Origin of the sequence: Methanobrevibacter sp. (genome assembly GCF_045611865.1) — an archaeon.
Lineage (GTDB): Archaea > Methanobacteriota > Methanobacteria > Methanobacteriales > Methanobacteriaceae > Methanocatella.
Genome location: NZ_JAZKXX010000078.1, coordinates 1 through 57,671, shown reverse-complemented (window position 1 = coordinate 57,671; position 57,671 = coordinate 1). Strand labels below are relative to the sequence as shown.

The window sequence follows — 57,671 nt, the reverse complement described above, 5'->3', positions numbered from 1 at the left end:
AAACAGGACATCCTGGTCCTGCAATGATTTCAACTTCCTCTGGAAGCAAACTTCTAATTCCATATTCCATGATTGTGTGTTCGTGAGATCCACACACGTGCATTATTTTAACGGGTGTAGCTAATTCATTTATTTTTCCTAATAGCTTTTGTGACATATCTTTCATATTCATGTAAACACCGAAGATTTAATATTATATTATAAATATATTTAATAATGTATAATTTAAAATTTTTGTAATATTAAGGGATTAACATGTTTAATAATAATAAAATTTTGGTAGTCATTCCTGCAAGAGGGGGTTCAAAAGGAATTCCTCGTAAGAATATACGTTTATTAAATAATAGACCATTAATTTCTTATTCTATTGGTATTGCTAGGGATTCACAATATGTTGATGATGTGGTGGTAACTACCGATGATTCTGAAATCGCATTAATCGCTGAAAAATTTGGAGCTAGTGTGATTAGACGGGCTGCTGAATTGGCTGCAGATGATGTCCCGCTAGATCCTGTGATTTATGATGCAATGATTCAAAAAGAAAAATTAGCTTTTGATGAATATGATATTGTTATAACACTTCAACCTACTTCCCCATTACTAAAACCACAAACATTAGATGCAGCTATCGAAAAATTCGAAGATTTTGGTGTGGATAGTGTTATTTCTGTTGTTGATGATAGACATCTGAGTTGGGGATATGATGAAAATAATCAAAGATACTTCCCAAATTACATTGAAAGAGTCAACAGGCAGTATTTGCCTAAATCATTTAAAGAAACTGGTGCTATTTTAGCTACTCGTCGTTCTTTTATACATGAAGATTCAAGGTTAGGCTCTAATATTGATTTAGTTGAAGTTACTAGAGAAGAGAGTGTTGACATAGACAATTATGATGATTGGTGGATTGCTGAAAATTACTTGCAAAAGAAAAAAATAGCTATTGTTGTTAATGCATATGATAAAATAGGTACAGGACATATTTATAGATGTCTGTCAATAGCTTCAAAATTAGTGTTCCATGAAGCATTGTTTTTCATGAATGAAAATCACCAATTGGGAGTAAATATTGTTGACAGCCATAATTATGCATATAAAACATATCGCGATGAAGCGAATTTATGTGAGCTCTTAAGAGAATTTAATCCCCATATAGTTGTCAATGATATATTAGATACAACTGAAGAATATATTACTACCTTAAAAAATGATGGTTACTTTGTTGTTAATTTTGAAGATTTAGGAACTGGTACTGATGTTGCAGATGTTGTATTTGATGCATTATATGAACATGACTTAGGTAAAAATAACATTTTTACAGGTCATAAATATTACATTTTAAAAGATGAATTTTACTTCCAAACCCAAAAAATCATCACAAATGATATTAATAATGTTTTAATTACTTTTGGTGGAACTGACCCTAATAATCTATCTCAAAAAGTCTTAGATGCTATTTTAACCACAAATTATGATGGAAGAATCAATGTTATTTTAGGTTTGGGTTATAGTGGTGTTGAAGATTTTGTTTCACAATATGAATCTAATCCTGCAGTTCAGATTTATCAAAATGTTTCTAATATAAGTGAATTCATGTTTAAAGCTGATATTATTTTCACATCTGCTGGAAGAACCATGTATGAGATTTGTTCAATTGGAGTCCCAACTGTGTGTTTATGTCAAAATGATAGGGAAATAACTCATGTCTTTGGAAATCAAAATAATGGATTCATTAACATGGGGCTTGGCGAAGCTGTTGGTCAACAAGAAATTGTTGTCCAGTTCATTAGTTTAGTAAATAATTTTGATTTAAGGGTTGAAATGAATAAAAAAATGACTAGCATTGATTTGAAAAATGGATTTGATAATATTCAATCCATAGTTAAAGAAAAATACAGGGCATTTGTAATAAATAATCGACTGGAGTAAGTTTCATGAATATCTTTAATAAAAAACCATTTTTAATAGCAGAAATTGGTGTTAACTTTTATGACATTGCCAAAAAAGAAGGAATTTCTGACATGGATGCTGCTAAATTGATGATTGATGAAGCGAAAAAATGTGGCGTTGATGCAGTAAAATTTCAATCATATAAAGCAGAAACTATTGCTTCACGCAATTCTCCAGCATATTGGGATTTATCTGAAGAACCAACTACCTCCCAATTCGAATTATTCAAAAAATTCGACAAATTTGGTGCTGAAGAATATAGGAAATTAGCAGATTATTGTAATGGTGTTGGAATCATGTTTTTATCCACACCGTTCGATTTCGCATCAGTTGATTATTTAGATGAGTTTATGGATATTTATAAAATTTCTTCTTCTGATTTAACAAATATTCCTTTTATTAAATATATTGCAAGTAAAAACAAGCCAATTCTTCTTTCCACTGGAGCATCAACATTATCTGAAATTAAACAAGCCGTTGATGCAATTGAAGAAGTATCTACTGTGGATGTGGCTATTATGCATTGTGTTTTATCTTATCCGACAGCATATGAAGATGCAAATCTTTTAATGATTAAAGATTTGGCCGAATATTTCCCAGATTATGAAATTGGTTATTCTGATCATACAAAACCTGATGAAAATATGGCAGTTTTAACAACTGCTTATAATTATGGTGCTACAATACTTGAAAAACATTTTACATTAGATAAAACATTGCAAGGTAATGATCACTATCATGCAATGGATCCTCAAGATGTAGTTAAATTTGGAGACAATGTTAAATTTTTATCTAAAATTAATGGGATGAAAAATAAACAACCATTAATCTGCGAATCTTCTGCAAGGAAAGAAGCAAGAAGGTCAATTGTTGCTTCAAGAGATATCAAAAAAGGTGAAGAAATATCTAATGGTGATATTACATTTAAAAGACCTGGAACTGGCATTTATCCATCTAGAATTGATGAAGTTATTGGAAAGGTGGCTAAAGAAGATATTCCTGAAGATACAATACTTGATTTTGGCATGTTATTATAATTTGGTGTTTTAATGGCTTTTAGTGTTCATGACATATGTGAGGTATTTTTCAATCTTGAAGAAAAGTATGGCCTTAACTATCAGGAAATTCAAGGCTGTTATCCTTGGCAATTAATTAGAATGTTTCTTTATTATGACATTACAAGAAGAACACAAACGTTTGGAGCACCCCAACAACAATCTCTATCCATTTTTGATAAGATTAAATCATTTACACCATTTGTTAAAAACAGTATTGTTCACAATCCATTTAGTGGCGGGCAGAAAAAAGACATATTGATTTTTGACCATCCCCGCAAAGTTATTTATAATGGGGAGTATTGTGATATTTATAGTAATTTTTTAGTTGATTTTTTAAAGGATTCTTATTCATTTGAAGTTTTAGAGGCACCATATCTAAACAAACACTTCACAAAAAAACAATCCTATATTAAATATACTGATAGAATTCAGTTAGGTTCTTACATCTATAAAAAATTCAATAAAGTTGAATTCACCGACAAAGAAAAAAGTTTAATTTCAACTGTTAGAAAGGAACTTGAGGATGCATTTAATTTAGAAATTAATTTAGAATGGATATTAACAATCCATATTCTCAATTTTACTCATGATTATAAAAAATATACTGAGCTATTTAAAAAACGAGAACCTAAACTGGTTTTTGTTGTCGTAGCTTATGAAAATCAGGCTATTGTTGCAGCTGCAAAAGATTTAGGAATTACAGTTGTAGAACTTCAACATGGAACTATCACTGATTATCATTTGGGGTACTCTTATCCTAAAAAAACTAGATTAAATGGAGATATAAAATATTTCCCAGATAAAATATTAACATTTGGTGATTACTGGATTAATGATGAAACTTGCCCTATTGATGCTAAAAACATTATTCCAATTGGATTTCCATATTTTGAATCTCAATCAAAAGATTTTATTAATATTCCAGTTAATGACAATCAAGTCTTGTTCATATCACAGGGAGTTATTGGAAAATATCTATCAAAAGTTGCATTTGAGCTTGCAAGCGAGCTTAAAGAGCACAATATTATTTATAAATTGCATCCGGGAGAATATGCAACTTGGAGAGAAAATTATCCTAAATTGGTTGAAGCAACATCCTTTGATAATTTTAAAGTAATTGACAATAGTGAAACTCCATTATATGAGCTGTTTGCAAAGTCTAATTATCAGGTTGGGGCATTTTCAACAGCTATTTATGAAGGATTGATGTTTAATTGTAAAACTTTCATTTTAGACGTCCCTGGTGTGGAATATTTAAATGATTTAATCAATAAAAATTTTGTTTTCAAAATTACTAATGTTAATGATTTAATTAATAATTTGGATGGATTTGAACCATCAGAGTATGATAAAAATTTCTTTTTTAAGAATTTGGATACAAAATTGTTGAAGAGTGTGATTGATAATGGATGAGTATGTTCAATTTATTAAAAGAATAGGGGTTGTAGGTATTGCAAATATCTTAATATCTCTTAGTGGATTGATATTTATCCCAATCATCACAAAAAACTTTTCAACTGCAAATTATGGGGTTTGGGCTCAAGTAAATACTGTCATTGCTTTAGTTCCGAATATTGTTAATTTAGGTCTCCCATATTCTATGGTAAGGTTTTTAGCAGCTGAAAAAGATAAATCGGTAATTAAACAGTCATTTTATTCGATGATGCTTCTGGTTTTAGCTTCAACACTTGTAATGGTTGTAGTATTTATTGTATTTTCATCCCAGATTGCCAATGCATTATTTGATGGAAGCATGCAAATAATGGCGATTGTAATTGTTATTTCATTTTTAGCCTGTTTAAATTTAATGCTTTTAAGTTATTTCAGAACATTTCAAAGAATAACTTATTATTCTGGATTTTTAGTATTACAAACTTATATTGGTGTTGGAGTCAGCATTGTTTTGACATTAATGCATTATCCTATTGAAATTGTTGTTTTAGGTTTGTTAACTGGTTATTTACTTACATTTATAGCCATGGCATTTTTAATTGTTCGTGAATTGGGTTTTACTACAAAACTTAAAAGTTTACGTGATGAATTGAAATTTGCAATTCCAACAGTTCCAAACAATGTCTCTTCATGGGTTGTTGACTCAAGTGATAAGTTTGTCATTGGCATATTTTTGGGATCTGCAGCTGTGGGATGTTATTCTCCAGGTTATGCTCTTGGAAGTATTCTTTTAATGTTTTTAACTCCTTTTGCAGTGTTACTCCCGGCAGTTCTTCCAGAATACTTTGAAGCGGGAGACATGGAAAAAGTTGATACATTTTTAACCTATTCCATGAAATATTATCTTTTAATTACTGTTCCGGCCGCTGTTGGTATGAGTTTGCTTTCAAAACCATTATTATACATTTTGACAACAGATATTATTGCAAATCAGGGATTCATAGTTACTCCGTTGGTTGCTCTTGGAGCAATATTTATGGGAATATATGGTATTTCAAATAATATTATTATTCTAGAGAAAAAAACTACTGTATTGGGATATATCTGGATTAGTGTAGCTATCTTAAACATTGTTTTAAATATTTTTTCAGTACCTTACTTGGGAATATTTGGAGCTGGACTTGCAACATTGATTTGTTACTTCTTTGCATTTTCCATGACATTATTTTATTCAAGAAAATATGCTCGCCTGCCGTTTGATTATAAATCAATAGCTAAGATAATTATTGCTTCAGCTATTATGGGCGTTTTTGTAAAAATAGCAAATCCTTATGGCATTTTTAATATTTTAATCGTTATTGCTATTGCTGTTATGATTTATTTTGCAGTACTGTTATTGTTAAAAGGAATTGATAAAAAAGAAATAGATTTGATTAAGGGAATGATTTAGTGGAACTTTCCTTCTTTTTTTAATTTTTCATAGTGTTCGATGTCTCTATTTTTAAAGACTTTTGCAGGATGGCCTCCAGCTATAGCATATTTTGGAACATCGTTAACTACAACGCTTCCTGCCTGGATAATTGAACCTTCTCCAAGTCGAACGCCTGGTAAAATTATTACTCTGTTTCCAAGCCAGACATTATCTTCGATTATAACATCTTTTGATATGATTGTGTCGTCATAGGGTATTGCATTTCCATTGTCATAATTGTGAATGCTTGTAATAATCATGCACTCTACACCTGAATGGAAATTGTCTCCGATAACTACATTGCCGGATCCTTGAATTTTCATTCCATTAAAATTAACATTGTTGCCTAAGGTTGTATTTGGAGTGGTGTAACTTTCACCATTTACTTTGAAATTATCTCCATAACTTTTTGCAACTCTCTTACATCTATGTAAGTATATTTTTTTCTTAATTTTGTTAATAATCATTTTATCTTAAAAATAAAAAAAGAAAAAATTAAATTTCTGAAGAGCAATCTGCAGAATATCTGTTAATTAAAACAGCACATTTGTCGATTGTTTCAGGATCTAATTTTATTGTACTTGTTTGGATTTTATTTAATAATTCTTCAATAAATAAGTCTTCATCAGTTAAAGGCATATTTATTACAACAACTTCATTGTTTATGAATCCAACGAGAGGTTCAACAAAGCAGTTTTTGATGTTGTTGTCATTAAGGAAGTTTATTAATTCTTCACCTAAACCAAGTGCTTTTTGCTTAATTTTGTTGTCTTGTGAAAATTTAGCTTGTTTAGTAGTGTATCTAAATCTTTTCGCATTTCCAATGGTTGAAAATTCTTCGATTTTAGTTTCATCGGTTTCAGTTGACCCGATTAAATTTAGATTTTCATTTTCAGATTCTAATCTAAGTTTAGGATTATACTTTTGGGAAAGTAGAGCATAAATTCCAGTTGGGCCTACAACTAAGTGGTTAATTCCAGAATTGGCAGTTGGTATTTTAACATTATAAAAGACGTAATATTCTCCAGGAAGGCTTAACAAGTGTTCTCTGATAATTTTTGTTCTTTTTTCTACTTCTTTCACATCTCTTGTTTTATAAATACCATAACATAAGATAATTACTCCAATAAATAATGCAACAAGGCCTATACCACTATTAATGAGAAGTATCTCAGCAATACTCACGATAAAGATAATTGCTCCAACAACAATGAGGGACTGATTGCCATCCATATTTTTAATGTCAAAGCTTTTATTATCTTTTTCTTCCATTAATATTCCTGGTGATTTTGTCATTTCATCTCCAGGTTCTTTAATGCTAAATCTATTAAGAAAACCTCCAGATTCTGAAGTTTCAGCATTTTTTGGGTAGTATTCGTCCATTCCTTTGAAAAATTCATCTTTAAGGAAATTTTTTAAAACATCGTAGTCATCAGTTTTTGGAACAGCAAATTCTCTTCCAAATTTTGATAAAACAGATAGAGGAATAGTAGTCCTAGCAGTTTTTGCATCTTCTTCTAACTCTTGTTCTTCTCTTTCATCATCTGCTATTTGAAGCAACCTTTCTTCTGAAAAGAAATTTTCGAGTTTACCAGTAATTGATTTTATGGAAGGTATGTTATCTTCTGCTTTTGTTTCTTCAGATGTTGGTTTTTTAGCCATATTTTCTTGTCTAATAGCGTCAACTTCTTTTTTCCTTTCTTCAATAAATTTATCTAACTCTTTATTCATGTCGTCATCTAAATATCTTAGAGATCCACCACAGCTATCACATTCATAATCAATGATGCTGGCACTGCTTTTAATTTTAAATTTTAGTCCACAGTCTTGGCATTGCACAATATATGAATTATCATACTTGATAGGGTCTGTAAATGAATCATAGGATTTAGTTTCGCCATTAGAATAATTTTCTAAGTATTCTAAGTCACCTGCACATGAAGAACACTCAAATGTTGTGATATCGTCATCATCATCGAGTTGGTATTTTGCACCACAGTTCTTACAGCATACAACTTTCATATTATCCTCTTAAAATTGCTTTTATGATACTATTTATTTAATTTTTTTTGTTATATATGTTTCTAATATTTGGTGATACATTTTTCATAAATGCTTTCAATCTGTTTTGAAACTTTGTTCCAATCATATTTGCTTTCAATCAATTTTCGTCCAGTCTGCCCAAACGTTTCACATAATTCATCGTCATTTAAAAGAGTTTCAATACAATTGGCCAATTCTATTTCGTCAAATTCACATACAAGGCCCACAGTGTCCTTTACCCATGTGTGGATATGGTTGTTTTTTGTCAGGATTAGAGGTTTTGAACATGCCATTGCTTCAAGACCGCTTGTTGTAAATGATTCGTATCTTGAAGGCATAATAAATATGTTGCAATCAACCAGTGATTCAATCTTATCGCGACCTGTTAAAACGCCTGGAAATATAACCTTATCTTTTAAGTTGAAATTATTAATTAAAATTTCAAGTTCATTTTTAAAGCCGTAATCACCACCAACAATGACCAGTTTGGCATTGTCATTTCTGGTTCTGTTAAAACTCTTAATCAACAAATCAAGACCTTTTATCTCATGTATTCTTCCTAAAAACAGGATTATTTTTTCATTTTCACCAATATTGTATTTTGATTTGAATGATCCTTTTGCAGGCAGGTTATCATATTCGTCTAGATTTATCCCTAAGGGAACAATTTCAATTTTGTCCTCTGAAACTCCCATTTTTAGGTATTGCTCTTTTTCAACTTCGGTTAGGGCAAAAACTCGTGATGCATTATGCAATATGTCAAATCCCCACATCTTGTCAAAAATTTCTTTAAGTTGTTCTTTCTGGAAGAATGGAAGCACAGATCCGTGAGCCTGTAAAACATAGGGAACATCATATTTTTTGGCATATCTGTGTGTTGCAATGGCCAATGAGTGTCTGTGTTCATGAATGTGAATAATATCAAAATTCCTGATGGTTCTTTTAAGGTAATTGATTAGACTGACTGGAGTATCGATTGTTGCCTTATTCTTAAATGTATTTGACAGATTTTTAAAATAAAATACTTTAATGCCATCAACATCAACATCGTAATTTTTTTCAAATCGTAATCTTTCATCACAGCTGTCTGTAGTGTAGACTGTAACGTCATGTCCATTTTCAACTTGCTTTTTTGCAATTTGGTAAGATGCATTAACCACTCCCCCATGCGAAAAGCAAGGAGCAAACGAAGGTACAACATGTAAAATTTTCATTTTAAACACTCTTTTCATATAAATATAAATTCTCAATATTTTTTATTTCTTTAAAGTTAGTTAAGTTATCCTGAGGAATATTCGAGATGTAATATGTAATGTTTGCCTCTTCGATTTTTGTCTGGTTATTACTCTCGATTCCAGTTACATTTTTGCCCAAATACCAATGATACAGTCTCATATTGTAAACGCCAATTGTCTGATTGGAATAATCCGGAACTTCACTTTTTATATAATCTGACATGTCTTCAATGGCTTTATAGTCCTGGGTATCCTCAAATGCAAAACAGAATGTAAATCCTTGAATTAAAAATAATATTATTAGGGCAATCGGAATAATGTTTCTGTTGATATTAGTTTTTTCATTTATCAGTTCTATGCCGGATAATATCAGATAAACTAATGGAGGAATTGCCGGGATTATGTATCTGTTGACTTTTATATTGTAGTAACTGAAGAAAATGAGGTATGCGAGTATCCAACCCAGCATTACAATTCCTGTCTTATTTTCACTATTTCTTCCAACTAAAAACAGTCCGATGAATGTCAAAATGATTGTTATGAATGAGCTGATATGGTTAAATGTTACAAGAGAAATTATAAATATTGCAATTGGAAGTAAATTCTCTTTCAGTTTAAAATCATTTCTTTCAATGAACAATATGGATCCGATAGCCAATATGGCTATAATTATAAATGAATTTATTGTCGGATTTTCCAGGACGGGTGTTTTTGTTGCAAGGCTTACGCTTGAGGATGAAATGAAGTTTATAAAGTTGGTCAGGTAATAAAATGTATCTGTATTGTATGCTTGGTCGATGGTGGATCCCTTGTCTCCGCTCACTCCACCGGATATTTGGCTGTTCACTCCAATATTGCCAAAACTCATATGGTCGATTTTAATGTAGATAATTGCCAGAATTGCAATTCCCAGAATAATGCCGATTAAGATATATTTCAAATCTTTTTTATCAACTGTAAAGCCTTTGTAGTATATGTAATATAATGCAAGAACAGGAAGAATTAAAATTACTGTGTATCTGGTGAAAATTCCAATAACCAACATCGGAACCAATAATACATAATACTTTGGATTTTTATTTATTGCAACAATGCTCAACAGCACAATTAGGATTGTGATGCTGACTGCAGGAATGTCCAATGTTCCGTTTGCAAGCCAGGTTAGGTTGATTGCAAATGTTGAATAAAGAATGACTCCGCATAAACTCAATATTTCGTCAAATCTTGTCTTTAACAGCAAATACAATCCGATGTTTCCCACAATTGCAAAGATTCCCGTAACGATGAATATTGCAATTTTATCATTCAAGCCCAATCTGAATAAAAGAGATGTTAAATAGCAGATTATCGGAGATAAATAGATTGTGTTTGCCGAATTTATATTTGTTCCATTAAAATAAACTGCATTTAAAAGATATACATAAACATCAGAACAGTATATTCCTAGATTTGCATTGAACAATATATAATAACCAGTCAAAACTAAACTGATTATCAGAGTTATAATTAGGAAGTATACATCCTTTTTATTTAAATTAAAATCTTTTAAAAACATACTATTAATCTATTTGTAGTTTCAATAATAATACTTTTTTTCAAAAATTTTAAATTATATTGTCTAACAATATGTATAATCAAGGGGGATTCGTTTGTTTGATTTGGATAAGAAACTTGAAAATAAATTAACATTGCTGATGGTGGTTGTGTTTGCATTTACAATAACTGCTGCAATAATTTATCAAAACTCAACACATGTTATTTTAGGCCATTCGCATAGGGACGTATTTTTTTATCTAATTGAATCCTTGAGAATGTCAGGTGTTAATATTGCGGGTTATGCTCATGTTAATTATCTGCCTCCATTCATTCCCTTTTTGACTTCGATATTATTTGGAATGGGTTTTGTCTCTGAGGCAAGCATCTTTTTTACTTCCGGAATTTTCTTTTTCATAGGAATCCTTGGAATGTTCTACCTGCTGAGATTAAGATTCAATAATTTTTATGCATTTTTTGGAGCTTTTTTATATGGAACCTTGCTTATTAACGTTAGATGGGTAGCTAATGGTACTTTGGACATTGCATTTGTCGCGTTAATGATATGGGCTCTGTATTTCTTTATTCAGGGAATGGAAAAAAATCAGAAATATTTCTATATTGCATTTCCTCTTGCAGTTTTAAGCTTCTTTACCAAGTATACTGGTGCCATTATTTTTGGAGTCATGATCTTATACTTTATGAGTAGGACAAATATTGCTAATAACATTAGAAAATACTTTAAAAACATTTTTGGTGGAATCATTGCAGGTTTGATAACTTCAATACCTTTCTTTGCCTATTTTGTTTTAAATCATATTCCATTTGGTTTTCTAAATCAGGCCTCTGAAGTTTCTGCTGAAAGGTCCATGACTGCAACTCACGGCGGAAAGCTAATGGGAAATGACCTGTTTTTCTATATTAAAGGTTTACTTTATAATATCTCCTCAACCAATTATATTGTTGGAATCATAATACTGGCCGTCACAGTCATTGGAATAATTTTAATAATATACATGTTTTCAAATACCTTCAGAAACTCATATTTGAAAATTAAGGATACTCAATCAAGTATTCATAAGCTCCAAGTTCCTGCAAAGTTAATGTATGTTTTCTTAATAGTTTCTTTTGTAATGATCATTGTTTCATTTTTTACAGCTAGTCTGTTTTCATTTGTCTATTCGGAACTCTTGTTGTTTGCAGGAATGTATCTGTTGGCTTATTCCTTAACAAAAATTATCATAAACTTTGATGAAGTTGATAATGTCTGGTTAAGCACTTATCCTTATCTTGCCATTAATATTGCAATGGCAGGATTCTTTTTGGCTTATCTGATATTTTTTACTGCTCATTTAATCAAGGCAGATAGATATTTCACATCAATGGCTCCCGGATTCATATTTCTGGTTGTACTTTCTGTTGAGATATTGTTGAATAGAATTAATGGCATTAAATTTAAGGGATTCAATCTGAAATATTTAATTCCGATTTTCATGATGTTTCTGATGCTGGCTGCTAGCGTAGGCTATGTGGCAAGCATTCACGATGACTCCATTGCTTTAAATGAAAAAGCTGCCGGCGAGTGGCTTGGTGATAAGGATGGGATAATACTTTCTGACAGGGGTCCGATTTACACCTGGCAGTTACAAAAAGAAGTTCAATATCCGCGCAATGCTGGAAATGATACATTATTGAATCAGGAACTGCTGGACAAGAATGCGACATATTATGCTTCGCTTAATAATGTGAATTTGACTGATTATTCATTAGTCAAAGAGTTTGGAAGCGTAAAAATATATCAACTAAAATGATCCAACTGCAAAAGCAACAAATGCGATTAACATACCTATTTTTAAATATTTGGATGCTTTTGCCGCTGTTTTTTCATCCTGGGATTTGATAATTATAAATGCACAATATAAGAATAACAACACTGCAATGGCTATTATAACCAAATATAAAATTCCAAAGATATTATAGAAGTATAATAAAGGACATAATGCACTGTCGGTGATGATTAATACGGTTGCAATTAATGCAGGAACTTTTGTACCAATCATTATAGGCAATGTCCTAGCGCCGTCCGCCTTGTCTCCCTCGATATCTTCTATGTCTTTGATTATTTCACGGGCGGTTGTCATTACGAATGCAAAAAATCCCAGAAATATTGAAGTCGTTATGATTTGAGGATTGTTTATGCAGAATCCTCCGAAAACAAATCCGAAACCTGTCATGAAACCGACTGCCAGATTTCCAATCAATGGAGTTGTCTTTAGTTTATATGCATATAAGTAAAGAATAACATCTGCGATTAGAACAATTCCAAAAGGAATCCAGTTATTTGTCATATAACTAATTAAAAATCCGCATATTGTCCCGGCCAGAAATAGGAAATATCCGTAATTTCTGCCGTTTTTAAGGGAAATTCTACCTGATGGAATCGGCCTTTCGGGTTTGTTTATCAAATCGATATTGTAATCAAAATAATCGTTTATAACGTTTCCTGCAGCTGTTTCAAAAAACACGGTAATCATTGCAAGCACAACAGGAATACTTATGGTTTTATCGATAAGGGCAACTAAAATGATTGATATTGCTCCCATCAAAGCGTTTCCAGGTCTTAAAATTTCAATATAGGGATTCATTGTATTTCCTCAAGAAGTTGTGAGAATTTCTTTGCAGTATTTTCCATTGAGTATTCGTCTGCAAACTCATTTCCACAATATTTTAATTCGTTATTATTATATTTGATGTAATAATCATAAATAGCTTTTTTACAATCTTCAACATTTGAGATGTGATAACCGATTTCAGTTTTTCCGATTAAATCTTTAAGTGAGCCTTCCTTATATCCTATTGACAATATAGGCTTTTGTGAAGCCATATATTCATAAACTTTTCCAGGAATAAACATTTTTTCTGATTCGTTCATCCAGGAGATTAATAATAGTACGTCTGAGTTCATTTGGTTTTGCAGGACTTCTTCATGAGTGATTTTGCCGTGTATATTTACAATTGGTGAAATATTGTACTTTTTGGATAATTCCACTAAATTGGTAGTGTCACCATAAAAATCGAGGGTAATTTTATTTGAATCAATTTTATCTTCATCAACCAATTGGCGTATTGCATCGAATAATATGGAAGGGTCTCTTTTTCCAGCGTAAAGCGAACCGGCATACATCAATGTCAGCTTTTCACTTTTATGGGTCTGCTGGATATCTTTGAAGTCTTCCGGATCATAGCCTGAAACAACTGATTCTATTCTTTTTTGAGGATGCAGGCTTTGCAGGGTTTTGCGGGCTAGCGGAGTTGTTGTGGTTAGGATGTCCACGTTCCTAAATGTTTCAATCTCCAATCTTTTTTCAAAGTAATTTCTGATGAAAGTATGGTTGACATAAGGATTCAGATTCCATAAATCTCTTAAATCAGCAATCCATGGGAGATTATATTTCTCTTTTAAATCATGAGCTATTGTATGGCAGGTTATTGGAAAAGATGATGAAATTATTCCGGAGATTTCTTCATTTTCTATAATCTCGCAACATTTTTCAAATGCAGGTTCATACCAGTATTTCATACCATCCGGATATGCAAAAACTTCTCCTGCAAGAGATATTGCTTTGGAAATTAAGGGATTAGGTTGTGAATTGGAAGGAGCTTCGTTACTTGTTTCACCGCTCTTGGAAGATGGTAAAAACTTTGAAATCATGTCTTCATATTCGGTTTCGATAACTGTAATATTATCTATTGAAACAGTTTTATTTGAAGTTTTTGGAACGATTACAATCGGTTCAAAGCCATATTCTGGCAAATATTTAGCAACACCTTGCAATCTTTTTGATGCTATTTCATTTGAATGGTTAAAATAAAATGCAATAAATAATATTTTTTTCATATTCAAAACCTAAACAATAATTATATAAAGTATATTAGATAACATAATATTAATAATTTAATTTATTTAAAGTATTATTTATTATAATTATTTAGCTGGTGTTATATTGAATAAAATTAAAATAGCGATTGTAGGATTGGGAAATTGTGCAAGTTCTTTAATCCAAGGAATTCATTATTATGATGGTAAAAATCCAGAAGATGCGATAGGACTTATGCACTGGGATATTGGAGGTTATGCTCCTAGTGATATTGAAGTCGTTGCAGCTTTTGATGTTGATGCAAGAAAAGTTGGAAAAACTATTGATGAAGCAATATTTGCAAAACCTAACTGCACTACAGTTTTCCAGAAAGACATTCCTAAATATGATGTAAAAGTAAGTATGGGGCATGTTTTGGATGGTGTTGCAGAACACATGTCCAAGTATGATGATGAATACACTTTTGTTGTAAGTGATGCAGAGCCTGTTGATGTTGTAAATGTCTTAAAGGAAAGTGGAGCCGAAATTTTAGTTAATTACTTACCTGTGGGTTCTGAAGAAGCTGCAAGATATTATGCACAATGCGCTCTTGATGCTGAAATTGCATATGTTAACTGTATGCCGGTATTCATTGTAAGTGATGATGAATGGGATGCTAAATTCAAGGCTAAAGGAATTCCTATTGTTGGAGATGACATCAAAGCTCAAATTGGTGCCACTATTACACACAGAACACTAGCTAGTTTATTCATGGATAGGGGTGTAAAATTAGACAGAACCTATCAAATCAATACTGGTGGTAACACCGACTTTTTAAATATGCTTAATCGTGAAAGATTAGACTCTAAAAAAGAATCCAAAACTGAAGCAGTTCAATCAGTTTTAGATGAAAGGATGGATGACAGAGATATTCACATTGGACCAAGTGATTATGTCCCATGGCAAAATGATAATAAATTATGTTTCCTTAGAATGGAAGGTCGCACTTTTGGGGATGTTCCAATGAACATTGAACTAAGACTTAGTGTGGAAGACTCCCCAAACTCTGCTGGATGCGTAATTGACGCTGTGAGATGTTGTAAAATCGGTTTAGAAAGAGGTATTGGTGGACAATTAACATCTATTTCATCATATACTATGAAACATCCTCCAATCCAATTTGATGATGATGTGGCATATGAAAATGTTGAAAAATTCATTTCCGGAGAATTGGAAAGATAATTTTTCAATTATTTTTAACATTTTATGATAAATTTAAATAGATAGTTTTTCATATCTATTTCTCATTTTTATTTTTTTGTTTTTTCATTAACTTTTTTCATTTTTTTTTAACAATTTGTTTAATTCTTAATAATTTATATAATAATAAGAATATATATTATAGTTGAATACTTTATGATTATTGTTTAAATAAAAATGAAAGAGGTGTAATAAATGGCAAAAGTAAGATTTACAGAAACAGCACTTCGTGATGCTCACCAATCTCTACTTGCAACTAGGATGAGAACTAGGGATATGATTCCTATTGCTGAAGAAATGGATAAAGTCGGTTATTTTTCAGTAGAAGCTTGGGGTGGAGCTACTTTTGATACTTGTATTAGATACTTAAACGAAGATCCTTGGGAAAGATTAAGACAATTGAAATCTGAATTTAACAAAACTCCAATTCAAATGCTTTTAAGGGGACAAAATCTCGTGGGGTATAAACATTATCCTGATGATATTGTAACTAAATTTGTAGAAAAATCATATGAAAATGGTGTGGACATTTTCAGAGTATTTGATGCTTTAAACGATATTAGGAATATGGAAAAAGCTATTAAAGTTGCTAAAGATCAAGGAGCTCATGTACAAGGAACAATTAGTTACACAATCAGTCCAGTTCATACTTTAGATGATTTTGTTGAACTTGCTAAAAACTTAGAGGCGCTTGACTGTGATTCAGTAGCAATTAAGGACATGGCTGGTTTGATAACTCCTACAGCAGCTTATGAATTAGTATCAAAATTAAAAGAAGAAACAGATTTGCTTGTAGATTTACACTGTCATTGTACTAGTGGTATGACTCCTATAAGTTACTATGCTGCTTGTCAGGCAGGTGTGGATATTTTAGATACAGCTATTTCACCTCTTGCATGGGGTACAAGCCAACCACCTACAGAAAGTATGGTTGCAGCCCTACAAGGAACAGAATTTGATACTGGTCTTGATTTAAAATTATTAACTCATATTAAAAAATACTTTGAGGATATTAAAGAAAAATACTTAGGTATTCTTGATCCAATCTCTGAAAGTATTGATGCTGATGTATTGTTATACCAAATCCCTGGTGGCATGCTTTCAAATCTTATTTCCCAACTCAAAGAACAAAATGCACTTGATAGATACAATGATGTTCTTGAAGAAATGCCAAGAGTTAGAAAAGACATGGGATATCCGCCTCTTGTTACACCAACAAGTCAAATTGTTGGTATTCAATCTGTAATGAATGTTTTAGGTGGGGAAAGATATAAAACTGTATCTAACGAAGTCAAAGAATACATGAAAGGAATGTATGGTAAACCACCAGCTCCAGTTGATGAAAAAATTTCTAAAAAAATCATTGGAGATGATGAAGTAATTACCTGCAGACCTGCAGATTTACTTGAACCGGAATTTGATAAATTCAAATCTGAAGGAACAAATAAAGGATTTGTTAAATCTGATGAAGATGCTTTAACTTATGCGTTATATCCTCCAATTGCTCCAAAATTCCTTAAAGGTGAAGCTGAAGAGGAAGAACTCAAACCACCTCAATCACTTAATGAAGATGAAGCTATTGGAATTCCAACACAATATAATGTTGAAGTTGACGGAGATGTATTTGAAGTTAAAATCATGCCTACTGGATTTATGGAAATTGAAGAAACAGAAAGCGGTAATTTCCAACCCGTTGAAGGAGCAGTTTCCTCTCCAATGCAAGGTATGGTAATTAAGGTCAATGTCAATGTTGGAGATAAAGTAACACAAGGCTCTACAATTGCTGTAATAGAAGCAATGAAAATGGAAAATGACATTCAATCTGAAGTTGATGGTGTCGTTGAAGAAATTTTTGTAGAGCAAGGTGATGCAGTAAGTATCGGTGATACTTTAATGGTAATCAAATAGATTACCTTTAATTTTCTTTTTTTATACATTTTTTTTGTTATAATTATTGGCTGTGATAATATGAAAGATATTTTTGATGAATGCCAATTTGGTGATTTAAAACTCAATAGTCGTATTGTTAGAACTGGAACTTGGGAAACTGAAACAGAAGAAGGAGGATTTCTAACACCTGCAATCTATGATAGATATGAAAAGATTGCAAGTAGTGGAACTGGTTTAATTGTTTCTGAAATATTTGCACTAGACCACAAAGATAGATTTTTTGAATATTCCACTAATATGAATTATAGGGGTTTTATTAAGGATTATAAGTTAGTCACTGATATCGTTCACAATTATGATGTTCCTATTTTGGGCCAATTAGCATTCTTTTACTATGATGATGGGGATAATCAAAAAGTCGAAGCTAATGAAATCCAATTAGAAGGAATTAGAAAATTACAAGCCGAAGTTATTATGGCTGCTAAAAAATTCTCTTTTGCAGGTTTTGATGGAATTCAAATCAACATGGGAAACAATTTTTATCTTTCAAGATTTATGAACCCGTATTTCAATCAAAGAGATGATAAATATGGTGGAAATACTGAAAATCGTGTAAGGATTTCATCTGAAATTATAAAAGTTATTAAAAGCACAATGGATATGCATGTAAGTTGCAGAATAAACCCATGGGATGTTCGAAAAGGGGGTGTTACTGCTGATGAAAGTATAGCTATTGCAAAAGAGTTGGAAAAAGCAGGTGCAGACAGTATACAATTGACTGCAAGAACAATTTCCTATTTATATTATGGTGCGGACAAACATCCATTTTTAGTTTATGTTGATGATTTAATAGATGCGATAGACATTCCTGTGATTTTAGGTGGGAACTCTAGAGATATGAAATCTATGAATGATATTTTAAATAATAGTGATGTGGAGTTCATGTCAATGTCTAAACCATTTGTAGCACAAGCTGACTTTTTGGCCGATTGGAAAGCAAATGGTGATGGAGTATCAATTTGCCAAAGTTGTAATAATTGTTACAGTAAAAAGAAAAGTACTTGTTTTAAACATGGGTAGGTACCGACCAATAAACGCAATGGGTATTGGCTTTTTTATCTTATTTTTTTGGCTTGTCATTAATAATGTCCTTTAAGTAAATATATGATTGAAATATGTTCCAATTCATTATGGTTTAACTAAATAGTTAGTTATATAAATATCTGTTTATAATCTCCATTCATTAAAATCCATAATATATATAAATATTTATTGATAAACTTTTAGTCATCTTTTAAATGTTTTGAACAAAATAGAATCATTTTTAGTATTGTTTGAATAATATAGAACATTTTTGGCATACAATTTTTAGGAGTTCAAGGATGAAATACAAAAAAAGCATGGTTATTTTAATAATCCTGACTGTTTTTCTGTTTGGTATTGCCAGTGCATGCGCTAGTGACATGAATGATGCCGAAATTGCTGGTGAGGACAGCATGCCAATCGAATCAATACTGGGCAATAACTTAAATACTGATGAAAACAATGAAATATTGACAGATAATCCAAAAACGTTCACACAATTGGGCAACGACATCAATGAATCACAGGCCACGTTCGAAGTGAAATGTGACTACACTTTCAGCAATGAAAGCGACAGCGGTCCGGTTCTCATCGATAAAAGCGACTTCACGATAAACGGAAACAATCATGTTCTCGACGGCAACATGCAATCTGGAATATTCAACATTACAGGAACCAATGTGACAATAAACAATCTTGTATTTATCAACGGCAATGCCTCCAAAGGAGGAGCAATATATGCTGCAGGACAGATTACCTTGAACAACGTGACTTTCATCAACAATAATGCCAGTCGTGGCGGGGCAATCGCATGTTATAATATGAAATTAAATTGCAGCAATTCCCGCTTTATTGACAATTATGCTGATGAAAGAGGACAATCCATATATTCGGATAATTCCACATTAAATGTCTGCAACACATTTGTCACTTCAAGCATATCAAATAAATATGGCCAAATTTTTGCTTTAAACTCCAAAGTCCAGATAGATACTTCAGAATTCATAAACATATCCTCCGATTATGCCCCTGCACTATATTTTGAAAATTCCGAATCTTCAATCACAAGTTCCAGTTTTGTTAATCTCACTGCAGATAAGTCTGCAGGAGCAATTGCCATAAGGTGGTCCGGCAACTCCTATATCAGAGGATGTGAATTCATAAACACCAAATCATTTAAGAATGCAGGTGCCATGCTTGTGGATTATGGAATGGAATCCTGTAATGCAACCATAATTGATTGCGTGTTTTACAATGCTTCATCCATGATTGGCGGTGCATATATTCAATTGGGAGGAAATCTGGTCTTGAGAAGTTCCAACTTCACAGACAATAAAGCTCTTGTTGGGGGAGCAGTTTATGTCTCATTTACCAACAGCACAATCGATGATTGCATCTTTGATTCAAACGGGTTTACTGAAGACAATTCTGGAAGTTATGGGGGTGCAATAGTTTGTGATGTGAGCAATATGACATTGGTGGGTTCCAAATTCATCAATAACTCTGCATATATGGGAAATGCAGTTTATGCCTGTGAATCATGGTATAATATCACCAAATGTCTTTTTGCAAACAATACAAATGCGATTTTCACTGATTTTGACAAGAATGGGTGCAATCTCAACAGCAATGAGTATAATAATGAGAGCATAATCACCAATCAGTCATTCTATGCTCCACTATCTTTTACATATCCTGCATTGAATCTGACATTAATCAACAATTCAATCAATGTTACCACTCTTCCGTCACGGTTTGATTTACGTGATTGGGGATGGGTTTCACCGGTTAAAAATCAGGGTAGGATGGGTGCCTGCTGGACATTTGCATTTGGAGAAGCATTGCAATCTGCTCTTTTAAAAGCAACAGGCATCAGGTATGACATCTCCGAAAATTATATTCAAAATCTCCAAATAAGATACTCAGATTTTGGATTTTCAATGGCAGATGAAGGGGGTAACGATTATATGGCTTTGGCCAATGTAGTCAGCTGGCTGAGTGTTGGTGAAAAGGAAGAGGAATATGATGAGATTGGAAAATTATCCGTTTTTGTTGACAGTACCAATAAGATACGCCTTCAGGACGTTTGCTTCATAATTCCGAATACAACTGATTATGTAGATGACGTTAAAAAGGCTATTTTAAATTATGGGGCAGTTTCAATTGCTTATGCCAGCAGTTTTGGCGAACCATATTTCAATGAGAATACTTCTGCGCACTATACCAATGAATCACTTATGCCCGGCCATGGCGTTGCCGTTATCGGATGGGATGACAATTATTCTGCCGATAACTTTTTGATTACTCCGCCGGGTGACGGCGCATGGATTGTCAAAAACAGCTGGGGAACCGACTGGGGAGATAAAGGATATTTCTACTTATCCTACTATGAAAAGTCATTATTTGCACGGGATCCTGATACGAATGAATCTATTCCTCTTGTAGCATGCGTTTTCACCAATGACATTGATTATCATGCCAATTACCAGACTGATTTGAGTGGTTTATATGGTTTTGATGGCAATTACACCCAATATTCCAATGAATTTACTGCAGAATATGATGATTTGATTGCAGGGGTTGGAACATACTTCAACCAGGCAGGCAGCGATTATTCCTTTGATATTTACGTGAACAGTAAGCTAGTTTACTCCCAAAACAGCAAAAGTGAGTTTGCAGGATACCGGACAATTGTCTTAAGCAGTTATATTCCGGTTAAAAAAGGAGACAGGTTTAAAGTTGTCTTTAAAAGCAATTCCCTTCCTTATGAGGTCCACTCAAGAAATCATTATATTCATGGAATGTCATTTGTAAGTGCCAACGGCAGCACATGGAGTGATATCACTCTAGAAAATAAGACAGTTTGCCTTAAAGTTTACACTGTGGCCGATGACACAAAAATCATCAACAACAAGGACATTTCAGTCGATTATGATGGCAGCAAATACTTCACAGTTAAAGTCGTGACTTCCGATGGTCGTGCTGTTGTTGCAGCTCAGGTAACATTCAAAATCAACGGCAAGACAACTACAGTTCCAACTGACAGTGGCGGTGTGGCCAAAATCAGGATAACTGATGTTCCTAAAAAGTACACAATGACAACCAGTTTCAACGGCAAGACCTATAAGAATGCGGTTACCGTAAAGCAGGTGCTCACAGCTTCCAAAGTAACCGTCAAAAAGACTGCCAAGAAGTTCACATTAAAGGCTAGGCTTAAAATCAACGGAAAGCTCGTCAAAGGCAAAACCGTTACATTCAAGCTCAACGGCAAAACTTACAGGGTAAAGACCGATGCTAAGGGAATTGCCCAGAAGACTCTGAAGAAAAATGTCATCAAAAATCTCAAAAAAGGCAAAACCTACACTGTCAAAGTGACTTACCTTAAAGATACAATAAAAACAACAGTTAAAGTAAAATAGTGCTCATGCACTATTTTAATTATTTTTTTCTTTTTAAAGGTATTTTTTTAGATTAATCAAATCAAAAGCAAACTTCTTCTTTAAATTTTAATGGGGGGAGTTAACATTACATCATTTTTTTTTTTAAAACGATGGCTGTAATGTCAGATGAGTTAAAAAGTTCCAGCATGACAAAGATTTCAAAGTAACTGGTAGTGTGGATGAAAAAACTGTTAAAAAACTTGAAATCTTGTAAATTAATGTAGTGTGATTGCACTACAACTTTTTTTATTTTATTGTTGGCAGTAATAATTATCCAATCAATAGGTATTACATTTTACACTAATATTGGTCGGTACCGACGAGTGCCTGTTTTAAGCATGGATAGGTGCCGACCAATAAATGCAGGGGGTATTGGCTTTTTTATCTTATTTTTGTCTTGTCATTAATATGTCATTTAAATAAATATATGATTGAAATATGTTCCAATTCATTATGGTTTAACTAAAATAGTTAGCCATATAAATATCAGTTTACCGGCGCTCATGTCCATGTATAGTTATATATTTATATATTTATTGATAGACTTTTAACTGTATTTTGAATGTTTTAGACAAAATCAATACCTTTTAAGTTTATTCGTTTAATATAAAACATTTTTAGCAAAATATTTTTCATGGAGTAATGGGAAGATGGAATGCAAAAAAAGCATAATCATATTAATACTAACTATTTTTCTTTTAAGCATCACCGGTGTATGCGCCAGTGATGTGAACGATATATTGGTAGCTAGTGAGGATACAGCAATAGAATTATCTCAAAGCGATGAGATAACCACAACAGATGAAAGTCAAAAAACAATCCAAACAAATGGTGCTGAAATACTAACTGTAAGTGATGAGGAAACCACAGCTGCGCAAAATAACCTGGATACATTAAGTTTTGAAGAAAAGACATATGCAGATTTATCCAATGACATTGGCTCTGGAGGAGATATAAATCTACAACCGGCTTATTATAAATATAATGGAGAAAGCGATACAATTACCATCACAACTCCTGGCATTATCAACGGTAATGGTGCAATAATAGATATGGCCGAATCAACAATCCGAGCATTCACTGTAAATACTGCAGGAGTAACAATTAAAAATCTAACAATTAAAAATGCCAACTATACTGATAGAGGGGGAGCTATTTTCTTTAGTCAAAGTTCTACAGGTACTGTTGAAAATTGTAATTTTGCAAATAACACTGCTGCAAATTATGGTGGTGCTATTTTCTTTAGTCAAAGTTCTACAGGTACTGTTGATAATTGTAATTTTACAAATAACACTGCTTTTGATCATGGTGGTGCTATCGACTTTCAAGGTTCAGGTATTGTAACAAATTGTAATTTTATTGATAACCAAGCAACTGGCGAGCATGGTAGTGGTGGGGCTATCTATATATGTTCAGGTAACGTAACAAATTGTAATTTCACTAAAAACAATGCTGCTTCAACTGGTGGAGCTATTTATTTCTATGTTTATTCAACTGGTAGCGTAACAAATTGTAATTTCACTAAAAATGCTGCTTCAAATGGTGGAGCTATTTATTTCGATATAGAGTCTTCTGGTGAAGTGATAAATTGTAATTTCACTAAAAACAATGCTGCTTCAACTGGTGGAGCTATTTATTTCTATTTTCACACTACTGGCAGGGCTGAAAATTGTAATTTTGTTAATAACTCTGCTAATAGTGGTGGGGCTATTTTTAGCTACCAGCAGTCCACTGTTGCTGACACTTGTATTTTCAAAACAAATCCAAATATTAATACAATTATTCTTCCACCTACTTTGAATGATGATAATTTCACAACTTTTTATGGTTCGGGTGAGAAATTAACATTTGACTTGAAAACAAACAGCGGCATGCCAGTGTATAATGGAAATATCTCAATAAGTGTTTACTATAAAGACAATGATGCATGGATTGGCAATTATAGTTGTTTAAGTGGTGAAGGATGGACTGTAGATTTGCCGGTCGGTTTCTATTATGCTACCTTCAATACTGAATATGCTGAATTCAAAGCGATTAACAGAACAATAACAATAATGCCCAACAATACATTCTGGGCATTGAATCATACAATAAATGCCAATGACAAAGCGAAAATCGATCTGACAAATGATTATTCTTATGACCATCATTATGATGCCGATTTTGCAGATGGAGTTAAGATCAATAGAAAAGTTACAGTCAACGGTAATGGATATACGATAAACGCCCAAGAAAAAGCAAGGGTATTTAATGTTCAAGCAAGTGATGTAACAATTAATAATCTGACTATTGAAAATGCTAACTATAATGGTGATGGTGGAGCAATTTACTTTCATCGTACTGGTACTGTGACAAATTGTAATTTTACAAACAACACCGCAACATCTCAAGGTGGTGCTGTTTACTTCTGGGATCTAGGTACTGTGACAAATTGTAATTTTGCTGATAACACTGCAACCTATGGTGGTGCAGTTTACTTCTTGGATACTGGTAATGTGACAAATTGTAATTTTACTAACAACTCTGCTAAGTATGGTGGAGCCATTAGATTCAATGGTGAAGGTACTGTAACAAATTGTAATTTTACTGTTAACACTGCTGGATTTAGTAGTGGTGGTGCAGTTTACTTCTCCGGAACTGGTAATGTAACAAATTGTAATTTCATTGGTAACAAAGTAACTGGCGATGGCATTGGTGGTGGTGCAATTTACTTCTGGAATCAAGGTACTCTATCAAATTGTAATTTCACTGACAACCAAGCAACTAGTTATGGTGGAGCAGTTTGCTTTAATGAAAATGGTGATGTATCAAATTGTATTTTTAATAATAACAAAGTGCCCTCTGGCAGGGGTGGTGCCATCTACTTCAATCAAGGCAACAGTGCAGTTGCCGATTGCGTATTCATAAACAATTCTGCAGGCAATTTCAGTGCTGTTCATTTATCCAGTGGTGTGGGAAACGTTTCAGGATGCCTGTTCATCAACAACACTGCCGAATTTGGAGTCGTTGGCCAGGCATGGGATTCATACGGCCAGATGAACGTCAACAACAATATATTCCTCAACAATGACGTTACAACTGATGTCATCGACTTTGCAGATTTCGGAAACATGAACACTGACTACAACTGGTTTGGGAACACACAAGACAATTACATTGGAGGGGTTCCATCACAAACCTCAAACGTTTGGCTGTTTATGAATGCTACAGCTAATCCGAATCCAGTTCCAGTTACAGGCTCATCAAAGATTGTCTTCAAGTTATATGCATACAACACTTCAGGAAACATTTCCAACTACAACAACAATCTCCTAAAGCCTGTCAACCTTACAATCACAAAAGCAAACGGTGAAGTTGACAAAGGTATCGTAAATCTCGATGATGCAATTGTATTCAATCCTGAAAGCACAGGAACTGGAAGTGTAACAGCATCAGTGGAAAATATAGTATATACCATCAAATTCAACATCAAAGCAAATCCGGAAATGTCTTTAGACCCTCAGGATGTCTATTACAGCAACAATACAGTAATTTCACTCAACTACAACAGCACAGCTACCGGAAAAGTCAACATAACACTTAAAGGTAAGAAATTCGATTACACATTCACAGATATGGCTCTGAACGATACGGTTTCACTTGGAAAAGTCAACCCGGACGAATACAACGTCACAGTAACATATTCTGGTGATGATTCCTTCTTAAATGCAACTGCAAAAGGAAATCTGACAGTCACTCCAATCGTTGATGTATCAATAACCATAACCACTGATAAGGATGAGTATTTCGTGGGCGACGTTGTTGTCTGGACATTAACTGTCCATAACGCCGGCAACGGAACAAACGCCACCGACGTTTATGTGGACAATAACTTCCCTGGAGATTACTTTGAAATGTTCAATGCAATCACCGACAACGGCACATACTATAAAAACATCGGAAATGAGTATTGGTGGGAAATAGGATTTATGGCCAACGGAACAGATGCTACCTTGAAGGTCTTTTCCCAAGCTAAAGCTGCAAGAGGAGACATTCCTAACTTTGCCAATGCATTTGCCAAAGAGGATGACTGGAACTACACAAACAATCTGGCTCAAAAAGACGTGACAGTCAAAAAAATCAATTCAATACTCAACGTTACAGACACTGTTCTTGATTATGGTCAGGCCGCAAACATTACCGTGACAACCGAGGGAGCCACAGGCATCGCTGCCAACATCATAACCCAAAAGGGTGATGTCATTGAAGCGGATGTCATGGGCTTTACAATCATGATTCCTGTCCTTGATGCTGGAAACTATACTTTGAGTGTAACTACAAAAGCTGATGCCAACCACAATCCGGTGACCAAAACAGCCAACATCGCCGTAAACAAAGCCCATACTGAAATCATTCTTGCCAATGAAACCATTAATTTGAAAGCAGGTGACAAGATTAATGATGTGGCGAAATTAACTCCTGCCGATGCAGGCAATCTGACTTTCCAATCTAGTAATGAAGATATTGCATTAGCATATGAGGGCACAATTTGGGCTCGCATCAAAGGAAATGTCACAGTCACTGTTTCATTTGAAGGAAACGACAACTATGCTGCTGCCGAAAACAAAACCATAACAGTTTACATTACACCTAAAGATGCCAGTGTAAGTGTTGAAAATGAAACCCTGGATTTGAATGTTGATGATAAATACGAATTTAATCCTACAGTAAACCCTAGTTTCCTGGCAGTCCAATATTCCTCTAGCAATGAATCTGTTGCTACTGTTACCGATTACGGACTACTTCGTGCAGTTGGCGAAGGAACAGCAATAATCACATTAACTGTCGGTAACGACCAGACCTATGCCATCAACACAACCAACGTTACCGTAAAAGTAAGCAAGATACCTACCGAAATAAATCTCACCAATGCAACTGTTGATTTGAAAGTTCTTGATGAAATTAGCTCTGGTGCTACATTAACACCTGCGGATGCAGGTAACTTAACATATGCATCCGGTAATGAATCAGTTGTAATCGTCAAAGACGGCAAAATCATAGCTGTCGGTGCAGGTAAAGCCGTTATCACTGTTTCATTTGCAGGTGATGACAAGTATGCTCCTGCTGAAGATAAGACCGTTACAGTTACTGTCAGTTTGAAGGATGCAACTGTTACTGTAAATAACTCTACTTTGAATTTATTTGTTGATGATACTTTCACTGTTGTTGCCACTACATCCCCAGATGGTTTGAATGTTACTTTTGTTCCAGATAACTCTGGTGTTGTCAGCATTAACAATAAAGGAGTTGTCACTGCATTGAAGGAAGGTATTGGCAATATTCTTGTTAAGGTTGGCGGTGATGGGGTTTACATTGAAAATTCAACTACTGTTAATGTTACTGTAAGCAAGGTGCCAACCGAAATTGAATCTTCTGCAGTTTCAACAGTCTATAATGGCGGAAAGAATCTAATTGTAACCTTAAAAGATGCTTACGGAAAACCAATCAGTGATGTAAACATAACAGTTGACTTGAACGGCGCTAAAACATACACTACGGATAATAACGGCCAAATCAAAGTATCCACAAAAGGTTTAGAGCCTAAAACTTACACTGCTAAAATAACATTCAACGGCAATGATAAATATGACCAGTCAGCCAAGGATGTTAAAGTCACAGTCAAAAAGGCCAAACCAAAAATAACTGCCAAAAACAAAACATACAAAAAATCAGTTAAAACCAAAAAATACTCAATAACCCTAAAAGACAATACAGGTAAACCAATCAAAAAAGCCAAAGTCACATTGAAAGTCAAAGGCAAAACCTATAATGCCACAACAAACAGTAAAGGCAAAGCCACTTTCAAAATCAAAAAACTAAACAAAAAAGGTACATTCAATGCAGTTATAAAATACAAAGGAAACAAATACTACAACAAAGTAACCAAAAAATCAAAAATCAAAGTCATAGTTACTTTCAAAACAGTTTCCAAAGGAAGCAAAGACAAATCCACAGTTAAAGATATCCAACAAGCCTTAAAAGACCATGGATACTACTTGACATACAAAGGCCACTACTTAAAAATCGACGGCAACTACAAAGGCTTCACCGAAAGATCAGTCAAGGAATTCCAACATGACAAAGGACTCAAAGTAACAGGTAAAGTGGATGAAAAAACTGCACATAAACTTGGAATAATTTAAATAAGGAGTAAAATCCTTATTTCTTTTTTTTATTTTAACTGATGACTGGTATTTTCATACTCATGTTACATGCCGAATAATAAAAAGTGGTGTTGAAATAATAGAAATCGAATTTCTGTTTTCAATTTTAATGAGTCGTGATTCACATTAACGCTTGCCTTTTCTAAAGCCAAGCATGATTTCAAATGGGGATATACATCAAAGCTTTTCAAAAGTTAGTTTACAATGTCTAAACCTTGATGGTAATGTTAATGGGTGTCAACGTTAATCTTTGTGTGACATTTGCACAAATGTTGGTCGGTACCAACCAGTAATTGTTTTAAATATTAAAAAACTTTTTAACACAATTTAACAATATAATATATTATGGCGAAGGATGATAGGAGTGAAATAAATCCATTCACAGGTAAAAAGCATTTTGACATGGTCAATGATGATAAGTTTCTTGAGGAATCTTATAATGAATATTACTCCATGATTAATCAATCTCAGCTTTTAGATAACACTAACGATGGTCAGATTGTTATAAATGTTGCAGTAAAGTTAATTAATGCAGTAAATGAATATTTGGCAAAAATTGGCAGGCTTGATTATGTGGAAGATTATTATGATTGGGATGTTCATTTGGTGGCGGATGATACTGTAAATGCTTTTTGCATGCCTGGTGGTAAAATTGTAATGTTTTCAGGCATTCTTTCAGTTGCCAACACTGAAGAAAAAGTAGCATTTATTTTAGGTCATGAAATGGCTCATGCACTTCTAGATCATTCAAGAACAAGAGCCAGTGCCCAAACTGCTCAAAATGCAATAACTTCGGCTGCTTGGATTGGCAGTATTGCAATGGATCTTGTGGGATTGGGTGCGATAGGTTCTCTTACAAGGGCTGCAACTAATGTGGCAAGTATTGGTTCACAATTTCTCTTAATGAACCCCTGGGGAAGGGATCAGGAACTTGAAGCTGATAGATTAGGTATGATGATTATTCATTGGGCAGGTTATGATATTTCACATATCCCTGCATTCTGGCAGGCAATGTCAGCTCAAAACTCTAATGAGCACGATTTTTTCTCAACTCACCCTGCTGATTCAAAAAGAATAGCTTCTATGAATGAATTAATTTCTGAAATTGAAAATCAAAAAGATTTCTACTCACAACCGGTTATAGGCAGTACTCCTGTGCCAAAAGATGAATTTAAGGATGCCCATTTGGATAAAAAAGATGTTAAATACTGTCAAAGTTGTGGTTCGCCTTCAGACATGGATTCAAAATTCTGCATTAATTGCGGGGCAAAGTTTGAAGTTGAAACTAAATGTCCCAATTGTGGAGCTACAATTGAAAATGGAGATGTTTTTTGCACAAATTGTGGAAATAAGCTTTAAGGAGGGATTTCATGGATGATGAACTTTTAAAATATGTCAATAATTCATCATATCGAGTTAAAGTTTTAAAAGCGTTGGGTGGTGATGTAAAAATACCTACTCAAATTGCCTCTGATAGTGGAATATTGCCAAATCATATTTCTAATGTATTAAGGCAATTAAAAGAAAAAGAAATCGTAGAATGCATCAATCCCGAAGTAAGAAAAGGACGTCTTTATAGATTGTCTGATAATGGTTTAAATCTTTTAAAAGAATTAAAGTAACTTTTTTTCATTTCATTTTTTTCACGCATCGAAAACTTTAAATACTATGTTTTGTTAATATATTGTGTGTAAGTTAGTAACAACTTATTAACAAAATCAAAACGGAATGTGAGAAAATATGGATGCAATGCCTAAAAATGAAAACTTGGATATAATATTTTTAATTGATCGTAGTGGATCAATGAGTGGGTCTGAAGAAGATACAATAGGTGGATTTAATTCATATATTGAAAGAGAAAAAAATAAAGGATTTAACACTAAAGTAACAACAGTTCTTTTTGATGATAAGTATGAACTGCTATATAGAAGAAAAGACATTAATGAAGTTGAAAAACTCACAGATAAACAATATTGGGTAAGGGGAATGACAGCATTATATGATGCAATCGGCAAAACAATCAACTTACTTGATAAGGAGATTGACAATAAGGTCTTATTTGTCATTATGACTGATGGGATGGAAAATGATTCTCATGAATACTCAAAACAACATATTACCAATTTAATTGAAAATCATAATTGGGAATTCATATTTATTGGTGCGGATATAGACTCTTATGCCGAAGCAAGACAAATTGGAATTAGAGAAAACCGTGTTGCAAATTATCAAAAATCAAAAAGAGGTGTTGGTAAATTATACAACGCAATTGAAAATGTAACATTTTGTATGAGAGAAAATCTGGATTTAGACGATGCAAATTGGAAAGAAGACTTGGAAGAATATGATTAATTTTCATATTCGCTTAAATCTTTAACACCTAAATTCTTGAAAGCTCGTTTCCGCCTCATACAACTTTCACAAACGCCACAATGTTTGTCTCCTCCTTTATAACAGGAGTAACTTAAACCCATTGGAGCACCAACTTTAACTCCTAACTCAACAATTTCCTCTTTATTTAATCCAATTGCTGGTGCTTCAATTTTAATATTTTCAGGAGACCCAACTTTAATCAATTCATTAAATTCATTTAAATATTCTTTTGAATTATCTGGAAATGTTGCTCCTTCTTCACAGTTCCAACCAACGATTATTATCTCCGCTCCAATACTTTCAGCATATGCAAGGGCAATTGATGTAAAAACAGTATTTCTAGCGGGAACCCAAACACTACTTGCACTTTCACTGCTTTTATCAAAATCATCTAAATCGTCTGAAGAGGGCTCTGGAACTTCTTCAGATGTATTGAGACTTGAATTACTAATCTGCGCCAACCATGGAAGATCGATAACTTCATGTTTCCAGTTCATTTTATTACATATTTCTTTTGAAGCTTCAATCTCTTTTTTAACACTTTTTTGACCATAGTTAAACGTTATTGCATGAATTTCATATTCTTTAGAATAAACACTTGTAGCCACAGTACAATCCAGACCTCCAGATAAAACAGAAATGGCCTTTTTCATTTTACCAACTCTTTTACATCTCTTAAAGCAAGACCGCTGTCTTTTGCAATTCTTTTTAGGTCTTCATATTCTGGTCTAGATGAAATTATCTCTCCGTTAACATATCCAACTTTAAAGGTTACTTCATAAGTTTTTCCATCAATTTCATATTCTTTAGTTATAAACTCTCTTTTTGCAACGCCTCTGTGGATATTTGGAGTAATTCTTATACCTAAACTTCCAGTTTCTTTAAATATGGCTTTAATTAGGTTTTCTCTATTAAATTCTTTAGAAATTACTTTTAAAAGGCTTCCCTGACGATTTTTTTTCATGATTATTGGAGTAATTGAAACATCGCTGGCTCCTTCATCTAAAAGCCTGTCAAATAAGTATCCAATTTCTTCACCAGTTAAATGGTCGATATTTGTCTCAATAACGTCAATTGTATCATTCTCAGTAATATCCTCGCATTCAAGAATTCTTAAAACGTTTGGATGGTCAAAGTCTTTTCTTCCTGCACCATATCCAGTTTGTTTAGGCTTTAAAAGTGGGATGAACTCTTTTATTTCATCACATAATTCCATATAAACTGCACAACCTGTTGGTGTTGCAAGTTCACTATCTACTGGACCTCCAGTCATTTGCGCATCTTTTAAGATTTCTATAACTGCTGGAACTGGAACTGGCAGTATTCCATGGGATGTTTTTATTGTACCTCCTCCAACAGCTATTGGGAGGCCTATAACTTTTTGTTTATCAAAATCAAGTGAGTAATATGCATAAACAGATCCAATCACATCAGCTACTGCATCACTAGCTCCAACTTCATGAAAATGAGCGGTTTTTAAAGTTTTCCCGTGAACTTTTGATTCTGCTTCAGCTATTCTTTTAAAAATATTAATTGAAGTGTTTTTAACATTTTCATCCAAATCAAGTTTTTCAATTTTTGAAATTAATTCTTTGCAACTAATTGATTTTTCCACTTCAAGCATTTTCACTTGGCAGAAGGTAGAAGCGATTCCATTTTTATTAATTTTTTCAAAATTAACTTCTACTCCGCCGAATTCTATAGCTGATTTTTCCATAATATCTTTTATTTCACTAGCATTGGCTCCTAAATCAACAAATGCTCCTATTAACATATTTCCAGCTATTCCGCTTGATTGTGGGTCAATAATAATTGTCATAATGATAAGTCCTTTTTATCTGATATGATATAAATTTAAATTAAATAATTAATATATATTAGCATATGAATTTCAATATCATCAAGAAAGATTATGGTATTTGCATAACTAATCCAAATCATTTTTTAGCATTCAGTGATTTTACTGTAAGTGATGGGATTGACATTGTTGAAAATGTTAATATCATTAAGGCAAAAGATGATTTTGATGCTACTGCTAAAAAGGCACAAACTTTCAATCAATATCAAGGTTCATTTATAGCTCAAGCAACCGAATCTCTTGATTATTTTGCAAATACCTATGATGATTTAACAGTTTTCACATTTATGGCTAATGATGTTGTCATTCAAGACTTTAGAAATCACCTAAAAGTTGCCAATTCTCCTAAGGGATTTAGCGATGCAAGGATTAATTTAAGTCATATAATTTATTTGGATAAAATAATATCTCCTAAGGATTTGTTAAAAATATTCAAAATAATAACTAATATAAAAGCTAAAAAACTAGCAAATATGGCTTTACCTGTGCACATTCAAAATATTTTAAATACTGATGATTTTTTAGCAGTTTTAAGTAATGTTCCAAGGTCTAGTGAAGGTAATTTGGACATTAATAATGCAGTATATGATGATATTGATTTTGGTGAATTAAAAATAAGAATTGAAGAGGCAATTGAAATAAGCATAGAAGATGCATTCGAAAAACTAAATCTAACATTTGGAATTTTAGATTATTTTGTATCTGAGGGGATATTGATTGGAGATTTAGTTGAAGCTGGAATGGATCTTGTTGAGGATGTTGAGGTTACAGATGAGCTAAAAGCCAAAATGGAAACACAAATTTTTAAATCATTGACAGATATTGATGTTATTGCACTTATAGTTGCTGCAATGAGGACGGAACAAGACTTAACTGGAAATAGGATTAGGGAAATTGATATAAGTGATAATCCGGCTTTATATGCTGATAAGGTTTTAGGTCTTGCTATTTCAAATCAAATTGCCGGAACAAAAGCAGCTTTTAATTTTAAAAGATATTATGAAGCAAAACCTGGAATCATCTATGGATTACCTCCGATACTTGATGATATTTTTGCTGGTTTGATTGCAGGTTGTGTGTCTAAAATATTTGAGGAATAATTATGGAAGATGATAGCTACTTTGAAGATGAAGAGTTCTCACCAATCAGGTCTCTTTTAGGACTTTTAACATTTTCAACAATATTGCCAATCAACGTTTTCACATCAATTGAATACATGACTAAGTTAACTTGGTGTTGGCCATTTTTGCATATATTTATTGGAATTTTGGCGGCTATTTGTGGCTATGTGTCTTTGGAGTTCCTACATTTAAATTCATTTTTCACGGCCACTATTGTTTATGCATTTTTGATGCTTATAACTGGTTATAATCATTTGGATGGCGTAATGGACATGGCGGATGGTATAATGGTTCATGGAGAACCCGAACGTAAAATCCGCATAATGAAAGATTCATCAGTAGGGGCAGGTGGTGTTGCAACTTTATTCTTAGTAGCTAGTTTAACCATTGGTGGACTTTACAATATCTTGGATTATCATTTTATTTTTGGAATTATTATTTGTGAGATGACTGCAAAAACCTCCTTGATAACAACAGCACTTTTATCTAAACCACTAACTCCTGGAATTGGAAGTTACTTTATAAAAGAAACAAATATTTATAATTATGCTGCATCAACAGCAATTGTGGCTGTTATTGCATTTTTATTAGGGGATTTAACTGGTATTATTGGTGTTTTGGGAGCAATCTTTTCAGGAATTATCATTGCATTTATTGCAAGACGTAATTTTGTTTTTGCTAATGGTGATGTGCTTGGAATGAGTAATGAGTTTGGTCGCTTATTTTCATTATTATTTATGAGTGTAGCTTTATATTTCCTTTAACGTATTAAAATCAATTTTTAGGTTTTAAAAAGCATTAATTTATATATAATTGGAAATATAAGTATTTTCGATGAGATTTACCACATGTTTTTGATCATATTTTATTTAGTGTTTTAGTATCACCTCCTTACATTTTATTTTTCACTGGTAATTCTCATCAAATTTATATATTTTAATCACTTAATCTATTAACTGATAATATGAAAGTTAATGTTTTAAGATTAGACCACAGATTAAAAAGAGATACAAGAATTACAACTCATGTATGTTTAACTGCCCGTGCATTTGGAGCTAGTAAAATATATCTTGCTGGCGAACGTGATAATAAACTTATGGAAAATGTTAGGGATACAGCTTCAAGATTTGGGGGAAACTTTGAAATAGAGTACACAGAAAGTTACATGGGTGTTATTAACAGATGGAAAGCAGATGGTGGAAAAGTAGTTCACCTTACAATGTATGGATCACAAGCTCATGAAATAGCTCCGGAAGTTCGTGAGGATGGTTCTGATATCTTAATTATTGTTGGCGGGTCTAAAGTTCCTGGAAAAGTATATAAAGCAGCTGATTGGAATGTTTCTGTTACAACTCAGCCTCACTCTGAAGTATCATCACTGGCAGTATTTCAACATTTGTTGATGGATGGGAAGGAATTCGATTTGGAATTTGAGAATCCTGTATTGGAAGTTATCCCAACAGCGCATGGTAAAACTGTAAATATTCATGATGAAAATCGTTAAGATATAAACTCGTCTAATCTTTTAATGGCTTTTAACTTTTCATCTTTTTTTATACGTGCTTGGTCAAGTGCATCTCTAATGGTTTGAATGGAGTTATCATAAACTTCTCTGTCAACAGGATATGGAAAACCGTCTTTTCCTCCGTGTGTAAAGCTATATTTTACAGGATCTTTCCAGCTTGCAGGTTCCCCATACACTAAATCGGATATTAAAGCAAGTGCCCTTATTTTTTTAGGGCCAATTCCTTGAAGTAAAATTAATTCTTCATAGTTTTCAGGCTGAATTTCCCATGCTCTTGTTAAAACTTCAAATTCTTTGTCTGAAATATCCATGTCCAAAACGGGATGGTGTTCGGGCATTGTAAAGTCTTCTAAAAGCATCTGATTGTCTTTTCTTTTAAAATATTGTCTTAAATGGTTGGGATTATCATTAATTAAGTCAACACTTATTTTTTGAGCTTCTTCACTTTCTTTTGAAGACATATTTAATGTGTTTGGTGTTTTTTTATCGCAGGATATTCCGCTATGGGGGTCATTTAGAATCTTTTCGACTTCTGAACCTAGCCAATGATATCTTCGAGCATATTTATTTTCAGTATTTAGGCCCTGCTGTACAACCGCCCAATCTCCTTTTTCTGTAACAAAAAAATTATGCTGGTATAATGTGTAACCGTCTTGGATGCAAGAATTATCAATTTTAGCAGATAATTTACTTGTTTCAATTAGTTTTTCAGTTGTTTTAGTTTTTAAATTAAATATCTCTCCGGCATGCTCTATGCCTTGGGGTGTTTTTCTAGATTTGCCACCTTTGCCCCCACTTAGATAAATTCCATGTTCTTCAGGGCTTAATGATGCTTTAAGTGCACCTAATGTTGTTGTAGTAGTTCCTGATGAATGCCAATCAAAACCTAAAACGCAAGAAAATGCTTGAAACCAGTAAGGATTAGAAATTCTATTTAAAAATTCTGCTAAACTATACTCTTCAATAATTACAGATGCTAATGCTCCCGATAGGTCAACCATTCTGCTGAATAACCATTTAGGAGGATGACCTCCGTGAAGGGGTAGGTTAACAGCTCCTTTTCTTTGCATGAATTATAATTATATTTAATTAAATAATTAGTTTTTTAGTAAGAGCATTTGGAAAGTATTTTTTGAAAAATTTTTTCACATTTGAAATATCGTATATATAAACAAAACTTTAATAAGTAATGGTTACTAAATTTTATAATGTTATATTTATTAACAAATTATTTAATCAAAATTATTAAGGAGCGTAATTTTTATGGCTATAGATAACGGAGATTTTGTAAGAGTAAACTTTACTGGTAAAATAAAAGACACTGATGACGTATTTGATACTACTTATGATGAAATTGCACAAGAAGCTGGAATCTTTGAAGAAAATAAAACTTACAAACCAATTCCAATTGTTGTAGGTGGAAACCACTTATTACCAGCTATTGAAGAAGCTATTAAAGGATTAGAAGCAGGAGATAAAAAAACTATTGAAGTAGATGCTGAAAATGCTTTTGGTCAAAGAAATTCTAAATTAATCCAATTAGTACCTATGAAAGAATTCAAAAGACAAGGTATGACTCCTGTTCCAGGTATGAAAATCCAATCTGAAGGTGCAACTGGTAAAATCTTAACTGTAAATGGTGGAAGAGTAAAAGTTGACTTCAACCATGAATTAGCAGGAAGAGACTTAGTTTATGATGTTGAAGTATGTGAAATCATTGAAGATGATGAAGAAAAAATCAAAAGTATGATTGAGTTACACTACTCCAACCCTAACGTTGATATTGATAAAACTGAAATCGACATTGTTGATGGTGTTGCAAACATCAAATTAGATGAAATGGCTAAATTCGATCAACAATCTTACATGGACATTACATTTGCAAGATTCAGAATAGCTAAAGACATCTGGGAAAACATCGAAGAAATTACCAAAGTTAATTTCGTAGATGAATTCGAAAAAAGAGAAGAAACTGATGACGAAGAAGATGAAGAATAATTTCTTTCATCTCAATTTTTAATTTTTTTTAAATCACCTCACCATCTTTAATTGCAACAATTCCGGGAATATTTTCTACTTTTAATTTAAACATAGCTTCCATTCCTTCATTTTCAAATAAAACACATTCTTTTTCTAAAACTTTGTTTGTAAGTAATGCTGCAACAGGTGGAGTTATTACAAAAATAGAGTTATTTTCATTTAAAGATTTAACAGTACTTTCACTTAACATTCCCTTTCCGATATGGATTTTAACACCGTGTTCGCTTAAAATTGGCATTGTCGATTCAATTTCTTCTTTGTTGCTTGTTGTTGGTGCTATTCCCGCATCACTAAAAGCAGTATGCATAATAACGCTACCAGATAAATCAAAAGGGACTTCATCATTTTTAATTAATTTTACAAGTTGTGGAAGTGCAGCGTCACGGCCAGTATAGATTGTTCCGGAAATGGTAATTTGGTCTCCAACATTAAGATTTGATAAATCCTCATTGGATATTGGGGTTGTTAAATCTTTCATAATTATAGTTATTAAAATTATTTTTTAATAAATTTTTAGAATTTATCACGATTCTCATAAGATATTTAAATGTTCATTAACATAAATATATAACATTCTATATTTATGTATCATAGAATTATTAGGAGATTTAAAATTGATTATAATTGACGAAAATTTGTGTAAAGGATGTCATCTTTGCTTATTTATGTGTTATAAGAATGTATATGCAATATCTCCTGAAGTAAACAAAAAAGGAGTACAATTACCATTTGTCAAGTTTGAAGAAAGATGTACAAAATGTGGTACTTGTGAAATTGCATGTCCTGATCAAGCAATTACCGTTGATTTGCCGGAAAATTGGTGGATGAAAGATGGCAAGGATGTTAACTTTAATCCTAATTTCACAAAAGGGGAAAAGTAGGTGTTAAAATGGCTGAAGAATTTTTTATTCAAGGAAATGAAGCATGTGCTAAAGGTGCTATAGCTGCCGGTTGTAGATTTTTTGCAGGTTATCCTATCACTCCATCTACTGAAGTTGCTGAAACATTAGCTCGTGAATTGCCAAAAGTTGGCGGTTCATTTGTTCAAATGGAAGATGAAATTGCTTCTGCAGGAGCTATTATTGGTGGTTCATGGGGAGGAACCAAATCAATGACAGCTACATCCGGGCCAGGTATTTCATTAATGCAGGAAAATATAGGTTATGCATTTATGAGTGAAACTCCTATCGTTATTGTTGATGTCCAAAGAGGTTCCCCTTCAACTGCACAGCCAACAATGGCTGCACAAGGCGATATGATGCAAGCTCGTTGGGGATCACATGGGGACTACGAACCAATTGCATTATCTCCATCAAGTGTTCAAGAATTCTTTGATTTTACAATTAAAGCATTTAACTTGGCTGAAGAGTATAGGGTACCAGTTTTTGTCATGGCTGATGAAGTCATTGGTCATATGAGAGAAAAAATCATCGTCGAAGATGATATCGAGATTGTTCCAAGAAAAAGACCAGAAAAAGGTGATGATTATTTACCATTTGAAAATATTGAAAATGGAACAACTCCAATGCCTGCTTTCGGTGATGGATTTAATATCCATGTAACTGGGCTAACTCACGATGAAAGGGGTTATCCAGATACAAACAATCCTGAAACTCACGATAAACTTATTCAAAGAATTTGTGATAAAATTTTAAACAATAAAGATAAAATCTGTTCTGTTAAATCTAAAAACTGTGAAGATGCAGATATTATAATTGTTTCTTATGGAGCACCTGTAAGGTCTGTTATTGAAGCGGTAAACAAAACAGATAAAAAAGTTGGTTATATTAAAATAGACACTCCATGGCCATTCCCTGATGAACAAATTGAAGAATTAACAGCAAATGCAAAGGATGTTATTGTTGTTGAAATGAATTTGGGCCAAATGTATTATGAAGTGGACCGTGTTTGTAAAAAACATTCAAATGTTCATTTACTCGGAGTAATAGGCGGATTATTGCCAACTCCTGATGAAATATTAAATAAAATTGATGAAATAGGAGGAAACTAAATGTCTAAAGAAAATAGATTTCTCCCATATTTAAGAGAAGATAGATTACCACATATTTTCTGTCCAGGTTGTGGAAACGGAGCTATTATCAATGCATTTTTAGCCGCAATGGAAAAAGCAGAAATGGATTTTGAGAATATTGCAATGGTTTCTGGAATTGGTTGTTCTTCAAGAATTCCGGGTTATTTAAAATGTGATTCTCTCCACACCACTCACGGAAGAGCATTAAGCTTTGCAACAGGTCTTAAAACAGCTAATAAGGATTTGGATGTTGTAGTATTTACTGGTGATGGTGATGCTGCTTCTATTGGTGGTAACCATTTAATTCATGCGGCTAGAAGAAACATTAATTTAACCGTAATTTGTATTAATAATAATATCTATGGTATGACTGGTGGTCAAATTAGTCCTACATCTCCTAAAGGTAGTTTTGGAACAACTGCACCATATGGAAATCAAGATGCTCCATTTAAGCTGGCCGAACTTGTTGGGGCTGCTGGTGCAACTTACTCTGCAAGATGGACTACCGTTCAAATTGAAAACCTTGTTACTTCTATTAAAGATGGATTAAAAAATCCAGGATTTTCATTTATCGAAGTTGCAACTCAATGTCCAACTTATTTTGGTCGTAAAAACAAACTTAAAACTCCTACTGCGATGGCTGCTATTATGAAAGCAAATACAGTATTTAAATCCGCAGCAGATAGAATGAAACCAAAAGAATTGGAAGGAAAAATTGTCGTTGGTGAATTTGCAAATACTCAAAAAGACGAATTCACAGAAAATATTGATAAAATAAGTGTGGAAAAATCAGGTAAGAAAACTCTTATCAACTCCGCATATTCAACAGAATTATAGGTGGATAAAATGAGAACTGAAATTAGAATTTGTGGATTTGGAGGTCAAGGAATAATTCTTGCAGGTATTATTTTAGGTAAATCTGCATGTCTTTTTGATGGAAAAGAAGCGGTCCAAACTCAATCTTATGGTCCAGAAGCTCGTGGTGGAGCTTCAAAATGTGAAGTTGTTATTAGTGACACTGAAGTCGATTATCCAAAAGTTCAAAATCCTGATATTTTAGTGGCAATGTCTAATGAAGCATTAATCAAATATATTGTGGATTTAAAAGATAATGGGACTTTAATTGTGGACCCTGGAACAACATATGTTGAAGATGTTAAAGATTACATCGACGAGCATAATATTAAAGTTTACGAAGCTCCTGCTACAAAAACAGCTACTGACGAAATAGGACTTAAAATTGTGGCAAATATCGTTATGGTCGGAGCTATTACAAAAATTACTAAAGTTATATCCAAAGAAGCAGCTATTAAAGCAATTGAAGTAAGTGTTCCTAAAGGAACTGAAGAGAAAAATATCAGTGCTTTTGAAGCAGGGTATGCTTTAGCAGAATAGGTGTTATAATGAGATTTTTTGAAAGTGTAGCAAAACAAGTTTTTAATAAAGAAGGGATTCCAATTTTAGAAGGGCATGTAGCTTACTCCCCTGAGGAAGCAATGTCTATTTCTTCAGAGATGGGAGTTCCTGTTGTTGTTAAAGCACAAGTTTTAACTGGTGGTAGAGGTAAAGCTGGTGGTGTAAAATTTGCCGATAATCCTGGTGAAGCTTTAAAAGTTGCTGAGGAAATTTTGGGCATGGAAATTAAAGGTGAAAAAGTAAAACATCTTTTAATTGAAGAAAAAGCCGAGATTCTCAATGAATTTTTTGTAACAGTGTCTGTTGATAGAGGAGCTAGAAGACCGGTTATCTTGGCAAGTAAAGAAGGTGGGGTTGAAATTGAAAACTTAGCTAAAACAAACCCTGAAAAAATTATTAAATACTATCCAAATCCTTTACTTGAATTTTTACCATATGAAGCACGTGAAGTTGCACGTAAAATGGGAGTACCATCTGAATTGATTTCATCAATGGGTGACATGATTTGGAAATTATATAATGTATTTGATAAATATGATGCTGACACTGCCGAAATCAATCCGTTGGTATTGACTCCAAATGGACTAATTGCTGCAGATGCCAAACTTGTTGTTGAAAATGATTCCTTATTCAGACATCAAGATTTGGTTAAAAGGATGCACTATAAGAAAAAAGCTGTCGACTTTGTTCAATTAGACGGAGATATTGCCGTAATTGGTAATGGGGCAGGTTTAACTTTAACCGCTATGGACATGATTAAACTTAATGGTGGAGAACCAGCAACTTTCTTGGATATTGGTGGTGGAGCTTCAGAACAAATTATTAATCAAGCATTAAATATTGTTTTAAACTACGAACCGGTTAAAGTGGTATTTTTAAATGTTTTAGGTGGTATTACTAAAGCAGATGATGTTGCTCGTGGAGTAATTAAAGCTTTAGACCAAGCCGGACGTAAAGTTCATATTGTTATTAGATTAACCGGTACAAATGAACAAGAAGGTCAAAGGCTTTTGGAAGAGGCAGGAATTCCATATGAAACTTCAATGGAAAAAGCCGCACGTAAAGCCGTTGAGCTTTGTGAAGAACTTAAAGCTGAAGGTAAATAAAATGAAATTTTTTGCCATTAATGGTTCTCCAAGACCAAACTGCAACACAGCACAATTGTTGGATGAATCTCTAAAGGGGATTAAATCAGTTTTTCCTGATGCAGAAGTGGAAAGAATAAATTTATATGATTTTCCGTTTCATGGATGTAAGAGTTGTTTTGCATGTAAAATAGTAAATGGGAGACATTATGGTAGATGTGTTCAAAATGATGATTTAAAACCTATTCTGGACGAAATTGTTCAAGCTGATGGTGTTATTTTAGGGTCACCGATTTACTTTAGTGATGTGACTGGAAATATGAGATGCTTTTTGGAGAGATTCATGTTCCCATTCATTGCTTATAGTAAAACAGAAACAGTGGAGCATAAAAAAATGCCAATAGCTTATTTTTACACTATGAATGCATCTGAAGAGCTTTCACATCAAATTGGATATCATGATCTTCATGATCACTTTGAAATGGCTTTAAGTATGGTATTCACTAAACCTGAGCATTTATATGTTTATGAAACCTACCAATTCAAGAACTATTCAAAATATGTTTCAGATGCATTTGATGAAAAAGAGAGAAAACAAATTAGAAAAACACGTTTTCCAAAAGATTTAGAATCTGCATTTGAAATTGGCCGAAAAATTGCTACTCAAGCAAAACAACACGACTGATTTCAGATTCATTTACTAATTCTTTTCCACACTCATCACCTATTTTTTTTGCGAATTCCTTAACCTCATCAAATGTTGGCATATTATCTAAGGTTAGTCTTTCACGTGATGAGCCAACACACATGTATGCTTTTACTTCTACAAAATCAGGGTCTGCTTTTTTAATTAATTTTGCATAACCTTCCGGGTTTTCCATATTTCTTCCACGAACACAGGTATTTCTTATACATGTACGTGAGTCAAAACTGGCTAATGTTTCAAGTGATTCGTTTAAATTGCTCCAGGCATCATTTATTCTGGGTCTGCACACTTCATTAAATATTTTCTCTGATGGTGCATCTAAGGAAAGGTATAGTTGATATGGATCGTTATCTAGATTTCGAAGTCTATCTGCACATTGGCCGTTACTCACGACAAAAGTGGTAAAATCACGTCTGTTAAATTCACCAATCAACTCATCAATTTTTGGATAAAGAGTTGGCTCTCCAGCGAGTGAGATGGCGGCATTATTCGGTTTTTTAAGTTCTTCTAATTTTTTCTTGTTTGCTTTGTCATTTCCATAAAAACCACATAATAAGTTATCTTGAGCTTTAATGGCTCCATCAATTATTGTTTTTGGGTCATCATATTCTTCATCTTCCCAGCTAGTTTGTGTGTATGTTAAATCTCTCCAACAGAATTCACATTCTTGTTGGCAGTTTGGAACTGCAGGAGACATTTGAAGGCATCTGTGTGATTGAATTCCATAGAACTTTTCTTTATAGCAAACGCCTTTATCTACAATACTTTGGCGGGTCCAGTGGCAGGTTTTGACAGCTGCATGGCCATGTGTGCCTACAAAACGATATCCGCTTTTTTCTAATTTTTCGATTTGGTTTTTATTGAATGACATAAAATCAAATTAAGGTTTAGTTTTGATAGTATATACATTTTTATAATGATAAGTAATTATTGTTTTTATTGAACAAAATTGAATTATTATCGTTAAAAATATTTATATGTTTAATTATAATACTTTTTTATTATGAGATTATGGAGCAAAAATCAAGAAAAATTATTTTTCGTTAACTCGAAAAATTTCGCATCCCCTCAACAGTTATTCTATAAAACTGATGATGGGAGGTATTTGGCATATTGGCCTAAAAGATACAAAGGTAAAAAGTCAACCCTACAAGCTAGAAATTCTCTAATTGGAAATTACACGGAAAAATGGGTATGTGATTTATTTAAATCATTAATAGATAATGAAGACCTTTTCATTGTTCAACAGGCAAGGATTCCTTCAGTCGGAATAACTTCAAAATCTCCAGCAGATATAGTGGTTGCAACAGAGGATAAAAAAATTTTAAAAGCTTCACAGGTAAAACTAATATGTGAAGTTAAAATGTCTTTAGTGTGGAATTGGGAATATAATCCCACCTTAAAAATAATCACTGAAGTGGGGGATTACAAAACACATCAAGGAAAACCAAGTTTCACACGTTCAGATTCTATTTTAAAGGCTATCGGCAAATGTATTGATATTAGGGTGTCAAACTATGAATCTTCTAAAATTCCAATTGTAGTTTTGGGTAATGCGCCGTTATCTAATGGATTTTGCAAAAAAGCAGATTACCTAAAGCATGCAGGAATTATTCAAGGTTTTTGGTCATTAAATCCATTTCCACTAAATCATGGAAATACTCGAAAAACCACTTCAAAAGGAGGATTTATCAGATTTGATAATACTGATGAGTTAAAAAAGCATTTAAATAATTTATTTGCCCAGGATTTGAATTTCTTTTCGGGAATGGAATCCCCAAAAAGATTGGGTGAAATAATTGAGATAGCTAATGATGAAGACACTTATGAAGAAAAGGGATTAAAATTTATAAATCTCTTAAAGAGGTCTTAAATTGACAAGGAAAACTCAAACAACAACATTCGGATCTGTAGTGCGCGAATCTCATAGTTCAAAAAAGTTTTACAGTTCAAAATTGTACAGAGATTATGAAATTCCAAAGAATATTGAATTTAGAGAAAATAAAATCAATAACTCGGATTTAAACAGACTATATTGTAAATCTAGTGAAGTAATGGATGAAATTCCTGATGATAGTATTCATTTAATGATTACATCTCCTCCATATAATGTGGGAAAGGAGTATGATGATGATTTAACTTTAGATGAATATTTGGGATTGTTAACTACAGTTTTTAGTCAAACCCACAAAAAATTAGTCACTGGGGGAAGAGCCTGTATTAACATAGCAAACATTGGAAGAAAACCATATATTCCACTCCATGCAATGATAATCGAAATAATGTTGGATTTAGGATTTTTAATGAGGGGAGAAATTATTTGGAATAAATCAGCTAGTGGCGGAGGTTCATGTGCTTGGGGAAGTTGGATGTCTGCTTCAAACCCGGTTTTAAGGGACTATCATGAATATATATTAATTTTTTCAAAGGATTCATACTCAAAAAATAAAAAACAAGAAAAAAGAGATACAATATCTCATGATGATTTTATTGATTGGACAAAAAGTATTTGGACATTTCCAGCAGTAAATGCTAAAAAAATAGGCCATCCTGCTCCATTTCCAATTGAACTACCGCATCGGCTTATTAATCTTTACAGTTATGAAAGTGATGTTGTTTTGGATCCATTTTGTGGCAGTGGTACAACATGCATTGCAGCAATTCAAAATAATAGAAATTACATTGGATATGATATTAAAAAAGAATATATTGATTTGGCTCAAAAACGAATTTCTAATCAAAAATTTATTTAATAATGGTAATCAAATATTATAATTAGAAAAAATTAATGTGGGATTATTATGGATACACCAATTGTGATATTGAATTATAAAACCTACTTGGAGTCAAGTGGTATAAAAGCTTTAGAACTCGCACACGATTTGGAAAGCGCTGCTAATGAGTCTGGAATCACCATGGTTGCAGCACCTCAGGCAGCAGATATTTATAGAATAAGTGAAGAAGCTTCACTTCCTATTTTTGCTCAACACATAGATCCAATTGCTCCTGGAGGACACACAGGTTCTAGTTTAATCAGTACTTTGGTTGAAGCAGGAATTAGTGGATCTTTAATTAACCATTCTGAAAATAGGATGAAATTGGCAGATATTGATGAGGTAATAAAATTATGTAGGGCGCATGAAATTGAATCATGTGTTTGCACTAATAATATTGATACTTCAAAGGCTGTTGCAGCACTTGCTCCTGATGCAGTTGCAGTTGAACCTCCTGAACTTATTGGTACTGGAATTCCTGTATCTCAAGCACAACCAGAAGTAGTTGAAGATACAGTAAAAGAAGTTAAAGCTATTAATAAAGATATTAAAGTTTTATGCGGTGCAGGAATCACAACTGGTGATGATATGAAAGCAGCAATGGATTTAGGTGCTGATGGGGTATTACTTGCCTCCGGAATAATTAAAGCCGAAAATCCAAAAGAAGCATTGCTTGATTTGGTAAGTAAATTATAGAGTGAGAAAAATGCCTACTGAATTTAACACAATCGATGATTTTGATATTGAAGGTAAGACTGTACTTGTAAGAGTTGATATTAATGCGCCGGTAGACCCAAGTTCTGGAATTATATTGGATGATACAAGATTAAAATTACATGCACAGACTATTAAAGAGCTGTCTGTTAAAGGAGCAAAAGTAGTTCTTCTTGCTCATCAAAGTCGTCCAGGAAAAAAAGATTTCACAACTTTATCCCAACATGCTGATGCTCTATCCGACATTTTAAACTTAAGAGTAAAGTATGTTGATTCATTGTTTTCAAATTCTGCAAAAGATGCTATTAAAAATCTTAAACCTCATGAAATACTCTTACTTGAAAATGTAAGATTTTTCTCAGAGGAAACACTTTCAAGGTCTCCAGAGGAGCAATCAAAAACTTTACTTGTAAGACATTTATCCTCATTAATTGATTATTATGTAAATGATGCATTTGCCGCAGCACACAGGTCTCAAGCATCATTAGTTGGTTTTACTGTAAATACTCCTTCTGCAGCCGGCCGTGTGATGGAAAAAGAATTAACAGTAATTCAAAACGCTCTTGATAATGTGGAACACCCTTGTGTGTTTTTACTTGGTGGAATGAAACCTGATGATTCTATTGATGTTATGGAAAATGTATTAAGCAATGGCACTGCTGATGCAATTTTAACAACAGGTATTGTTGGAAATATTGTCTTATGGGCATCCGGTGCGAATATTGGAGAAATGAATCGTGAATTCATAGTCAGTAGAGGTTATGAAAGCATGGTTGAAAAATCAAAAGAATTAATTGAAAAATTTGGAGATAAAGTAAAATATCCTATTGATGTGGCTTGTGAAATTAATGGCCAACGTGTAGATATTGATAACACTGAAATTCCAAATGAACCTATATTTGATATTGGTGTAAAGACCATTGCTTTTTATGCAAAAGAGATAAGAGATGCAAAATACATTTTTGCTAATGGTCCTGCGGGCGTATTTGAAGACCCTAAATTTTCAATGGGAACAGAAGATTTAATCAATGCTATTGCAAAATCTGAAGGATTTTCACTTATTGGTGGAGGACACATTGCAGCCGCTACAGCAGGGCTTGGTTTAGAAGATCAAATGAGTCATTTAAGTAGTGGTGGTGGAGCTTGTATTAGTATGTTGGCTGGTAAAAAACTAGCTGCTGTGGAAGCTCTAAAAAATAGTAAAAAATAATATTTTTTACTTTCTTTTTTTTTTAAAAAATAAATTTAGCTATTAAATATTTTTAATAGCTCTTCAGATGATTTTTTTGGGTTATCCGAACTCATTATGGCACTAACAACAGACAATCCTGAGATTCCAGTATCTGTTAGTTGTGAAGCATTTTCTAAAGTTATCCCTCCAATTGCCACGACTGGAATATCAATTGATTCAACGATTTCTTTTAAATCCTCTTTTGTAACAGAAGGGGCATCATCTTTAGTTTTAGTTGGAAATACTGCACCAGTTCCAATATAATCTGCTCCATCTTGCTGTGCTTTTTTTGCTTCAGTAATGGTTGCTGCAGAAACCCCTAATATTTTATCGTCCCCAATCAATTGTCTTGTAACATCACAAGGCATATCACTTTGACCGACATGCACACCGTCTGCATCAATTGCTAGTGCTATATCAACTCGATCATTAATAATTAAAGGAATATTGTATTTGGAAGTAATTTTTTTAACTTTTAAAGCTAAATTATAGAAATCCAAAGTTTCAGCAGTTTTTTCTCTAATTTGAACTACAGTAACTCCACCTTTTATTCCTTCTTCAATTGTTTTTAAAAATTTTTCTACATCATCACTATTGTCTGTGACAAGGTATAAAGATAAATCTATATTTTTCATAATATCCTAATATTTGATTCGTTAATTAAAGTTTCACTATTGGTTTTATAGAGATAATCAATGAGATAAGTTCTAAATGAACCAGTTCCTTCGTTATTTGTTTCAACTTTTTCTCTTGCTTTTTCACCAGCAATATTCATTGCTAGAATTGCAACAAGAGTTCCTTCTAGAGGATTTGATCCACCAATACAACTTCCGACAATTGAAGATAACATACATCCGCTACCGGTAATTAGTGGCATCATATCATCACCATTATCTATTGCTATTGTGGTTTCACCATCACTTAGAATGTCGATTGGGCCACTTGCAAGTATTGTGGTGCCTAATTTATTTGCAAGCTCTTTAATAATCTCCCCATTAGCACTTAAATTTTCTTCAGTAATAATGTCATCTATATTAACGTCAACACCTTTTGCAGCATTGTTTTCATCAATAACTCCAATTAATTTAGCTATTGCTTTAATTTCACTGATATTTCCACGAATTGCAGCCATTTTATAGTTTTTAATTAAATTTAATGTTGTTTCATTTCTGAGATTTGTAACTCCAACACCTACAGGATCAAGTACAATTGGAGTATTTGTTTTATTTGCAACTTCTGCACTGATATTCATGGAGTTAATTTGTTCTTTACTTAATTTTCCAATGTTAATTACAATCACATCAGCTATTGTAACTACTTCTTCTAATTCTTCAGCATCTTCTGCCATGAATGGTGACCCACCAATTGCAAGAATTGCATTAGCACAATCGTTTATAGTAACTGAATTAGTTATACAGTGTGTTAAAGCATTTTTTTCTTTGATGTTTTTTAAAGTTTCATCTATTTTATCTAATAATTCTCTCTCATTATTTATCATGATTATTAATTATAAATTTTTTAATATTTAAAATTTTAGGGAATTTGGTATTTTTATAGTAAAGTATTTAAATGATATTTAACATAATTTATATTGTTCTATAATATTACCATATTGCCTCGGTGGCTCAGTCTGGTAGAGCGCGAGACTTGTAATCTCGTGGTCGCGGGTTCAATTCCCGTCCGGGGCTTTTAATTTATAGTATAAATATGAATTTTTTTGAAAATTGTTAAGATTATAGTAACATTTATATAGATGTATATTAATATTATTATTAGTATGTTATCTGCATACTCATTGTGTGTGGGTCCGTAGGGTAGCTTGGTCGATCCTTTGGGCTTTGGGAGCCTGAGACTCCGGTTCAAATCCGGGCGGACCCATTGTCCCGCCTTAGCTCAATTTGGCAGAGCGTTGGACTGTAGATCCAAATGTTGCTGGTTCAAGTCCGGCAGGCGGGATTTCAATTTATTTATTTGAAATTCATCATGATTTTTGGAGAAATATTGCTATTTTCCAAAACATTTATATATGATGAAATCAAAAGTAATTGATAGTGTATAATATTCATATATAGTGTTTCTCGCCCTGGTGGTGTAGGGGCTATCATGTGGGCCTGTCGAGCCCGCGACTCGGGTTCAAATCCCGGCCAGGGCGCTTCAAATACATTGAATAATTATATATCGTTTAGGCCTGTAGCTCAGTCTGGCAGAGCGCTTGGCTTTTAACCAAGCGGCCGCGGGTTCAATTCCCGTCAGGCCTGTTTCTAATTTTATATTTTATATTTTCTATTTGGAGGAAAAAATTTGAAAATTGATATTCAAGACCATATGCTTGTACCAAAGCATGAAATCATGACTGAAGAAGAAATCTCAGAAGAATTTAGTGATGTTGATTATGATTTTAAAGACCTTCCTAAAATAAAATCTGATGATCCAGTTGTGAAAGCTATAGGTGCAGAACCTGGAAATGTTTTAAGAATAACTCGTGAAAGTCAAACTGCTGGGGTATTTATAACTTATAGGATTGTAGAAGGTTAATATCATTTTAATATAATTTTAGATTAGTGAAATTTAATATAGTATAATTTCTGTGTTTTTTTGTTTTTAGAAATTCATTATAATAAATTTGAACTTAGTTTGAGAGGAATTATCTTAAAGGAGATAGTTATGAGTAAATTAAGAATAATGATTAAATGAATTAGTTATAATTAGGTTTATCCTAATTTTTTAGTTTTATTATTATTTTTATTGCGTACGTAATGCGGAGGATATCCATGACAGAGAATAACTGGAAATTAGTTGATGCATTTTTTGATAAATATGATTTAGTGGATCACCATATTAAATCATACAACGATTTTGTAAACAATAGGATTCAAAATATCATTGATATCACAGAACCTATTACCTTAGATGATGGTAAATACACTTTAAAAACTGGTAAAGTTCGTATTGAAAAACCATCAAATAAAGAGGCTGATGGTTCTAGCAGTGAAATTGATCCTACTGAAGCTAGACTTAGAAATTTAAATTATTCTGCGGATATGTACCTGGAAATGGCATTAAATGAAGAAGGAGAAGATAATCCTTTAGAAGAAGTATATATTGGTGAATTACCAGTAATGCTCAAATCTGACATTTGCCATCTTAATGGTTTAAGTCCTGAAGAATTAATTGAAAAACATGAAGACCCTCAAGATTTAGGAGGTTACTTTATTGTAAACGGTTCTGAAAGAGCTGTTGTAACAATGGAAGAAATTGCTCCAAACAAAATTATTCTTGAGCGTATCGATAATGTAGAAGATAGACATGCAAAAGCTGTTGTAACTTCTATTAAAAGTGGTTTCAGAGCTAGAATTACATTAGAATATAAAAAACCACGTAAAAATGGTGTGTTCTTAAGAATTTCATTCCCATACCTTCCTGGAGAAATTCCATTAGTAATTTTACTTAGAGCTCTTGGTTTATGTACTGATGAAGAGATTATTACTGCAATTTCAGATGATAATAATTTCCAAATGATGGTTGCAGACGACCTTCAAGTTTCATCAGAATCATTAAAATTAGACCAAAAAGAAATGGATGGAATGACTCTTGATGAAAGAAAAGAATACATGCAAACTGCTGCTATTAAATACATTGGTAATAGAGTAGCTAAAAACATGCCTAAAGATTATCGTTTAAAACGTGCTAAGGATGTAATTAATCGTTATTTATTACCTCACATGGGTACTGAGGAAGATAGATGCTACGATAAAGCAATTTACTTAGCAGAAATGACTGAAATGTTATTAGAGGTTATTGAACAAAAAAGAGAACCTCACGATAAGGACCATTACACTAACAAGAGACTCAGAGTATCTGGTGACTTAATGGAAGACTTATTCAGAGTAGCTTTCACTAACTTAACTAGAGATATGAGTTATCAACTTGAAAGAAGTCTTTCTAGAGGTAAAGACCTTTCTATTAAACAAGCTGTTCGTAGTGATGTTTTAACTGAAAATATTAAACATGCTATTGCTACAGGAAACTGGGTTGGTGGAAGAGCTGGTGTAAGCCAATTATTAGATAGGACAAGTTACATGGGAACTCTTTCTCATTTAAGACGTGTTGTATCTCCATTAACTAGAAGTCAACCTCACTTCGAAGCAAGAGATTTACACCCAACTCAATTTGGTAAAATATGTCCAAACGAAACTCCGGAAGGACCTAACTGTGGTTTGGTAAAGAACTTAGCTTTATTATGTAATATTTCAGAAGGTTCCGATGAACAAGAAATTATTGATGTAATTGAACAAATGGATGTTGAATTGATTTAAGGAGGTGAGATGTTGTCTGATATTAAAAAACCTGTGTTAAACGAGAAAAAAGCATTTTATTATTTTGGTTTTAAAACTGTCGTTCCTTTCAGCGAAGTTGAAAAAGCAATAAATGCATTAAAAACAGTTGCTGATGGGGAATTGGAAGAAACAGTTAATAATCATGCTGAAAATATTGAATCTTACTTTGATAATGATGATTTAAAAAATGATGAAACTTTGTCTGTCAAATTCAATAGTGGAGAACCTAGGAAAAGTTGGGCATCTTACAAAGATGATTTCCCTGAAATTAATTTAACTGAATTAATTGAAGATGTTGATTCTGAAGATGCTATTGAAGCAGTTGAAGAGGAAGTTGTGGAAGATGCTGCTGATGAAATTGAAGCTGTTGAAGAAGCAGATATCGAACCTGTTGTTGAGGAAAAACCTAAAATAACAGAACCAGTTGAAAGTTCAGTTCCTAAAACTAAAATTTACATTAATGGTGAACTTTTAGGTTCTTGTGAAGATCCTGTTACTTTCACTCAACAAATGAGAGAAAAAAGAAGAAATGGTGAAGTCTCTCATGAAATGAACATTACTTATTATGAAGATAATAATGAGATTTATATATTCAATGACCCTGGTAGGGCTAGAAGACCATTAATCATTGTTAAAGATGGTGTTCCTCTTTTAAGAGAAGAACATTTAAACAAAGTTGCTAATGGTAAATTAAAATGGGATGATTTAATTAATAATGGTCTTATTGAATATTTGGATGCTGAAGAAGAAGAAAATTCTTATATTTCAATGTCTTTAGCCGAAATTAATGAAGACCACACTCACCTAGAAATTGACCCTGCTACCATGTTAGGTATTTGTGCAGGAATTATTCCATTCTCTGATCACAACTCTTCCCCAAGGAACACTATGGAAGCAGGTATGACAAAACAAGCTTTAGGATTATATGTATCTAATTATGCATTACGTACTGATACTAGGGCACACTTGTTACACCATCCTCAAACTCCAATAGTTAAAACCCGTATCATTGACTCAACTAATTACGACTTAAGACCATCTGGTCAAAACTTTGTTGTTGCATTAATGTCTTATGAAGGATATAACATGGAAGACGCAATGGTTATTAACAAAGGAGCATTAGAAAGAGGTTTAGCAAGATCTTCATTCTTCAGAGCTTATGATACTTCTGAGAAAAGATATGCTGGTGGTCAGGTAGACAAATTTGAAGTGCCTGATAAAAATATTAAAGGTTACAGATCAGAAGAAGCTTACAGAAACTTAGATGACGATGGAGTAGTCAATCCAGAATCATATGTTGAATCTGGTGATGTATTAATTGGTAAAACTTCTCCTCCTAGATTCTTAGAAGAAGATTTCGGTACTGTAGCTGATAGGAGAAGAGAAACTTCTGTTACTGTAAGACATGGTGAAAAAGGTATTGTTGATGCAGTTCTTTTATCAGAAACTGTTGAAGGTTCAAGATTAGCTAAAATCAGAGTAAGAGATACCAGACAACCTGAATTTGGTGATAAATTTGCATCAAGACACGGTCAGAAAGGGGTTGTTGGTTTAATATTATCTCCTGAAGATATTCCATTTACAGAATTTGGTGTTGTACCAGATTTAATTGTTAATCCTCACGCGATTCCATCTAGGATGTCTATTGGTCAAGTACTTGAGATGGTTGCAGGTAAAGCAGGTTGTCTTGAAGGAAAACGTGTTGATGCAACTCCATTTAATCAAGCACTTGAAGATGAAATTAAACAACAATTAATAGACAATGGATTTGAATCTGCGGGATGTGAATCTTTATACAGTGGTGTAACCGGTGAAAGAATTGATGCAGAAATTTTCGTTGGTGTTGCATATTACCAAAAATTACACCACATGACTACTGATAAAGTTTATGCTCGTTCAAGAGGTCCAGTGCAAGTGCTTACTCGTCAACCTACTGAAGGTAGAGCACGTGAAGGTGGTTTAAGATTTGGAGAAATGGAAAGAGACTGTCTTATTGCACACGGTGCTGCATTAACCTTAAAAGAAAGACTTCTTGATGAGTCTGACAAATATGAAGCTATTGTATGTGAAAATTGTGGAATGTTAGCTGTATATGATAAACATAAAAATAAGAAATACTGTCCAATTTGTGGAGATGTAGAAACTTATCCGGTAGAAATATCATATGCATTTAAATTATTATTAGATGAACTTAAGAGTTTATGTATTTTCCCTAAATTAGTTTTAGGAGACAAAGCATAATTACAGTTATTAAAGGAGCCAATACATGAAAGGATTTATAAAAAAAATAGAACAAATCAACTTTGGGCTAATGTCTCCTGAAGATATTCGTGCAATGTCTGTTGTGACTGTTGAAACTCCTGACACTTATGAGGATGATGGTTTTCCTATTGAAAAAGGTTTAATGGATCCTCGTTTAGGTGTTATTGACCCTAGTTTAGTTTGTAGAACTTGCGGTTTTAGAGGTGGGGACTGTCAAGGACATTTTGGTAGTATTGAATTAGCTAGACCAGTTATTCACATTGGTTTTGGTGATGTTATTCATAAGATTTTACGTTCTACCTGTAATGAATGTGGTCGTGTTCTTTTAAGTCAAGATCAAATTGATGAATTCACCCAACAAATTCGTGAAGCAATGGATAACAAGGAAAGCCTTAATGCTATCTTAAAAGAAGTTTACAGAGTTGCTAAAAGGGAATTAAAAACCTTACCTGAGGATGAAGAGGAAATTGATCCTAAACATTGTTGTCCTCATTGTGGTGCACCTCAAGAAGCAATCAGTTTAGATAAACCTGTTACTATTCGTCAAGGTGATTATAAGTTAACAGCTTCTGAAGTTCGTGAAAGGCTTGAAAAAATCAGTGACGAAGATTCTTTTGTTTTAGGTGTAAACCCTGAAGTTGCAAGACCTGAATGGTTAGTTTTAACTGTTTTACCAGTTCCTCCGGTAACTGTAAGGCCATCTATTACTTTGGATACTGGTGAAAGGTCAGAAGATGACTTGACTCACAAACTTGTAGATATTTTACGTATCAATCAACGTTTACTTGAAAACATGGAAGCTGGAGCTCCACAATTAATCGTTGAAGATTTATGGGAATTATTACAATATCACGTTACTACTTACTTTGATAATGAAGCTAGTGGTGTACCTCCTGCAAGACACAGGTCCGGAAGACCACTCAAAACCTTAACTCAAAGGTTAAAAGGAAAAGAAGGAAGATTCAGATCCAACCTCTCAGGTAAAAGGGTTAACTTTTCTGCTCGTACTGTAATCTCTCCAGACCCAAACATTAGTATTAATGAGGTCGGAGTTCCTGAAATGATTGCAAAAGAAGTAACTGTGCCTGTATATGTAAATGAATGGAACATTGAAGAGATGAAACAATACATCAAAAATGGTCCAGAACAACATCCTGGTGCAAACTATGTAATCAGAACCGATGGAAGAAAAATCAGAGTACGTGGAGATGAAACTAAAGAGTTAATTCTTGAGCAATTAGAACCAGGATTCATTATTGAAAGGCACTTAAAAGATGGGGACATGGTTTTATTCAATCGTCAACCTTCCTTGCACAGAATGAGTATGATGGCACACGAAGTAAGAGTTTTACCTTATAAGACTTTCAGATTAAACTTATGTGTATGTCCACCATACAATGCGGATTTCGATGGAGACGAAATGAACATGCACGTTTTCCAAACTGACGAATCTCGTGCAGAAGCAAAATCATTAATGCGTGTACAAGAACATATTTTATCTCCAAGGTTTGGAGGGCCAATTATTGGTGCTATTCACGACCACATTTCCGGTGCATACCTTTTAACAAGAGACGGTGTTGAATTTACAGAAGAACAAGCTTTACAAATTATCAGAAAATCTCACTTAAAATTACCTGAGTTAAAATCTGGGCAATGGGTTTTAAAACAAGATCCTGAATTTAGTGAAGATTCATATATCTTCAAAGAGAAAGGTGAGATGTGGACAGGTAAAGAGTTGTTCTCTTTATTATTACCTAATGATTTGAATTTATCTTATAGTGCTGAGATTTCTAAATGTCCTGTTGTATATCCTGAAGAGGATGCTACTGTTGTTATTAAAAACGGTATTCTCGTGCAAGGGGTAATTGATGAATCTGCTTATGGTTCATTTTCAGGTAAAATCTTAGATAAAATTGTTAAAGAATATGGTCCTGGAAGAGCTAAAGAGTTCTTAGACAGATCCACTGACTTAGCCATCTGCGGAATCATGAAAACAGGAATTACCACTAGTTTAAATGACGAAGAAATTCCTGATGAAGCTCAAGACCGTATTAACGAGCACTTAGATAAAAAGATGGCTGAAGTAGATAAACTTGTTGAATCTTATGAAGAAGGATATCTCCAAGCATTACCTGGTAGAAGCCTTGAAGAAACTTTAGAGATGAAAATCATGCAAGTTCTCGGGGAAGCTAGGGACATGTCCGGTAGTATTGCCGAAAACTATCTTACAATGGGTAAACAATACCCAGAGGACCCATATGACCATGTGATGGCTGTAGAAAACCATTCTGTAGTAATGGCACGTACTGGTGCAAGAGCATCCATGTTGAACCTTACTCAGATTACTGCTTGTGTCGGACAACAAGCGGTTAGGGGTGGACGTATCGAAAGAGGATACTTAAACAGAACCTTACCTCACTTCAAGAAAGGTGAACTTGGGGCAAAAGCTAAAGGATTTGTACACTCAAGTTATAAATCCGGTCTTGACCCAATTGAGTTCTTCTTCCACGCAATGGGTGGAAGAGAAGGTCTTGTAGATACAGCGATTCGTACAGCTCAATCCGGTTACATGCAAAGAAGACTTGTAAACGCACTTCAAGACTTACAAGTTAAATCTTCAGGACTTGTTACTGATAATCAGGGTAATGTTATTCAAACTATGTTTGGTGAAGATGGAGTAGATCCAGCTAAATCTGACTTCGGTAAAGCAGCAAACTTAGACAAGCTTATTAGTGAAATAAGAATGGAAAGCGGAATGGAAGGTAAGTAGGTGTAACTATGGAAGATATTATAATTAAAGTAAAAGATACAATTGCACAACTTAATGAAGAAGAAAATCTTGAAATAGATTTTCCAGATAGTTATATCGAAGATTTAGCAAAAGCTTACATTAGCAATGATTTAACTGATGATGAATTAACTGAATTAATCAGAAAACTCAAACAGGCCTATGACCGAGCTCACGTTGAAGCTGGCGAGGCTGTTGGAACAGTAGCTGCACAATCTGTTGGTGAACCTGGTACTCAGATGACCATGCGTACTTTTCACTATGCAGGGGTAACTGAACTGAACGTAACATTAGGTCTTCCAAGACTTATTGAGATTGTAGATGCAAGAAAAGATATTGCTACTCCAACTATGGATATTTATTTTGATGAAGAAAGACGTGACGACGAGGAATTTGTCAGAACTTTAGCTAACCAGATCGGTAAAAGTACCATTAACGATATCCTTTTGGATTTCAACTTGAATTACGGTACCCGAGAAGTTGAAGCGGTTTTAGACGCTAAAAAAATCGAAGAGAAAAGATTGGACAGGGAAGAAATCAATGCAGCTATTGAGAAGGCCTTCAAAAAGGCAGACATCAACGGTGATAAATTGAACATTCCTGTTTCAAAATCAGACAAATCCGATTCCAGATTTGAAATTCGTGAACTTCGTCTTTTAGCAGACAAGGTTCGTGACTTGCAAATCAGTGGTATAAAAGGTATCGGTAAAGTTATTATCCGTCGTGACGAAGAATGGATTATACATACTGAAGGGTCAAATCTTAAGGAAATCCTTGATATGGATGGTATTGACCATGTAAGAACTACTACCAACAACATTCATGAGATTGGTGAAGTGTTAGGTATTGAAGCGGCTCGTCAATCAATAATTAACGAGGCTCAAAATACCCTTTCCGAACAGGGTCTTAGTGTTGATGTAAGACATATCATGTTGGTTGCAGATATCATGACTTCCGAAGGTACTGTAAAATCAATTGGAAGACATGGTATTAG

The 57,671-nt window shown here is 33.4% G+C and carries 46 protein-coding genes, 5 tRNA genes and 1 pseudogene (1 of these 52 running past the window's edge); 38 read left to right on the top strand and 14 right to left on the bottom strand.

Going from position 1 to position 57,671, the window contains the following annotated elements; genetic code table 11:
- Positions 1-166, bottom strand: the 5' end (the start) of a protein-coding gene (hypD, locus tag ACKI32_RS10010; RefSeq protein WP_407416035.1) for a hydrogenase formation protein HypD. Its footprint begins 878 nt before the window's first position; only the first 166 of its 1,044 coding nucleotides appear in the window; the start codon lies at positions 164-166; the stop codon falls past the left edge of the window.
- Between the two features lie 89 nt (positions 167-255).
- Between hypD and ACKI32_RS10005 the strand changes: the two genes are divergently transcribed.
- Genes ACKI32_RS10005 through ACKI32_RS09990 form a run of 4 tightly spaced genes read left to right on the top strand, consistent with a single transcriptional unit; the run spans position 256 to position 5,850 of the window.
- Complete coding sequence (locus ACKI32_RS10005) at positions 256-1,929, top strand: cytidylyltransferase domain-containing protein (RefSeq protein ID WP_407416005.1); 1,674 nt, start codon at positions 256-258, stop codon at positions 1,927-1,929.
- Positions 1,930-1,934: 5 nt separating this feature from the next.
- Positions 1,935-2,987: an N-acetylneuraminate synthase family protein gene (locus ACKI32_RS10000; protein WP_407416003.1), complete on the top strand. Its 1,053-nt coding sequence runs from the start codon at positions 1,935-1,937 to the stop codon at positions 2,985-2,987.
- 12 nt (positions 2,988-2,999) lie between these two features.
- The gene (locus ACKI32_RS09995) at positions 3,000-4,421 is read left to right on the top strand and encodes a sialyltransferase (RefSeq protein ID WP_407416001.1); all 1,422 of its coding nucleotides are present in this window, start codon (positions 3,000-3,002) and stop codon (positions 4,419-4,421) included.
- Positions 4,414-5,850 carry a polysaccharide biosynthesis C-terminal domain-containing protein gene (locus tag ACKI32_RS09990; RefSeq protein ID WP_407415999.1) on the top strand — a complete coding sequence of 479 codons (1,437 nt, stop codon included), beginning with the start codon at positions 4,414-4,416 and terminating at the stop codon, positions 5,848-5,850. The genes ACKI32_RS09995 and ACKI32_RS09990 overlap by 8 nt, the downstream gene beginning before the upstream one ends.
- Here the strand turns inward: ACKI32_RS09990 and ACKI32_RS09985 are convergent.
- From ACKI32_RS09985 to ACKI32_RS09970, 4 genes are all read right to left on the bottom strand, one after another.
- Positions 5,847-6,338: an acyltransferase gene (locus tag ACKI32_RS09985; RefSeq protein ID WP_407415997.1), complete on the bottom strand. Its 492-nt coding sequence runs from the start codon at positions 6,336-6,338 to the stop codon at positions 5,847-5,849. The genes ACKI32_RS09990 and ACKI32_RS09985 overlap by 4 nt on opposite strands.
- A gap of 28 nt (positions 6,339-6,366) precedes the next feature.
- Positions 6,367-7,893 (bottom strand): nuclease-related domain-containing protein, encoded by a 1,527-nt coding sequence (locus tag ACKI32_RS09980; protein WP_407415995.1) that lies wholly within the window; start codon positions 7,891-7,893, stop codon positions 6,367-6,369.
- Positions 7,894-7,955: 62 nt separating this feature from the next.
- The gene (locus tag ACKI32_RS09975) at positions 7,956-9,128 is read right to left on the bottom strand and encodes a glycosyltransferase (RefSeq protein WP_407415993.1); all 1,173 of its coding nucleotides are present in this window, start codon (positions 9,126-9,128) and stop codon (positions 7,956-7,958) included.
- A 1-nt stretch (position 9,129) separates the two neighbouring features.
- Positions 9,130-10,704: a glycosyltransferase family 39 protein gene (locus tag ACKI32_RS09970; protein WP_407415991.1), complete on the bottom strand. Its 1,575-nt coding sequence runs from the start codon at positions 10,702-10,704 to the stop codon at positions 9,130-9,132.
- 94 nt (positions 10,705-10,798) lie between these two features.
- On the opposite strand from ACKI32_RS09970, the gene ACKI32_RS09965 reads away from it, so the two are divergent.
- Positions 10,799-12,493 carry a glycosyltransferase family 39 protein gene (locus ACKI32_RS09965; protein ID WP_407415989.1) on the top strand — a complete coding sequence of 565 codons (1,695 nt, stop codon included), beginning with the start codon at positions 10,799-10,801 and terminating at the stop codon, positions 12,491-12,493.
- Here the strand turns inward: ACKI32_RS09965 and ACKI32_RS09960 are convergent.
- Both ACKI32_RS09960 and ACKI32_RS09955 read right to left on the bottom strand, forming a co-directional pair.
- On the bottom strand, positions 12,485-13,327 hold the full coding sequence (locus ACKI32_RS09960) for a UbiA family prenyltransferase (RefSeq protein WP_407415987.1): 843 nt from the start codon (positions 13,325-13,327) through the stop codon (positions 12,485-12,487). The two genes, ACKI32_RS09965 and ACKI32_RS09960, sit on opposite strands and share 9 nt — an antisense overlap.
- Complete coding sequence (locus tag ACKI32_RS09955; protein ID WP_407415985.1) at positions 13,324-14,580, bottom strand: glycosyltransferase; 1,257 nt, start codon at positions 14,578-14,580, stop codon at positions 13,324-13,326. The genes ACKI32_RS09960 and ACKI32_RS09955 overlap by 4 nt, the downstream gene beginning before the upstream one ends.
- A 106-nt stretch (positions 14,581-14,686) precedes the next feature.
- Here ACKI32_RS09955 and ACKI32_RS09950 point away from each other — a divergent pair, with 106 nt between their 5' ends.
- From ACKI32_RS09950 to ACKI32_RS09910, 9 genes and pseudogenes are all read left to right on the top strand, one after another.
- Entirely contained in the window at positions 14,687-15,781 is a 1,095-nt protein-coding gene (locus ACKI32_RS09950) for an inositol-3-phosphate synthase (protein WP_407415983.1), read from the top strand.
- A 213-nt stretch (positions 15,782-15,994) separates the two neighbouring features.
- A complete protein-coding gene (oadA, locus tag ACKI32_RS09945; protein ID WP_407415981.1) occupies positions 15,995-17,707 on the top strand; it encodes a sodium-extruding oxaloacetate decarboxylase subunit alpha in 1,713 nt (570 codons plus the stop codon).
- Between the two features lie 60 nt (positions 17,708-17,767).
- Entirely contained in the window at positions 17,768-18,769 is a 1,002-nt protein-coding gene (locus tag ACKI32_RS09940) for an NADH-dependent flavin oxidoreductase (RefSeq protein ID WP_407415979.1), read from the top strand.
- Positions 18,770-19,071: 302 nt separating this feature from the next.
- Positions 19,072-22,191 (top strand): C1 family peptidase, encoded by a 3,120-nt coding sequence (locus ACKI32_RS09935; protein ID WP_407415977.1) that lies wholly within the window; start codon positions 19,072-19,074, stop codon positions 22,189-22,191.
- Between the two features lie 160 nt (positions 22,192-22,351).
- Positions 22,352-22,426, top strand: a pseudogene (locus ACKI32_RS09930) (hypothetical protein); the annotation flags it as partial.
- 436 nt (positions 22,427-22,862) lie between these two features.
- A complete protein-coding gene (locus ACKI32_RS09925) occupies positions 22,863-28,394 on the top strand; it encodes a right-handed parallel beta-helix repeat-containing protein (protein ID WP_407415975.1) in 5,532 nt (1,843 codons plus the stop codon).
- 366 nt (positions 28,395-28,760) lie between these two features.
- Complete coding sequence (locus ACKI32_RS09920) at positions 28,761-29,774, top strand: M48 family metallopeptidase (RefSeq protein WP_407415973.1); 1,014 nt, start codon at positions 28,761-28,763, stop codon at positions 29,772-29,774.
- 11 nt (positions 29,775-29,785) lie between these two features.
- Positions 29,786-30,037, top strand: coding sequence for a transcriptional regulator (locus ACKI32_RS09915; RefSeq protein WP_407415971.1), 252 nt, complete (start codon positions 29,786-29,788; stop codon positions 30,035-30,037).
- Positions 30,038-30,155: 118 nt separating this feature from the next.
- A complete protein-coding gene (locus tag ACKI32_RS09910; RefSeq protein WP_407415969.1) occupies positions 30,156-30,767 on the top strand; it encodes a vWA domain-containing protein in 612 nt (203 codons plus the stop codon).
- On the opposite strand, the gene queC is transcribed toward ACKI32_RS09910, so the two are convergent.
- On the bottom strand, positions 30,764-31,441 hold the full coding sequence (gene queC, locus ACKI32_RS09905; RefSeq protein WP_407415967.1) for a 7-cyano-7-deazaguanine synthase QueC: 678 nt from the start codon (positions 31,439-31,441) through the stop codon (positions 30,764-30,766). The two genes, ACKI32_RS09910 and queC, sit on opposite strands and share 4 nt — an antisense overlap.
- Positions 31,438-32,607 carry a nickel pincer cofactor biosynthesis protein LarC gene (larC, locus tag ACKI32_RS09900; RefSeq protein ID WP_407415965.1) on the bottom strand — a complete coding sequence of 390 codons (1,170 nt, stop codon included), beginning with the start codon at positions 32,605-32,607 and terminating at the stop codon, positions 31,438-31,440. The genes queC and larC overlap by 4 nt, the downstream gene beginning before the upstream one ends.
- Before the next feature lie 65 nt (positions 32,608-32,672).
- Here larC and ACKI32_RS09895 point away from each other — a divergent pair, with 65 nt between their 5' ends.
- From ACKI32_RS09895 to ACKI32_RS09885, 3 genes are all read left to right on the top strand, one after another.
- Positions 32,673-33,746: a phosphatidylglycerophosphatase gene (locus ACKI32_RS09895; RefSeq protein ID WP_407415963.1), complete on the top strand. Its 1,074-nt coding sequence runs from the start codon at positions 32,673-32,675 to the stop codon at positions 33,744-33,746.
- A gap of 2 nt (positions 33,747-33,748) precedes the next feature.
- Complete coding sequence (cobS, locus tag ACKI32_RS09890) at positions 33,749-34,531, top strand: adenosylcobinamide-GDP ribazoletransferase (protein ID WP_407415961.1); 783 nt, start codon at positions 33,749-33,751, stop codon at positions 34,529-34,531.
- A 200-nt stretch (positions 34,532-34,731) separates the two neighbouring features.
- On the top strand, positions 34,732-35,271 hold the full coding sequence (locus tag ACKI32_RS09885; RefSeq protein ID WP_407415959.1) for a tRNA (cytidine(56)-2'-O)-methyltransferase: 540 nt from the start codon (positions 34,732-34,734) through the stop codon (positions 35,269-35,271).
- On the opposite strand, the gene ACKI32_RS09880 is transcribed toward ACKI32_RS09885, so the two are convergent.
- The gene (locus ACKI32_RS09880; RefSeq protein ID WP_407415957.1) at positions 35,268-36,362 is read right to left on the bottom strand and encodes a DUF763 domain-containing protein; all 1,095 of its coding nucleotides are present in this window, start codon (positions 36,360-36,362) and stop codon (positions 35,268-35,270) included. The genes ACKI32_RS09885 and ACKI32_RS09880 overlap by 4 nt on opposite strands.
- A gap of 193 nt (positions 36,363-36,555) precedes the next feature.
- Here ACKI32_RS09880 and ACKI32_RS09875 point away from each other — a divergent pair, with 193 nt between their 5' ends.
- Positions 36,556-37,290, top strand: coding sequence for a peptidylprolyl isomerase (locus ACKI32_RS09875; protein WP_407415955.1), 735 nt, complete (start codon positions 36,556-36,558; stop codon positions 37,288-37,290).
- Positions 37,291-37,318: 28 nt separating this feature from the next.
- Here ACKI32_RS09875 and ACKI32_RS09870 read toward each other — a convergent pair whose 3' ends face one another.
- Positions 37,319-37,810: a fumarate hydratase C-terminal domain-containing protein gene (locus ACKI32_RS09870; protein WP_407415953.1), complete on the bottom strand. Its 492-nt coding sequence runs from the start codon at positions 37,808-37,810 to the stop codon at positions 37,319-37,321.
- A 136-nt stretch (positions 37,811-37,946) separates the two neighbouring features.
- Between ACKI32_RS09870 and ACKI32_RS09865 the strand changes: the two genes are divergently transcribed.
- From ACKI32_RS09865 to ACKI32_RS09840, 6 genes are read left to right on the top strand one after another with little or no spacing between them, the layout of a single operon-like run.
- Entirely contained in the window at positions 37,947-38,213 is a 267-nt protein-coding gene (locus ACKI32_RS09865) for a ferredoxin family protein (RefSeq protein WP_407415951.1), read from the top strand.
- Positions 38,214-38,221: 8 nt separating this feature from the next.
- Positions 38,222-39,343 (top strand): 2-oxoacid:acceptor oxidoreductase subunit alpha, encoded by a 1,122-nt coding sequence (locus tag ACKI32_RS09860; RefSeq protein ID WP_407415949.1) that lies wholly within the window; start codon positions 38,222-38,224, stop codon positions 39,341-39,343.
- Positions 39,344-40,201 (top strand): 2-oxoacid:ferredoxin oxidoreductase subunit beta, encoded by an 858-nt coding sequence (locus ACKI32_RS09855; RefSeq protein WP_407415947.1) that lies wholly within the window; start codon positions 39,344-39,346, stop codon positions 40,199-40,201. It begins immediately after the preceding gene.
- 9 nt (positions 40,202-40,210) lie between these two features.
- A complete protein-coding gene (locus ACKI32_RS09850) occupies positions 40,211-40,759 on the top strand; it encodes a 2-oxoacid:ferredoxin oxidoreductase subunit gamma (RefSeq protein ID WP_407415945.1) in 549 nt (182 codons plus the stop codon).
- 8 nt (positions 40,760-40,767) lie between these two features.
- Entirely contained in the window at positions 40,768-41,886 is a 1,119-nt protein-coding gene (sucC, locus tag ACKI32_RS09845) for an ADP-forming succinate--CoA ligase subunit beta (protein ID WP_407415943.1), read from the top strand.
- Between the two features lies 1 nt (position 41,887).
- Entirely contained in the window at positions 41,888-42,550 is a 663-nt protein-coding gene (locus ACKI32_RS09840) for a flavodoxin family protein (protein WP_407415941.1), read from the top strand.
- Here ACKI32_RS09840 and twy1 read toward each other — a convergent pair.
- Positions 42,525-43,442: a 4-demethylwyosine synthase TYW1 gene (gene twy1, locus ACKI32_RS09835; RefSeq protein ID WP_407415939.1), complete on the bottom strand. Its 918-nt coding sequence runs from the start codon at positions 43,440-43,442 to the stop codon at positions 42,525-42,527. The genes ACKI32_RS09840 and twy1 overlap by 26 nt on opposite strands.
- Before the next feature lie 132 nt (positions 43,443-43,574).
- Between twy1 and ACKI32_RS09830 the strand changes: the two genes are divergently transcribed.
- From ACKI32_RS09830 to ACKI32_RS09815, 4 genes are read left to right on the top strand one after another with little or no spacing between them, the layout of a single operon-like run.
- Complete coding sequence (locus ACKI32_RS09830; protein ID WP_407415937.1) at positions 43,575-44,444, top strand: hypothetical protein; 870 nt, start codon at positions 43,575-43,577, stop codon at positions 44,442-44,444.
- A 1-nt stretch (position 44,445) separates the two neighbouring features.
- Positions 44,446-45,324, top strand: a complete 879-nt coding sequence (locus ACKI32_RS09825) for a DNA-methyltransferase (RefSeq protein WP_407415935.1) — start codon at positions 44,446-44,448, stop codon at positions 45,322-45,324.
- Positions 45,325-45,372: 48 nt separating this feature from the next.
- The gene (gene tpiA, locus ACKI32_RS09820) at positions 45,373-46,041 is read left to right on the top strand and encodes a triose-phosphate isomerase (RefSeq protein WP_407415933.1); all 669 of its coding nucleotides are present in this window, start codon (positions 45,373-45,375) and stop codon (positions 46,039-46,041) included.
- 10 nt (positions 46,042-46,051) lie between these two features.
- Positions 46,052-47,269 (top strand): phosphoglycerate kinase, encoded by a 1,218-nt coding sequence (locus ACKI32_RS09815; protein ID WP_407415931.1) that lies wholly within the window; start codon positions 46,052-46,054, stop codon positions 47,267-47,269.
- 35 nt (positions 47,270-47,304) lie between these two features.
- Here ACKI32_RS09815 and thiE read toward each other — a convergent pair whose 3' ends face one another.
- Complete coding sequence (thiE, locus tag ACKI32_RS09810; RefSeq protein ID WP_407415929.1) at positions 47,305-47,925, bottom strand: thiamine phosphate synthase; 621 nt, start codon at positions 47,923-47,925, stop codon at positions 47,305-47,307.
- Complete coding sequence (thiM, locus tag ACKI32_RS09805) at positions 47,922-48,788, bottom strand: hydroxyethylthiazole kinase (protein WP_407415927.1); 867 nt, start codon at positions 48,786-48,788, stop codon at positions 47,922-47,924. The genes thiE and thiM overlap by 4 nt, the downstream gene beginning before the upstream one ends.
- A 116-nt stretch (positions 48,789-48,904) precedes the next feature.
- On the opposite strand from thiM, the gene ACKI32_RS09800 reads away from it, so the two are divergent.
- The 10 genes from ACKI32_RS09800 to ACKI32_RS09755 all read left to right on the top strand — a co-directional run.
- Positions 48,905-48,978 (top strand) — tRNA-Thr (locus ACKI32_RS09800).
- Between the two features lie 115 nt (positions 48,979-49,093).
- Positions 49,094-49,168: transfer RNA gene (locus tag ACKI32_RS09795), tRNA-Pro, on the top strand.
- A 4-nt stretch (positions 49,169-49,172) separates the two neighbouring features.
- Positions 49,173-49,246 (top strand) — tRNA-Tyr (locus ACKI32_RS09790).
- Between the two features lie 124 nt (positions 49,247-49,370).
- A tRNA-Asp gene (locus ACKI32_RS09785) sits at positions 49,371-49,442 on the top strand.
- Positions 49,443-49,474: 32 nt separating this feature from the next.
- Positions 49,475-49,548: transfer RNA gene (locus tag ACKI32_RS09780), tRNA-Lys, on the top strand.
- A 43-nt stretch (positions 49,549-49,591) separates the two neighbouring features.
- On the top strand, positions 49,592-49,825 hold the full coding sequence (locus ACKI32_RS09775) for a DNA-directed RNA polymerase subunit H (RefSeq protein ID WP_407415925.1): 234 nt from the start codon (positions 49,592-49,594) through the stop codon (positions 49,823-49,825).
- Between the two features lie 236 nt (positions 49,826-50,061).
- A complete protein-coding gene (locus tag ACKI32_RS09770) occupies positions 50,062-51,606 on the top strand; it encodes a DNA-directed RNA polymerase subunit B'' (RefSeq protein WP_407415923.1) in 1,545 nt (514 codons plus the stop codon).
- A gap of 9 nt (positions 51,607-51,615) precedes the next feature.
- On the top strand, positions 51,616-53,868 hold the full coding sequence (rpoB, locus tag ACKI32_RS09765) for a DNA-directed RNA polymerase subunit B (protein ID WP_407415921.1): 2,253 nt from the start codon (positions 51,616-51,618) through the stop codon (positions 53,866-53,868).
- Positions 53,869-53,893: 25 nt separating this feature from the next.
- The gene (locus tag ACKI32_RS09760) at positions 53,894-56,659 is read left to right on the top strand and encodes a DNA-directed RNA polymerase subunit A' (protein WP_407415919.1); all 2,766 of its coding nucleotides are present in this window, start codon (positions 53,894-53,896) and stop codon (positions 56,657-56,659) included.
- 8 nt (positions 56,660-56,667) lie between these two features.
- The coding region (locus ACKI32_RS09755; RefSeq protein WP_407415917.1) for a DNA-directed RNA polymerase subunit A'' at positions 56,668-57,671 on the top strand (1,004 nt) is incomplete at its 3' end.

Bases quoted from the DNA above. Each gene is read 5' to 3' on its own strand.
- ACKI32_RS10005 (WP_407416005.1), top strand. From the start codon at position 256: ATGTTTAATAATAATAAAATTTTGGTAGTCATTCCTGCAAGAGGGGGT.
- ACKI32_RS10000 (WP_407416003.1), top strand. From the start codon at position 1,935: ATGAATATCTTTAATAAAAAACCATTTTTAATAGCAGAAATTGGTGTT.
- ACKI32_RS09995 (WP_407416001.1), top strand. From the start codon at position 3,000: ATGGCTTTTAGTGTTCATGACATATGTGAGGTATTTTTCAATCTTGAA.
- ACKI32_RS09990 (WP_407415999.1), top strand. From the start codon at position 4,414: ATGGATGAGTATGTTCAATTTATTAAAAGAATAGGGGTTGTAGGTATT.
- ACKI32_RS09985 (WP_407415997.1), bottom strand. From the start codon at position 6,338: ATGATTATTAACAAAATTAAGAAAAAAATATACTTACATAGATGTAAG.
- ACKI32_RS09980 (WP_407415995.1), bottom strand. From the start codon at position 7,893: ATGAAAGTTGTATGCTGTAAGAACTGTGGTGCAAAATACCAACTCGAT.
- ACKI32_RS09975 (WP_407415993.1), bottom strand. From the start codon at position 9,128: ATGAAAATTTTACATGTTGTACCTTCGTTTGCTCCTTGCTTTTCGCAT.
- ACKI32_RS09970 (WP_407415991.1), bottom strand. From the start codon at position 10,704: ATGTTTTTAAAAGATTTTAATTTAAATAAAAAGGATGTATACTTCCTA.
- ACKI32_RS09960 (WP_407415987.1), bottom strand. From the start codon at position 13,327: ATGAATCCCTATATTGAAATTTTAAGACCTGGAAACGCTTTGATGGGA.
- ACKI32_RS09955 (WP_407415985.1), bottom strand. From the start codon at position 14,580: ATGAAAAAAATATTATTTATTGCATTTTATTTTAACCATTCAAATGAA.
- oadA (WP_407415981.1), top strand. From the start codon at position 15,995: ATGGCAAAAGTAAGATTTACAGAAACAGCACTTCGTGATGCTCACCAA.
- ACKI32_RS09940 (WP_407415979.1), top strand. From the start codon at position 17,768: ATGAAAGATATTTTTGATGAATGCCAATTTGGTGATTTAAAACTCAAT.
- ACKI32_RS09935 (WP_407415977.1), top strand. From the start codon at position 19,072: ATGAAATACAAAAAAAGCATGGTTATTTTAATAATCCTGACTGTTTTT.
- ACKI32_RS09925 (WP_407415975.1), top strand. From the start codon at position 22,863: ATGGAATGCAAAAAAAGCATAATCATATTAATACTAACTATTTTTCTT.
- ACKI32_RS09920 (WP_407415973.1), top strand. From the start codon at position 28,761: ATGGCGAAGGATGATAGGAGTGAAATAAATCCATTCACAGGTAAAAAG.
- ACKI32_RS09915 (WP_407415971.1), top strand. From the start codon at position 29,786: ATGGATGATGAACTTTTAAAATATGTCAATAATTCATCATATCGAGTT.
- ACKI32_RS09910 (WP_407415969.1), top strand. From the start codon at position 30,156: ATGGATGCAATGCCTAAAAATGAAAACTTGGATATAATATTTTTAATT.
- queC (WP_407415967.1), bottom strand. From the start codon at position 31,441: ATGAAAAAGGCCATTTCTGTTTTATCTGGAGGTCTGGATTGTACTGTG.
- larC (WP_407415965.1), bottom strand. From the start codon at position 32,607: ATGACAATTATTATTGACCCACAATCAAGCGGAATAGCTGGAAATATG.
- ACKI32_RS09895 (WP_407415963.1), top strand. From the start codon at position 32,673: ATGAATTTCAATATCATCAAGAAAGATTATGGTATTTGCATAACTAAT.
- cobS (WP_407415961.1), top strand. From the start codon at position 33,749: ATGGAAGATGATAGCTACTTTGAAGATGAAGAGTTCTCACCAATCAGG.
- ACKI32_RS09885 (WP_407415959.1), top strand. From the start codon at position 34,732: ATGAAAGTTAATGTTTTAAGATTAGACCACAGATTAAAAAGAGATACA.
- ACKI32_RS09880 (WP_407415957.1), bottom strand. From the start codon at position 36,362: ATGCAAAGAAAAGGAGCTGTTAACCTACCCCTTCACGGAGGTCATCCT.
- ACKI32_RS09875 (WP_407415955.1), top strand. From the start codon at position 36,556: ATGGCTATAGATAACGGAGATTTTGTAAGAGTAAACTTTACTGGTAAA.
- ACKI32_RS09870 (WP_407415953.1), bottom strand. From the start codon at position 37,810: ATGAAAGATTTAACAACCCCAATATCCAATGAGGATTTATCAAATCTT.
- ACKI32_RS09860 (WP_407415949.1), top strand. From the start codon at position 38,222: ATGGCTGAAGAATTTTTTATTCAAGGAAATGAAGCATGTGCTAAAGGT.
- ACKI32_RS09855 (WP_407415947.1), top strand. From the start codon at position 39,344: ATGTCTAAAGAAAATAGATTTCTCCCATATTTAAGAGAAGATAGATTA.
- ACKI32_RS09850 (WP_407415945.1), top strand. From the start codon at position 40,211: ATGAGAACTGAAATTAGAATTTGTGGATTTGGAGGTCAAGGAATAATT.
- sucC (WP_407415943.1), top strand. From the start codon at position 40,768: ATGAGATTTTTTGAAAGTGTAGCAAAACAAGTTTTTAATAAAGAAGGG.
- ACKI32_RS09840 (WP_407415941.1), top strand. From the start codon at position 41,888: ATGAAATTTTTTGCCATTAATGGTTCTCCAAGACCAAACTGCAACACA.
- twy1 (WP_407415939.1), bottom strand. From the start codon at position 43,442: ATGTCATTCAATAAAAACCAAATCGAAAAATTAGAAAAAAGCGGATAT.
- ACKI32_RS09830 (WP_407415937.1), top strand. From the start codon at position 43,575: ATGAGATTATGGAGCAAAAATCAAGAAAAATTATTTTTCGTTAACTCG.
- tpiA (WP_407415933.1), top strand. From the start codon at position 45,373: ATGGATACACCAATTGTGATATTGAATTATAAAACCTACTTGGAGTCA.
- ACKI32_RS09815 (WP_407415931.1), top strand. From the start codon at position 46,052: ATGCCTACTGAATTTAACACAATCGATGATTTTGATATTGAAGGTAAG.
- thiE (WP_407415929.1), bottom strand. From the start codon at position 47,925: ATGAAAAATATAGATTTATCTTTATACCTTGTCACAGACAATAGTGAT.
- thiM (WP_407415927.1), bottom strand. From the start codon at position 48,788: ATGATAAATAATGAGAGAGAATTATTAGATAAAATAGATGAAACTTTA.
- ACKI32_RS09770 (WP_407415923.1), top strand. From the start codon at position 50,062: ATGACAGAGAATAACTGGAAATTAGTTGATGCATTTTTTGATAAATAT.
- rpoB (WP_407415921.1), top strand. From the start codon at position 51,616: ATGTTGTCTGATATTAAAAAACCTGTGTTAAACGAGAAAAAAGCATTT.
- ACKI32_RS09760 (WP_407415919.1), top strand. From the start codon at position 53,894: ATGAAAGGATTTATAAAAAAAATAGAACAAATCAACTTTGGGCTAATG.